We start from the raw sequence: 57,671 nt of genomic DNA on the forward strand, positions 1-57,671 counted from the left end.
CCGTAGCGAAGGGTGACCTAACGCAGAAAATCACGGTAGACGTAAAGGGCGAGCTGCTGCAGCTGAAGCAGAACCTAAACCAGATGGTGGACTCGCTCAACCTGTTTGCCGGCGAGGTAACCCGTGTAGCACAAGAGGTAGGTACGGAAGGTCGCCTAGGCGGTCAAGCCGTAGTACCGAATGTAGCCGGCGTGTGGAAGGAGTTAACGGACAACGTAAACTACATGGCCTCAAACCTGACCCTGCAGGTGCGAGATATTGCCAATGTAGCCACGGCCGTAGCAAAAGGTGACTTGAGTCAGAAGATTACCGTCGATGTAAAAGGCGAACTGCTGCAGCTGAAGCAGAACCTGAACCAGATGGTGGACTCGCTTAACCTGTTTGCCGGCGAGGTAACTCGTGTTGCTCTAGAAGTAGGCACTGAGGGTAAACTTGGCGGCCAAGCCTCCGTACCAAACGTGGCTGGGGTGTGGAAAGAACTGACGGACAATGTAAACTATATGGCCTCGAACCTGACCCTACAGGTGCGAGACATTGCTAACGTAGCTACCGCCGTAGCCCGCGGCGACTTGAGCCAGAAGATGACCGTGGATGTGAAGGGAGAAATCCTGGAGCTGAAGAACATCCTGAACCAGATGGTGGACTCGCTCAACATCTTCGGTGACGAAGTAACCCGCGTGGCCCGCGAAGTAGGTACTGAGGGTAAACTCGGTGGCCAAGCCAACGTGCCCCGCGTAGGTGGAACTTGGAAGGAGCTAACGGACAACGTAAACACGATGGCCTCGAATCTGACCCTACAGGTACGAGATATTGCCAACGTGGCTACGGCCGTAGCAAAGGGCGACCTGACCCAGAAGATGACCGTGGATGTAAAAGGCGAGATTCTCGACCTGAAGAACATCCTGAACCAGATGGTGGACTCGCTCAACATCTTTGCTGGCGAGGTAACCCGCGTGGCCCGCGAAGTAGGTACGGAAGGTATTTTGGGTGGACAGGCTAACGTGCCGAGCGTGTCAGGTACTTGGAAAGACCTTACGGACAATGTAAACACGATGGCCTCGAACCTGACTTCTCAGGTACGAGACATTGCCAACGTAGCTACCGCCGTAGCCCGCGGTGACCTCAGCCAGAAGGTGACGGTTAATGTGCGCGGCGAGCTGTTGCAGCTAAAGGAAAACCTTAACCAAATGGTGGACTCGCTGAACACGTTCGGCGACGAAGTAACCCGCGTGGCCCGGGAAGTAGGTACGGAAGGCCGCCTCGGCGGTCAGGCTGTGGTGCCCAACGTGCGCGGCACTTGGAAAGACCTCACGGACAACGTAAATACCATGGCGGCCTCCCTTACCTCTCAGGTGCGGGACATTGCCAACGTAACCACCGCCGTAGCCCGCGGCGACTTGAGCCAGAAGGTATCCGTTGATGTTAAAGGCGAGCTGCTCGACCTGAAGGATAACATCAACCGGATGGTGGACTCTCTGAACATCTTCGCCGGCGAGGTAACCCGTGTGGCACAGGAAGTAGGTACAGAAGGTCGCCTTGGTGGCCAGGCCAATGTGCCGAACGTATCGGGTGTTTGGAAAGACCTGACCGACAACGTAAACACGATGGCGGCCAACCTTACCACTCAGGTACGTGGCCTAGTAAAAGTAGTAACGGCCGTTTCGCAGGGCGACTTGACCCAGAAGCTGACCCTAGACGCCAAAGGTGAAGTGGCTGACTTGGCCGAGACCATCAACCGAATGGTGGATGACCTGAACCGTTTGGCAGTAGAAGTTAGCCGCGTGGCAAAAGTAGCCGGGGTAGAAGGCAAGCTGACCGAGCGTGCAACTGTGAGCGACGTGAGCGGTTCCTGGAAAGAACTGGTTGACACGCTGAATGCGCTAATTGAGTCGATTGCCTCTCCAGTACTGGAAGTTAGCCGCGTGGTACGCGCCATCTCGGAAGGTGACCTCACGCAGCAGGTTGAAATTCAGACTGCTGGCGACATTCTCGCCATGTCAAACGCCTTGAACCTCGCCGTAGATAACCTCAACGAGCTACTAGGCGAAATCAATGAGTCGTCGCAGATTGTGGGCGAGTCGTCGGAGGAGATGGTAGTGAAAGGACAGGAGATGAGCCGCGTTACAGTTGATGTGGCCTTGGCCATGCAACAGATGGCAGAAGGCGCTCAGAACCAGGCTCTCAAGACCGACCAAGCCTTTAAGCTGATCGAAGAAATCATGCAGGCCACTAAGGAAACAGCGGGCAAGGCTGATGTCGGTATCAAAGCGGCAATCCTGGGTGAGCAAACCTCGCAGTTGGGTCTGAAAACCGTAGCGGAGGTGGTGAAAAACATGGAGGAAATCAGCAGTGCGGCTGCTCAAACCTCTAAAACCATTGAAGTACTAAGCACCCGTTCTGGAGAAATCAGCAAGTCGCTGGGCGTAATCACCGACATTGCCGCTCAAACCAACCTCCTAGCTCTGAACGCGGCCATCGAGGCAGCCCGCGCTGGGGAAGCTGGTCGTGGTTTTGCGGTAGTAGCTGAGGAAATTCGGAAGCTGGCTGAAGGGTCCCGCAAATCGGCTAACGAAATTGCAACGCTGGTTGAGGACGTTCGTAAAGACACCACATCAGCTGCAACGGCTATTTCGACCATGGAAGGCCGAGTACTTAAGGGTAAGAACGCTACGTTTGAAGCTAGCTCGGCCTTTAAGAACATTGCTACCAGCAGCGGCGAAACCTTGCGCACGTCTCGCGACATTCTAACGGCCACTGAGATTCAGAAGACCTCTATTGGTGACGTAGTGAAGTACGTAGAAGAAGTGGTAGCTATTGCTGAGCAAACGGCAACCGGCACACAACAGGTAGCTGGCACAGCCAAGCAGCTCTCTACTTCCATGCAGGAACTCACGACTAGCAGCCAAAACCTGACTGATATTGCCGACGACCTGCAGCTAGGCCTGTCAGCCTTCCAGTTGATGGAAGATCTGGAGCCTGAGCCCGAGCCGGAACCCATCCGGCGGGTAACGCGGCGCGGCGCAGCAGTGGTAGCTGCCACTCCTTCGGCCCCGGCTGCCCGCCAGTTGCGTCGGTCGGTAACGGTTGCGCCAACTCTCGAGCCAGAGCCTAAAACGGCAGTGCGTAAGGCAGCTTCTCGACGTAAAGCTGCTGCACCCGCTCCGGAAGTAGTTCAGCAAGAAGCTAAGCCTACGCAGAGGCCTAACCGCCGTGCGGAAAAGCCTGCGGCTTCAGCCGATGCGCCCGTTGCTCCGGCAGCAGAGAAGCCTCGGAAAGCTAAGAACAAAGCCAAGTAACTTTCTCACACGTGATTAATGGATCCGGGCGCTGCTTGCACGCAGTGCCTGGAATCTAGTCCCTTTGTTTTAGGTATGCCTGAAACCGATAAGAACGCCAAGCAAGAAGCCGTTATCCAGCTAATCGTTTTCCGACTAGGAGAGGAGGAGTATGGTATTCGTATTGAGCAGGTAAAGGAGGTAACCATCACTCCTGAAATTGCGCGCATGCCCAAAACTCCCTCTTTTGTGAAGGGCATTGCCAATTTGCGCGGTGATATTATCACGATTATCGATCTGGAAGAGCGCTTTCAACTGCGCCCCGCCGGAGAAGAGCTAGTAGGAATCAGCTATACTCTAGCTATTGAGGCAAAAGACTACACCATTGGTATTATGGTGCGTGAGGTGCCCCAACCGCTTTCCATTCCTGTGTCTATCATTGAAAAAGCACCGGAATTCATTCAGGATATCAATATCCACGACAAATACATCGAAGGAATAGCCAAAATCAATGGGCGCATTGTGGTTGTCTTAGATATGCTTAAGCTGCTCACGCCTGCTGAAATCATGCAGATCCAGCCGAAAGCAGAATCTTCCGCCGCGGCCACCCGTACAAAGGCCTAATCTCAAGGCATTGTTCAGCTTCCTTCTTCTCCTTTTTGAAATACCTCTTCTCATATGAAAAACCGCATTCTCATCGTCGACGATTCTTTTTACATGCGCACGATGCTCAAGAACATGCTTACCGACGCCGGCTATGATGTGGTGGGAGAGGCGGCTAATGGCCAACAAGCCTTGGAATTAGCCACTCAAACAAAGCCTGACCTGATTACGCTCGACGTTATTCTGCCCGACAATACCGGCCTAGACGTTCTGAAAGGCATTCGCCAAGAGCAACCTGATGTAAAAGTGGTGATGTGCTCGGCAGTAGGCCAGGAAGTTATTGTGAATGAGGCATTGGAGAGTGGCGCGACTGCCTATATCGTGAAGCCTTTCTCAGAAGAAAAGGTCCTGGAAATCGTTGGAAGCGCTCTGCAAGATCCAGAGTCTAGCGAAGCATAACCATAGGCCAGGCACTCCTGCCAGCTACCTGCTCTACTAGTAGCTGATTTAATCATTCGCACTTTTTTCCGTGCTTAACACACCTTCTCCTTTCACTCTATTGCTTGGTAATCTGCCCACTTTTGTTGGGGCAGAGCTTACACGGCTGTTGCACACTGACCCCTCGGTGCGGGTTGTGGGCACTACCATGAGTGCTGGAGAGCTAGCGGGACAGGCGCGGCGTTTGCAGCCTGGGGTAGTGGTTGTAGGGGAGAGTCAACTTCTTGAATTAGAGCAGTTGCGTCACCATTATACTGGCCCGGTACTGCTCTATACAACCCAGCCACCATTGCCTGGTATGCTACGAGAGGTCAGCCGTCTTGGCGTGTATGATTACCTCGCGGCTGCGCCCATGTACGACGAAGCGAAAATGGTGGAGTGGCGGCGTCAAGTAAAGCGTAAAGTACAGGCTGCCCGGCCTAAGTCTACAAACCAGGCAGCACCAGGTGGTACACCGCGCCGGACAACCGCGCCACTGCCTCCAAAAGGGGTGCTTGTACTTGGCGGCTCTACCGGCGGAGCCCCGGCCGTAGAGCAAGTGCTACGGGCGCTACCGATAAACTTTCCGTGGGCTATTCTGGTGGCTGTACATCTGCCAGCATCTTTCACAGAATCGTTGGTGGAACGCTTGCGCCGGGCATCCGCCATGCCAGTAGAAGCCGCCTCTGAAGGCTCTGTGCTCGAGGCGGGAAAAATACTGGTGGCCCCTGGTGGGTTTAACTGCTCAGTGCACTCGAGCGGCAATCATCCGTGGCTGGGGTGGCAGATCAGATTTGGGCAGCAAACCGGCCTGGATACGCCCTCGGTTGATATTCTCATGCAGTCAGTAGCTCAGACCGTGGGGCGCAACGTGCTCGGCGTGATATTAACTGGCCTAGGCCACGATGGTACGGCCGGGGCCCGGGCAATTCGTGAGCAGGGCGGCGTGGTTATAGCGCAGGATGAGGCTTCATCGGCAGTGTTTGGTATGCCCAAGTCAGTCATCAAGGCCGGATATGCGCAGGCGGTGGTGCCACTGGTAGATATAGCCAGCTTTGTGTTACGCCACGTGCGCACGTCCGCGCTTACTCGGGTTGAGCGTACTTCGATATCTTCCCAAGCTTTGTCACGATGAAGTCAAGGGAACAGGAGTACCGCGAAATATTTATGGCTGAGGCGCTCGAGTACTACGACGCCATGAGTCGCCATATCAGTGAGTTGGAGCGCAGCCCTACCGATGAACCGGCCCTGAATGAGCTGTTCCGGCTCATGCACAACCTCAAGTCGAATGCGCGGGCAATGGGCTATACCCAAATTGGGGAAGCTGCCCACCACATGGAAACGATTTTTGGTCTGATCCGCAGCAAGGAGATGACCTTTACGGGACCAGTGGTGCCTGTTCTCTTCGATGGTATTGACACTATCGGCAAGATGATTCGGGCCGTGGGAGCAGAGCAGGAAGTACCGGACATTTCGCGCCTACTGGAAAATCTTGACCGCCTAACCAAGGGGGAAGCCCCTGTTCTAGACGAGGACGAGGAGGAAGACGAGAGTAACCGCAAGCTTGAGCTTTCTGATCTGGTATATATCCAGATTAAAAAGCTGGACCATTTGCTCAACCTTGTAGGTGAGTTAATCATTGACCGCGACCGTATCCTGACTCTAAGCCAGGAAATTGGTAATTCGGCCTTAGTGGCGGCGGCGGCGCATTTCTCCCGTATTGCCGATGATCTGCAGTACAGTGTGATGGATGCCCGCTTGGTAGGCGTTGGCTCCCTGTTCAACAAGTTTCCTCGCGTTGTGCGCGACGTAGCGGCGGCGGAGGCTAAGGACGTAGAGTTAACCGTAGTAGGGGAAGATATCCAGATCGACCGCAACATTCTGCAGATCATCACCGACTCCTTGCTACACCTAGTGCGCAATGCTATTGGGCATGGCCTAGAGACCCCAACTGAGCGTACGGCCGCTGGCAAAACAGCCCAAGCCCATTTAACCCTTTCGGCCCAAACCGAGCGCGACGACGTCTTGATTCAGGTTATTGATGATGGCCGCGGTATTGACGTAGAAAGCGTTCGGCGCAAAGCGGTGGAACGAGGCTTGGTAGCGGCAGAAACCGCCGCCACGCTTGATGATGATGCGGTGCGAGCCTTTTTGTTTGAACCTGGTTTCTCCATGGCCAAAGAGGTGACGGAGATTTCAGGCCGCGGCGTGGGCCTCGACGTAGTAAAGCTCGCTATTGACTCACTGGGCGGGCAGCTACGCGTTGACTCAGTGCTGGGGCAGGGTACTACATTTACCTTAGTACTGCCTACCTCCATTGCGGTGAAGGGGGCGTTGCTGTTCGTGCTCGATGAGCGCAACTACGCCATCCCGCTCATGCATACTGATTCGGTGGTGTCGTTGATGCCGGATGAATTTCACGTGGTTGGTGGTATGCTGCTAGCCCGCGTGCAAGACGAAAATTTGCCAGTGGTGCCATTGCGGCGCCTTTTACACAACGGTGATGGACCATTGCCGCCCGCCAACAAAGCAGAGCTCAACGGGCGCCAAGACATCATTATCGTAAATTACAGCAACCGTAAGCTCGGCCTCATCGTTGATCGTTTCCTGCGCCAGCAGGACATCGTGATTAAGCCCATGAGTAAGCCGCTGGATACCATTGATTTGTTTGGCGGCGTTACGCTGCTGGGCAGCGGGCAGGTGTGCTTGGTACTCGATGTGCCGGCCCTCACCCGTTTGTTCTTAGCTCGCCGACCTTAACTACCAACATGCAGACCTCTGGTTACTGGCCTAGGCCAATAGCCTCACCAACAGAATGACTCCTATGGATTTGCACATGACGGAACTGGAGCGGGATATTATCCGCGAAATCCTGAACATTGGCTTGGCTCGCGCCGCCGATTCGTTCGCGGTTATTGCCCAGGAAAAGGTGCTACTTGAGGTTCCTAACCTAAACATTGTTTCGGGCCGCAGCATCTTGGAAAAAGTACGCGAACTGCAGGAGCAGCACGTCATTATCCAGTCTGATATCCGGGGCGAATTCAATGGGACTACGCTCATGTTCTTCTCTGGGCAGCACGTGCAGCGCCTCTCGCGCGTTTGTCTGCGCATGAATACCTCCGATTCAACCCAGATTGATGAAATGCAGGAGTCGTTGTTGTTGGAAATCAGCAACATCATCACGGGGGCGTTGGTAACGCAGCTAGCCAATATCTTGAAGGCCAATATCTATGGGGCACCTCCTGTAAACCCACACGATGATATGGCTAAGGCTCTGCAAAGCCTTATGCTAGACCGGCCCATGGTGCAGCCACTCATTTTTAGCGTTATCACACAGTTCTCCGATAAGGCTAATTCTGTGGAGTTGCCTCTGATGATTTTCTTCGACCGGGATACGTTCGAGAAAATTCTGGAAATCATTCGTACCTACGACTTTATGGGTGGTCAGCAGCCCAGCTAATTTCATTTGTTGGCCGCTAGGCCTATTCCTAAATCATGGCCTCCGGTGCTAGCCTAGAGTTAAACGAACTCTGGACTGGCAAAGCGGAGGCCATGGCATTTGTTGCTTTCTCTCCATTTTCTTTCTCTTTCCTATGACTGATTCAGCCAAATCTTCTCTGGAACAGAAGCTTGCCAATTTCGACCCTAATGCCTTGGGTGACACTGCTGGTGGTATCTTCGGCTTGCCCTTTACCCCAGAAGAAGCCCAAGTGGTAGTGGTACCCGTGCCGTGGGAGGTTACCGTGTCGTACCGGGCAGGTACCGCCGAAGGGCCAGCGGCCATCCGTGAGGCCTCCCTGCAAGTTGACCTTTACGACCCGGACCTGCCGGACGCTTGGAAGATGGGCCTCGCTATGGAAGACCCAGATGAGCAGATTACCGCCCAAAGCCTAGAGTTGCGCCCTACTGCCGAAGAGTACATCGGGTGGCTGGAGGAGGGAGAGCCGGAAGATTCGTATGCCAAGTTCTCAGAGGTTCCCGCTCGAATTGGCCTTCAAGGAAAAGCTCTGTTGGAGTGGCTAAAAGCTAAAACCGGTGCCCTGCTCGATGCGGGCAAAGGAGTAGTAGTTTTAGGCGGTGACCATAGCACTCCCCTAGGCTACATGCACGCCCTGGCAGAGCGGCACGAGGAGTTTGGTATCCTGCAGATTGATGCTCACTGCGACTTGCGTCCGGCTTACGAAGGCTTTGAATATTCGCACGCTTCTATCATGTACAACGCCCTGAAGTTGCCGCAGGTGAAGAAGCTGGTGCAGGTAGGTATTCGCGACTATTGCCAGCAGGAAGCGGAATTCATCGAGCAGAGCAATGGCCGCGTGGCACTCTTCGCCGACCGGTTCCTGCAGGCCGAAATGCTGGGGGGTAAATCTTGGAAGAAGGAGTGTAAGAAGATCATTGCCCAACTGCCGCCCAAAGTCTACGTGAGCTTCGACATCGACGGCCTCGACCCCAAGCTGTGCCCTGGCACTGGCACGCCAGTACCTGGTGGCCTAGAATTTGAGCAAGCCCTGTACCTACTGCGGATGGTGGTGCGCTCAGGCCGCACTATCATTGGCTGCGATTTGAACGAGGTTGCTCCCGGTGACACGGAATGGAACGCTATTGTAGGGGCCCGGTTGCTCTATCACATGGCTAACTGGATGGGGGTATCACAGGGACGGCTGAAGGCCCGGCCCACGGAGAAATAGAGGGAGCCAACGTCGGAAGCGCTTTTGCGTATCGCAGTATAGGCTTATTCCTATAGGCCTACCAACTCTCTCCTCACTCCAACCTATTACCTGTCATGGGATTTATTCTCAAATTTCTGCTCTCGGCTATCATTACCTACGTGTTGGCCAAATTTCTGCCGGGCTCGCACATTGGTGGCTTCAGTGATGCCATCATTCTGGTAATTGTACTGGCCATCCTAAATGCCGTAGTCAAGCCCATTCTTAAAATCATTGGCTTCCCCATTACCATCTTAACCCTAGGTCTGTTTTTGTTGGTCATCAACGCTTTAATTGTGATGATGGCCAGCTATTTACTCTCGGGCTTTGAGGTAGATGGGTTCGTGTCGGCGCTTATATTTAGCGTGGTGCTTTCACTGGTAACGGCTGTTGTAGATTTAATTGTCGACTAAGCAAAATGCAGTCAACGAAAAGGCCCGTTGGTAGCTACCAACGGGCCTTTTCGTTGACTGCATGTGGCCTAGGGCTCCACCTCCAGCTGGGTGCGCCGCCGACGGCGCCAGGTGCGAAAAGCAACTAGGCCTAGGGCCCCAAGCAACAGCAACGGCCAAGCCGTTACAATGGCTAGGACCAAGCCAGTGAGTAGCTCCCAGCCGTTGTAAAACGCTTGCGTAAAGCGGCTAGCAAACGAAAGGATGGGCGTTTCGGGCTGATTAAGCGGCAGCGTTTGGAAGTAAGTGAGGCTAATGGTAGAATAGCCAATGTGGTCGTTGAGGGTTTTAAGCCGGCTTTCAGTGGATTCTATTTCCTCTCGTACTTCCCCAATTTTCTCTTCAATTGCCAGGATATCCGCTATTTTCTTCGCCTGCGATAGCAAGGCCACGTAGCGTTGCTCCACGGCCCGCTTAGTGCGCAGCCGCGCCGATTTATCGGCGTGCTCAGCGGTTACATCATCGGTGCCGAGCGTTTTCGACTGCAGGGTGCCTAAACCATTGAGGCTGTTTAGCAACTGCTGAAACTGCCCCGGCAGCACCCGTATTTTCATTTGGTGCTCCCACTGACCCTCTTGCCTTTCCTCCGAGGCATCAGAGATATAGGCCCCATACGCGCGAGTGAGGCTATCCATCCGAGCGTTCGTCTTCACTAGGTCATCAACTTTTACACGTACCTCGGCGTGATAGATGATTTTGCGTGCCGAGGCAGGCGCTGCAGTCGGAACGGAGCCATCAGCGGGTATGCCTGGCTGAGTGGCCATCGGTGCTGGAGGGGCCTGAGGAGCCGCAGGAGGAGGGGGCGGTGCACCTTGAGCATCTAACGCAGGCGCTTCCATTAAAGCTACTTCAGAGACGACCGAGGTATCTGCGTCTGTAGAAGTTCGTGGCTCCTGTTGCTTTCCGCAAGCACCTAACAACAGGGCGCCTGCCGTGATACTACACAGTAGTGCTTTCATAAACGGATAAATTAAGGGTAAACTATAAACCTGATAAGCGCTATCTGAAAGATAAACGAGAGATATAGCGCTAATTGTATACAGATAAAGAAAAAGCCTGCCCTCGTCTGAGTGCAGGCTTTTTTAATAGCTATTGGAATAGCCTAGGCCTAAAGGCGGCGGATTTGAGCACCTAGTGCGGTTAGGCGCTTATCAATGTATTGATAGCCGCGGTCAATCTGCTCCACGTTTTCGATTACGCTACGGCCTTCGGCGGAAAGGGCAGCAATTAACAGCGCCACACCCGCCCGAATGTCGGGGGAGGTCATGGTGATGCCGTGGAGACGGTTGCGCTGGTCGAGGCCGATGACGGTGGCGCGGTGCGGGTCGCAGAGGATGATCTGGGCACCCATGTCAATGAGTTTGTCCACGAAGAACAGCCGCGACTCAAACATCTTCTGGTGAATGAGTACCGTGCCTTTGGCCTGGGTAGCTACCACCAGAATTACGCTCAGCAGGTCGGGGGTAAGGCCCGGCCAGGTGTGGTCCGAAATGGTCAGGATGCTACCATCGAGGTAGGTCGAAATCTCGTAATGCTCCTGGGCGGGCACGTGGATATCATCTCCCCGGAACTCCAACTGAATACCCAGCTTGCGGAAGGTATCGGGGATGAGGCCTAGCTCCTGAATCTGGCAGTCTTTGATCGTGATTTCGGAGCCTGTCATGGCAGCTAGGCCAATAAAGGAGCCGATTTCAATCATGTCGGGCAGCATGCGGTGCTCGGTGCCACCCAAGCGTTCCACGCCCTCAATGGTGAGCAGGTTAGAGCCGATGCCGTTGATTTTGGCTCCCATGCGCACCAGCATCTTGCAGAGCTGCTGCAGGTAAGGCTCGCAGGCAGCGTTGTAGATGGTAGTAATGCCCTCGGCCAGTACAGCACCCATTACAATGTTGGCAGTACCCGTTACGGAGGCCTCATCCAGTAGCATGTAGGCACCGTGCAGGCGGCCTTCCGTGCTAATGCGGTAAAAATCTTTGCCTTCCAGCGTGAGCTTACCACCTAGTTTTTCTAGGCCTACGAAGTGCGTATCGAGCGGCCGGCGGCCGATTTTGTCTCCTCCAGGCTTAGGTAGCTGGCACTTGCCAAAGCGCGACAACATGGGTCCCAGAATCATAACCGATCCGCGCAGAGCACGGCCCTGGGCCACAAACTCGGGAGTGTCGAGATAGTCTAAGTTGACAGCATCCGCCTGAAAGCGGTAAGTATCCGAGGACAGCTTGCCGATTTTCACACCCATGTCGCGCAGCAGCTCGATAAGCTTGTTGACGTCGCGGATGTCGGGGATGTTGCTGATGGTGACGGGCTCATCGGTGAGCAGAACGGCACACAGAATCTGGAGCGCTTCGTTTTTGGCGCCCTGGGGCACGATTTCGCCTTTCAGGGCTTTGCCGCCAATTACTTCAAAAGAGGCCATGTAGGAGAGAAGTTAGAAGCCGCCGGGTAGCAGAAAGCAGCTGCAGTACCATGTACTATGATCGGGCTGATTTCTAGGGCACACGGCTGGCTCCTGAAAGAAAAGTTACTGGGGAGGTTGTTGTGGTTCTTGGCGGCCTTTTTTGCCCCCACGCCGCTGTTTGTCGCGGCGGTTATTATTGCCCCCGGAGCCACCGCGGCGGTTTTCGCGCTCTTGGCGTGGCTGGGGCACAATGAAGGGAGTGGGGCGGCCACCCGGCGAAGTCGTAAACTCGAAGAGGTTTTGGGCGTCTACTTGGGCAGGGTCAAGAGTGAGCTTGCCAGCCGAGAGCTCCTTTAAGTGCTTCAGGATAGTGACATCCTTGGCGTTTTCCTTGTTATGGGAGCGGTACAGAAATTTCATGGTACGCCCAATAACCACCGTTGCTTGCTCACGCTCAGTGGGGTCCTCGATGGCAATGGCCTGCTCAATGAGCTGCTCTACAGCGCGTCCGTAGGCCCGTAGCTTAGGTCCCTTGCTGGGGTAGGCCACCCGAGCCGGTTTCGTCTGGTTGGCAGGTGCCGCCAGTGGGAAGGGGCTGTCTACGTCCAACTCGCCGTCGGCCATTTCAAACAAGTGGTTCCAGACTTTCTGCTGGCCGTCGGGCTGGTCGCGGAGGCTGGGTTGCAGCCGGAAGATGAGTTGCACTATTTGCTGTGCCCGGCGCGTGCGCTCGGCGCGGTCCTCGATGTCGCGGAGCTGCTGGACGAGCTGAAAGGTGCTCTGGCCGTACTCACGCTGGAGGAGTTCGTGCTTATGAAGAGAAGGAAGAGTCATAGAAAAGCAGAAGGCAGAGTACCCTGCCGGACAAATATACGCCAAACCTGAGCCTAGGCCTCTTTTCTCGGAAAGAGCTGTTGGCAATGGCCGCGTTGGAAAGGTGAAGTTGGATAATTTTTAAGACTTACTCAGCTTTGATACAGCTGAATAGACAAGTAAACAAGCGCTAGGTCACTACTGAGTGGCCTAGCGCTTGTTTTTTTGGACTGAACGTAGCGGAATTAGATATGTTTAGGGCCTAGACAATTCGCAACTTGGCGAAACTTAGCAGCAACGTTTTCTCGCCTACTTCCTCAAATTGGATGATGGCTTTAACGGACCCATTCTGGTTTTCCAGCTTGGTTACCTGTCCGAAGCCAAACTTTGGGTGCTCTACACGCTGTCCGTTTTGCAGGTTGGAGGTATCCGAAGGTTGAAAATCGGTGGGAGCCACGTATTTGGTGGCTACCGTTTTGCGCGGGGCGGTGGGTACCAGGTTGCTGCGGCGCTCCAGCACGTGGCCGAAGGGTGAATCCATGCCGCCGCTACCAGGGCCCGAGGAGAACTTGAAGTCAACGTACTGTGGGTCGATTTCGTCGAGGAAGCGGCTCTTCTCGCAGCTGCGCAGGTTTCCCCACTGGTAGCGGGAGGTGGCGTAGCTTAGGGTCAGCTTCTTCTCAGCCCGAGTAATAGCCACATAGAACAGGCGGCGTTCTTCCTCTAGGTCGGCGCGTGAGGTAATCATCATCTGTGAGGGGAAGAGGTTCTCTTCCATGCCCACGATGTATACATTACGAAACTCCAGGCCTTTAGCCGAGTGAATGGTCATCAGGGTCACCTGCTCGCCTTCGCTCTGGGCGTCTTTGGTGTCGGCGTCGGTTACCAGGGCAATGTCCTGCAGGAAGGCGCTCAATGATTTGTCTTCGCGCTCGGGGTCCTCAGTGTAGGCCTTCACCCCGTTTAGAAGTTCCTGAATATTTTCGTAGCGGGAGAGGCCCTCGATGCTCTTATCAGCATACAGCTCCTCAATCATGCCCGAATTCTTAGCAATGAACTTAGCCGCCTCAAAGGCGTCTTCCTTGGCCGCTACGGCCGTGTAAGTCTTAATCTTCTCGGCAAAGTCGACGATGGGGTTAGCGGTGCGAGCCGGCAGAAACTTATCGGCGTTGCTGACTACCTCCCAAATGGTGTGGTTGGTTTCCTCGGCGGCGCTGATAAGCTTGGCCAGCGTAGTGTCGCCGATGCCGCGCTTAGGGTAGTTGATTACCCGGCGCAGGGCCTGTTCATCATTCGGGTTAACGGTGAGGCGCAGATAGGCCACTAAGTCCTTGATTTCCTTGCGCTGGTAGAAGCTCAAGCCGCCCACAATCTTATACTTGATGTTGAGCTTGCGCAACGATTCTTCCATGGCCCGGCTTTGGGCGTTGGTGCGGTACAGAATGGCGAAGTCATCGTAGGAGAGATGATGGTTCATCTTGTCCTCGTAGATGCTCTGGGCCACCAGCTTGCCTTCTTCGTTATCAGAAGCAGCTTTCAGCACTTCAATCAGCGGACCGTCTTCGTTATCGGAGAAGACGTCTTTGCGCAGCTGGGCCTGGTTGTTTTTGATAACCGAGTTGGCCGCCCACACAATGTTCTTGGTAGAGCGGTAGTTCTGCTCCAGCTTGAACACCTGCAGCTCGGGGTAGTCTTTCTCGAAATTGAGAATGTTCTGAATGTCAGCGCCCCGGAAGGCGTAGATGCTCTGGGCATCATCACCCACCACGCAAATGTTCCGCTCCTTAGCCGCCAGCTTCCGCGAAATCAGGTACTGCGAGTAGTTCGTGTCCTGATACTCGTCCACCATCACGTACCGGAAAATGTTCTGGTACTTGTTCAGCACATCGGGGTGGTCTTTGAACAAGACGTTGGTCTGGTAGAGCAGGTCGTCGAAGTCCATGGCGCCGGCCTTAAAGCAGCGCTGCTGATACTGCTGGTAGAGCACACCAATCTTGGGCCGGAGCGCCGCCTCATCGTCCTGCTTGATCACAGGGTCGTTGAGGTACTGCTGCACCGAGATAAGCTTGTTCTTAGCCGCCGAAATGCGGCCGAGCACCAGGCCCGGCTTGTAGAGCTTGTCGTCCAGCTCCAGCTCCTTCACAATTTGAGTGATGAGGGTTTTGGAGTCCTGGGTGTCGTAGATGGTAAAGGAACGGGGGAAACCAATCTTATCGGCTTCGGAGCGCAGAATGCGGGCGAAAATGCTGTGAAAAGTGCCCATCCACAGGTTTTTGGCATTCGTGCCCACTACCTTCTCAATACGGGCGCGCATTTCCTTGGCGGCCTTGTTGGTAAAGGTGAGGGCTAAGATGTTGTGCGGATCAACTCCTTTTTCGAGCAAGTTGGCAATGCGGTAGGTGAGCACCCGGGTTTTGCCCGAGCCGGCACCGGCTATAATCATGCAGGGCCCCTCGGTGTGCATCACGGCGGCGGCCTGCGAGGGGTTCAGTAGAGAAAGATAATCCAGTCCCATTCGTCAGTTTATCGGAAACTAAGCTTGTTGGCTTGTTAGCAAAGGTAGGGCTTTGGGCGGGGAAAGCCGAAGCTGATTTGCAGCGTTGGCAGATGCAACTTGGCCTAGAACAGCCAGAAATACACCAATCCTGCAAGCGCGCTCACGCCTATCCACAAAATCAGATTGACTTTGCCCCAGCGCAGCGCCAGCACCGAAAGCACTACCCATAATAAGCTAAACCAATCAGGCGCAGCTTGAATTCCCCGCGGCCACACTACTGCCTGGCCTAGATAAATGCCGAGGTTGAGAATCACGCCCACCACGGCCGCGGTTACTACGCTTAGCGCGGCCTTAACCCGCGCATCCTGGCGGGTGCGCTCCACCAGCGGGGCCCCTATGAAAATGAACAAGAAGCTGGGCAGGAAGGTGTAAAAGGTGGTGAGAAACAGCCCTGCCGCCCCCCACGCTACCGAGTGGCCGCCATGCTGCCAGGCTCCCATAAACCCCACAAAAGTGAGCACCATAATCAGCGGGCCGGGTGTGGTTTCGCCGAGGGCCAGGCCATCGACCATTTGCAGGCGGGTGAGCCAGTGAAACTGCTCTACTGCTACCTGCGCTACGTAAGGCAACACGGCGTAAGCGCCGCCAAACGTAACCAGGGCGGCCGTGCTAAAAAAGCGCGTCAGCTGCCACCAGAAGCTCCAGTCGCCGGTAACAACTCCCGCAACTACCACCGGAATCACCCATAGGCCTAGCGCCACTAGCAGGGCCTTCCCAATCCGCCGAGGCCACTGGCGACGAACTTCTGGACCTGTCTGTGGAGCATTAGCTCTGAAAGTAGATTGTGGTAACCCCAACCAAGCCGGGTACCAGCGCTGTACCAATAGGCCTAGTAGCAGCGCCCCGAAAACCACGATTGGGAAAGGAAAGTGGCCTAGAAACAACGCCAGAAAACTCAGCACCGCTACTGTGAGGTGCAGGGGTGTTTTCAGCGCCTTTTCCCCAATCTTCAGCAACGCCCCCAGCACGATGGCCACCACGGCCGGCTTCAGGCCATAAAGTAGCCCAGCCACGGCCGGAATGGTGCCGTACTCCACATACGCCCAACTCAGCCCCAGCAGCATAAATACCGAAGGCAGCACAAACAACCCGCCGGCTACTAGGCCACCTCGTACGCCGTGCAGCAGCCAGCCAATGTAGGTGGCCAGCTGCTGGGCCTCGGGGCCGGGCAGCAACATGCAGTAGTTGAGGGAGTGCAGGAACCGTTCTTCGTCCAGCCAGCGACGCCGCTCTACCACGTACTCGTGCATAATGGCAATCTGTCCGGCGGGGCCGCCGAAGCTGATGAAGCCCAGCTTGAGCCAAAAGCGCAAGGCCTCCCGGAAAGACACGGTTTCCGCAACCCGTGGGGCAACGTGAGCAGGAGATAAAGCTGATTCCATGTTGTACGGGTAAGGAAGAACAGTAACATCAGCGAGCAAGAGTGGCCTAAAAGCGTCATTCCGAGCGAAGCAGGAAATCCGGGTAAGCCTCTTGCGAGCAACTCAGATTCCTCGCCTCGCTCGGAATGACAGTTTAAGTGGCCTAGCTTTCTCTAGATAGGCCTAGGCCAGTACTTGAATTACGGCCTCGGAGAAGCGCTCCATTTCCTCTAGTTGCGGGCTGCACTGAAGCAGGAACAAATCCACACCCACGGCTTCGAAGGCGGCAATGCGCTCGGCTACCTGATCGGGGGTGCCGGTGAGGCCGGAACGCAGGCCGCGGTTGGAAACCGAGTAATCCTGCAGCGACACCTGGTTTTCGAGCTGGGTGCCAGCTAACCACTGCTGGTAGTTCTTGTAGCCAGCCGCCGAGCCTTGCACGTTGGTAATGCGTTCCAGCTCCTTTTTCACCTCGGCTTCGGTGTTGCGCACGATGGAGTAGGCCGCCACCCCAAACTTCATGGGCGGCAGGCCTAGCTTCTCGCGGCGCTGGCTCAGGTCCTGAATGCGGCGGCCAATGGCCTCGGGCTCGTCGCCGTGCATTACGTAGCCGTCGCACTGGGCGGCAATCATATTCTTGGCCGCTTCCGATTCGCCCCCGGCGTAAATAAACGGCCGCGGGCGCGACACTGGCTTGGGCTGCAAAATGGAGTCGGTGACTTTGTAGAACTTGCCATCGAAGCTGAAGTGGTCCTGCTTCCAGAGGTTGTCTACCACGTGCAGCCACTCGGCGGTGCGGGCGTAACGGTCGTCGTGCTGCTCGAAGTGTACCCCGTACTTCTTCGCCTCATCCTGCCACCACGAGGATACCACGTTCAGCGACAACCGACCGCCACTGATGTGGTCGATGTTGGCCGCTTGCTTGGCCAGCAGGGCGGGGGAGTGGAAGGTGGGCCGCACGGCCACCATTAGCTCAATTTTCTTGGTGACGGCCGCCAGCGCTGCCGCCGTGCTCCACGCATCTAGGGAAGGAGCTTCTTCGCCCTTGATGTCATTGAGGTTCAGCTCCGCAATAAGGGAGAGGTCGTAGCCGAGGTCTTCGCTACGCTGGGCCAGCGTCTTCACGTAGTCCCAGTCGGCACGCATGTTCTCGTCCTCCACGTTGCGCAGCCACCCGCCAAAAACGGGCATCCAATATCCGTATCTCATTATTGCGCGATTAAGTCAGCGGGTGAAGAGGTAACGAGTTCGGCGGCAACTATTTCTGTTGCGCCGGGCAGCTGCGTTTCGAGGTAGTCCACGAAGCGGGCGTAGGGGTCAAAACCCACCACGTTCACGGCATCGGCCACGAAGTTGGAGAGGGCGTTGATATCGTAGAACAGCACATCGCCAGTGCGGTCGTCGATGAGGTACTCAATTCCACCCACGTCTATCTTAGCGGCGGCAACAATGCGCTCCACTGCTTCTACTACCTCAGCCGGAGGGGTGAAGGCTTCTACCTGAATGCCTTTTTTAGGGGCTTCGGTGAGGCAGAACTCCGCCGACTGCTCCTCCGGAATCTGGCAGATTTCAGCGGGGCAGAGGTTGAAGCTTTCGCCGGTGGTATACACCTTCATGGCATACAAGAACTTGCCGTTCAGCGTTTCTACGCGGTTAATGTTGCCGCCGCGGGGCGTCACGTATTCCTGCACCAGGGCCGTCTGGTCAATGCCGAGGTCGATCTGGCCGGCGGCTACTGCGGCCTCCACACCTTCAATAGTATCGAAGCGAATGATACCGGCGCCGCTACCCCCAATATTCACTTTCACCACAATGGGGAACTGCAGCTGCCGGGCCGCGTCGGGCACGCGCGAAGCGTGGTTTATCACGAACGACTTTGGAAATTTTAGGCCCAGCGAGGCAAACAACGAAAGCTGGCGGGCTTTATTGGTCTCAATGCTGGTAGCTACCGAGCCGTTGATGATGCGTGTACCAATCCGCTCAAGGTGCGTAGCGTAACCGGCCGTGTGGAAGATGCCTTGGCCGTGGCCGCGCAGGTAAGCCGAAGAACTCATGCGGTTTACAACCAGAGAGTAGCGGCTTTCCTTTTCAGAAGGATCAAAGAGGTGATGAGCGGCGTCGATTTTCTCATAGGCCAGTCCGCGGCGTTCTAGCTCAGCGAAGAGGGGCTTAAACCACTCAGGATGTTCGAAATAAATGCCAATCGGCTTTGCAGCGTGAGCCATGGGAGAAGAAATAATGGAAGATGAGAGGGGAAGAAGACGTTACCGTAACTCCTGCGGGAGTGAGCGATACATCCGTAAATCGTGAAAAGCAGCAGGGGGTGCGAGATGCTGACCCAAACAACAGGACGCCAAGATTCGTCCTGCGAAAACCCCGAAAAGTACTGGCCTACAGAGCAGGCTCAGCCATACGGGCAAGCAGCAGCGCAGCGGCACAATGGTGCTAAAACACAAGGGCTACTGCTACCAAGCAACAGGAGGAGCAAAGCGCGGTAGTGGGCCGCGAGCTATTCTAAGCAGTGGCCTAGAAGGGGCGGGTTATTATCAACAACAACAGCAGCCTGCCATAACCGATTCAGCCAACATCGTACGCGTGGTACGAAGGGCCAGTTGCGGAGCAGCGGAAGCAGCAGAGAAAGCGAAGAAGTTGTTGGTAGTAGCCACGGCAACTTGTTTTTATATGGTCAGGACTTGGCACCGTTCCAGTAACTGGGGGTTGCCGGCGTTTCATAGAGCCTGTCTCTCCACGCCTCTGTATAAAAACAATCCTTTGGTCGAAAAGAATTGGTAGGGCGAAGGTAAGGTGCCGGCAAGGAAACTTCCAAATACCTGATTTCTGCTAAGGCTGTACCTTGCAGCCAGATTTTACATTGTGCAGGATACGGCAGGTTGCGCAACCCCGCATGGTTGCCCTAGAGCGCCGCGCCGTTTCCTTGCATCAGGTTCAGCTAGCAGTTGTCGTTAATGAGTACAGGAGAAAGGGTCGGTAAGCAATCTGATGCAGGGCATCCCTCGGCGGCGCTAACTTCCACTGGTGACGCCAGTACGTTGCGGCCGGCGCTGGCCATTCTGTGCCTTTCCGCTAGTCTGGGTGGCCTAGAAATCAACACAATCAAGTTTTCTGGCTGGATGCGCGAGCGAGGGTGGCCTATTACTCTGCTGGTGCCCCCGCATTCTCCGCTGGCCGACTGGGCTGCGCGCGAGCAACTGGCCTACATTACCCTGAGTGCCCGGCGTAAGTCGCTGGCTGTAGTAACTGCCTGGCGACTCGCCCAATACCTGCGGGCGCACAATATCCGAGTGCTCCTCGTCACGCAGAACAAAGACCTAGGGTTTGTGTCACTCGTGAAGCTGCTGATGGGCAAGGAGCTGCGTATCGTCTATCAGCAGCACATGCAAATCGGAATTCCCAAGCGTGACTGGTTTCATACCCAGCGTTTTGCCATGCTCGACGCGTGGCTGTCGCCCTTGCCTGGCCTAGCGCAGCAAGTCACGCACATGACCCGCTTTGATCCGGCTAAAGTGCACGTGGTTCCGCTAGGAATTGATTTGCAGCGGTTTGTAGCGCCGGACCTTACTAAGCAGGAGGCTCGAGAGCAATTGCAATTGCCCTCAGAAACGCCGCTGCTGGGTGTACTGGGGCGCTTCGACGATGGCAAGGGCCAGGACTTCGTAATTGAAGTGTTGCACCAACTACGTACCCACCATCAGCAGCCCGTAGAACTGGTGCTGATGGGCGAACTTACTCGCAACGAGGGCGACACGTACTGGCAGCAACTACAAGCCCAGGTGCAGCAGCTTGGCCTCACGCAGTACGTGCATTTTCGCCCTTTCCGCCCCGACACGGAGGTGTTTTACCGCGCCATTGATGTGTTTGTGCTGGCCTCCGTGAGCGAAACCTATGGCATGGTTACCATTGAGGCCATGGCTTCGGGCTTGCCGGTAGTAGCCAGCGCTACCGGCGGTACCTTGGAAATTGTGCAGGATGGGCAAACTGGCCTACTATACCCTTTGCGCGATGTGCAAACGTGCGTGCAGCAAGTATTGCTTTGTTTGCAGCAACCCGCCCTGCGGCAGGCGCTAGGCCAGTCGGCGAGCCAGCGCGCCCAAGCCGAATATTCGCACGTGCGGCAATGTGAGCTAACGGAACAGATCTTACTAGAGCTGGCCTAATTCCGGTATCTTTGTCGCCTTGTTTCTCACAATGAACCGGGCCGGTAGCGCCGGTGTTGGCTGAGTCATTTCCTGACCTATCGAGAAACAGGAAGCACCATCCGGCGAGCAACCCACGACATGATTATCATACAAAATACCGTCATCTCAGATGACGTGCGCGACAACTTCTTCGTCTGCAATCTGGAGGCCTGTAAAGGAGCCTGCTGCGTGGAAGGCGACCTAGGCGCCCCCCTAGAAGAAAGTGAATTGCGCATTCTGGAGCAGGAATATGCGGCCATCAAGCCTTTCCTCACCGAAGCCGGCCAACAGGCCATCGAGCAGCAGGGCTTGTACATTAAAGATTGGGAAGGCGACTACAGCACCACTACCATCAATGACCGGGAGTGCGCCTATGCGCTTTACGACGAGCGTGGCATTCTAAAATGTGGTATCGAGCAGGCCTACTTGGCCGGCGCTACCAGCTTCAAAAAGCCCATAAGCTGCCACCTGTACCCCATCCGCATCACCAAGTACGAAGATTTCGACGCGCTGAATTACGACCGTTGGAATATCTGCAACCCTGCTTGCTCCTTCGGCGCCAACCTGAGCGTACGGATCTATCAATTTCTCAAAGAGCCATTGGTTCGCAAATATGGCGAAGAGTGGTACGGCGAATTAGTGCACGAAATCGAGCACGGTTCGGCGGAATAAGTGGTTAAGTTTCGTAATACCAGTAATCAGAAAGGGCTACCTAGCAGGTAGCCCTTTCTGATTTGACTTGGTGCGGTACCTTAGTTAGGTACCCACACAGAGTAGCTGCGGGCTTGTACCGGGAAGTTGCCGTAGCCGTTAGCGTCGGTGGTGATGGTGCCGCCGTAATTACCGGTTTTATCGGTTAGCGTGGCACTCTTGAAGGGGGAGGTAATGCCCTTGGTGCGGGCGCTGCTGCCATCATTCAGGATCATCATCAGGCCTTTGTGGGTGCTATCACCAGCGCGGGAGTAGGCATAGTAGTCGGCATCGTTTACGCCGGTATACTCATAAGCCGAGCCGTAGGCATTTGCTTTCCGAATCTGCATAAGCTTGCTTATTTGGCTGCCGAGGTTGTAGTTGTAGTAATCCTTATAGAACACGCAGGGGTAGCCCTTTTCCCGGGTGAGAATGTAGGCGTAGGCCAGCATCTTGAGGTTAACCACGGGCGAGTACAAACCTCCCCCTTGCTGGTCGGTGTCGTGGTTATCTACGAAGGAAACAGAAAGGGGGCCGTTGGCTTCCGTGAAGCCCGCAAACTGCAGTCCGCGCATGTCCCAGGCGCCATTGCCGCTGCTCATGCTCTGGAACGTGTAGTGCAGCGGCACGTCAAACAGGCTGGTGCGGCCGCCGGTAGCCGCCGCGTAGTTGTTCATATCCGTCAGATTTCGGAACCACGCCTCACTCACGGCAAAACGGCCACTAGTGCCCTTTACGGCATCCAGCCACTCATTCACGAAGGAAGTTTGAATATGTTTGGTAGCATCGAGGCGGTAGCCATCCAGGCTGAGCTTGGTGGTTATCCAGTTACCCCAGTTCTTGGTTTCGGTACGCTGATTGACGTCGGCATACCGGATTTCAGAGCCTAACAGGTTGTCGTAAGCGTCGCCGTTGGCATAGGGCTGGAAATCCCAGGCATTCCACTGGTACCAGCCGTTATTAGGTGCTTGCTGGGTGCCGTTGAAGTTGTAGTAATGCCATTTGAAGGAACTGTACGTGTTGCCCCGCCCCGGATAGGTAAAGCTGGTGTACACGTTGTAATTCTGGCCATTGTACGTGAATTGCTCCTGAGCGTCGGCTGAAGTTAGGTGGTTCATGACCATGTCCTCGTATACTTGAATGCCTTTGCCATGGAGCGCCGTAATGGCCGCCTGCAGTTGCGCCAAGGTGCCATACCGGGTCGGAACCGTACCTTTTTGGTTGAACTCGCCCAGGTCGTATCGGTCATACACTCCGTAGCCCACGTCATACACACTGCCGCCCTTATAGGCTGGGGGAAGCCATACAGCGGTGAAGCCAGCCGTGCTGAACTCAGTAGCCTTACTACCAAGCACCTGCCACCAAGTGCCCTGGGTGTTACTGATGGGTACATCCCAGTAAAAACCCTGCAGCATCACGCCATTGACGGCTACAGCATGTTGTGGGTTGGTGGTGGCTGCCGGGGCAGGAGAGGAGGGAGCCAGATTCTCCTTGGAGCACGAAGCCGTAAGCAAAGCTCCGCCTAGCAGCAGGCCTAGAACAGGCCTCTGAAATGAGGTTGACATGATGTAGGAATTTTGGTTGTGGGGATATTAGGAACAATACAATAGTAACTGCTTTCTCACGGTATTATTCAATAATATTTTGTTAATCCTATGCTGTATTGATGCGTAAACAATGCTACAAATGCATGTTTTACAGTCAGTGTAAAAAAGCAGTAACCAGGAAAGTGAGTACTCACCTTTAAGTATTAGACTACCCTGAAATACCTCCGCAAGCATGGTCAACAAAAAAGCCCAACCGATGAAGGTTGGGCTTTATGCGGGAAGCTTGAAATAGTGGCCTAGAGTTCTGAGAAGTCGAACGACGTTTCCAGGAATTTAGTGGTGAAGTTGCCACTTTTGAAGTCGGCGTTGTCCATCAGCTTCAGGTGAAACGGAATGGTAGTTTTAACCCCTTCCACCACGAATTCCGATAGAGCCCGCTTCATTTTCACAATGCACTCCTCGCGGGTTTGCGCAACCGTGATGAGCTTGGCAATCATAGAGTCGTAGTTCGAAGGAATCTGATAGCCGGCATATACGTGCGTATCTACGCGTACGCCGTGGCCGCCCGGAATGTGCAGCACCGTAATCTTGCCCGGCGACGGACGGAAATCCTTCGTGGGGTCTTCGGCGTTGATGCGGCACTCCATGGCGTGCATTTTGGGGTAGTAGTTGCTGCCCGAAATCGGGATGCCGGCGGCCACCTTAATCTGCTCCTTGATGAGGTCATAGTTGATGATTTCCTCCGTCACGGGGTGCTCCACCTGAATGCGGGTGTTCATCTCCATGAAGTAGAAATCACGGTTCTTATCAACTAGGAACTCAATTGTGCCCACTCCCTCGTAGCCGATGGCTGAGGCACCAGCAATGGCGGCTTTACCCATTTTCTCGCGTAGCTCGTCCGTCATGAACGGGGAAGGAGCTTCCTCCACCAGCTTCTGGTGGCGGCGCTGAATAGAGCAGTCACGCTCGGAGAGGTGGCACACGCGGCCGAACTGGTCGCCGCACACCTGAATCTCAATGTGGCGGGGTTCCTCCACAAACTTCTCCAGGTACACGCCGTCGTTGCCGAAGGCTGCTTTGGCTTCGGTGCGGGCATCGTTCCACGCTTTCTCAAACTCCTCTTCAGAGTTGATGATGCGCATACCGCGGCCCCCGCCTCCGGCCGTAGCCTTCAGAATAACGGGATACTTGATTTTAGCGGCAACTTTCTTGCCTTGTTCAACTGACTCAAGCAGGCCTACGGAGCCAGGAATGCAGGGCACGCCGGCGGCAATCATAGTGGCTTTGGCCGAGGCCTTGTCGCCCATCTGATTGATCATCTCCGGTGAGGCCCCAATGAACTTAATGCCGTTTTCCTGGCACACGCGCGAGAACTCTGCGTTTTCGCTCAGGAAGCCATAGCCAGGGTGAATGGCATCGGCGTTGGTGATTTCAGCGGCGGCAATCAGCGTAGGAATGCTCAGGTAGCTTTGGGCCGAAGAAGGCGGACCAATGCATACCGCTTCGTCGGCAAACCGAACGTGCAGGCTTTCCTTGTCGGCAGTAGAATAAACGGCCACCGTTTTGATGCCCATCTCCTTACAGGTACGAATAATGCGCAACGCAATTTCGCCCCGGTTGGCAATCAATATCTTCTTAAACATGGGAGTCTTGGGTCTTAGGGTCGTGGGGTCTTAATGAGAAAAAGAAGGGGTCTTGGGGGCAGAGCTGGCTTCGCGAAAAAACCAAGACTCTAACCTCCCAAGACCCTAAGACCCCAACCAATTACATTGGCTCGATGAGGAACAATGGCTGGTCGTACTCAACCGGCGAAGCATTTTCCACCATGGCTTTCACGATGCGACCCGACTGCTCGGCCTCGATCTCGTTGAAGAGCTTCATGGCTTCAATGATGCAAATCACTTGGCCTTTCTCTACTAGGTCACCTACCTGCACGAAAGCGGGAGTGTCGGGGCTGCTGCTGCGGTAGAACGTGCCAATCATAGGCGATTTCAGCGCTACGTGGTTGCCGCCACTGGAGGCCTCTGTAGCTGGCGCAGGAGTTGCGGCTGGCGTTGCTGCGGGGGTTGCCGGGGCCGGAGCTGCCGCAGGGGCGGGAGCCGGCGCAGCCGCGGCTGCGGGTGCCGACATGCTCACCACGGGCTTATAGCTGGGCTCGCGCTGCACCGAGATTTTAAATTCCTCTGTCTCGATGTTGACTTTGTTCAGACCAGACTTGGCAATGAAGTCGATCAGTTCCTGTAGTTCTTTGGCTTTCATGGCGGCGGGAGAGGGCTTGCTGGACTGCTTATTTGACTCTTTCGACATAGGAGTAGTCGCTCGTCTTGATGCGAATTTTGGTGTCGGTATCAATAAACAGCGGCACCTGAATGCGGGCCCCCGTTTCCACGATGGCAGGCTTCAGCGTGTTAGTCGCCGTGTCGCCTTTCAAGCCAGGCTCAGTATACGTAACTACAAGCTCAACCGTAGTGGGTAATTCAGCGGTCAGGGGCTGCTCCGTTTCGGCGTGGAAAAGAATGGTAGCTACCTGGCCTTCTTTCATCAGGTCAGCAAACGGAACCATAGCCTCAGGCAGCACCACCTGCTCAAAGGTCTCATTGTCCATGAACGTGTAGCCGTACTCGTCTTTGTACAGGTACTGGTGGGGGCGCTGCTCCACGCGAGCTGTTTCCACTTTCACGCCGGCGTTAAACGTGTTGTCAATCACGCGGCCGGTTTTGATGTTGCGGAGCTTGGTGCGTACGAAGGCCGGGCCTTTGCCGGGCTTCACGTGCTGAAATTCGGTGATGACGTGCAACTCGCCGTTGTAATTCAAAACGAGCCCGTTGCGAAAATCTGCGGTCGTGGCCATGGTGGGAAAGAAAATGTTAAGGGGAAAATCAGACTTAAAGCTGCGGAAACAGTTGAGCTAGGCCTAGATTTTCAACGTTCAGAAAATGAGTAAACAGGGGTGGAAACGCAACGTGCCGCCCCGGAAAGATGGCGGGGCGGCACGTCGGGAGTGCAAGTATAGAGGTTTTCTGGTTTCGCGCCGCCGGAATTACGCGGCGGAAGGGTCAGGCTTGGGGTCGTAGGCCCATTTCAGGTACAAAGAGCCCCACGTAAAGCCGCCTCCAAATGCAGCAATAATTAGGTTGTCGCCTTTACGAAGCTGCTGCTCATAATCAGCCAGACACAGCGGGATGGTGCCGTTGGTGGTATTGCCGTAGCGGTGAATATTCAGCATCACCTTTTCGGGCCCAATGCCTACACGGTTGGCCGTAGCATCAATGATGCGCTTGTTAGCCTGGTGAGGTACCAGCCAATCAATAGTCTCAGCGGTGAGGCCATTACGCTCGGCTACCTGAGCAGCAACATCGGCCATGTTTTTCACGGCAAACTTGAATACAGCCGCGCCTTCCTGGTACACGTAATGTTCGCGCTTAGCCACGGTTTCGGCAGATGGTGGCCGACGCGAGCCACCCGCCTTTTGGTGAAGGTACTGCTCGCCGTTACCATCGGAGTGCAGCTCCTGGTCTAGCAGGCCTAGGCCCTCGGTGTTAGGCTCCAGTAGCACGGCCCCGGCACCATCACCAAAAATGATGCAAGTGGCGCGATCTGTATAGTCGATAATGCTCGACATTTTGTCGGCCCCCACTACTACCACCTTTTTGTAGGTACCCGTAGAAATAAACTGAGAACCGGTAGCTAGAGCGTACATAAAGCCGGAGCAGGCCGCCTGCATGTCAAAGCTAAAGGCTTTGGTGGCGCCAATTGCCGCCGAGATGATGTTGGCAGTTGCCGGAAAAACCAGATCAGGGGTGGTAGTAGCGCAAATGAGCAAGTCAATATCCGAAGCAGCTACGCCGGTTTTTGCCAGCAACTGCTCCACGGCGTTGATGCCCATTACGGAAGTGCCCTGATCTTCACCTTTGAGAATGTGTCGCTCCTGAATCCCGGTTCGGCTCATGATCCACTCGTCGGTCGTATCGACCATAGTTTCGAGTTCCTGATTCGTAAGCACGTAGTCGGGCACGTAAGAGCCCACTCCAGTAATGGCAGCGGTAATCTTCATTAGAGAGGAGACGGAAAAGCGCGGCAAAGAAAAGTCCGGCTCGCGGCCGGACTTTGTCGCTTAGGACTTGAAGGTATTTTTTATCTGGTCGGAGATGCCAGAGCTAGCCATTTGGTAGCCTTGTTGCAACATGTTGCAAATGGCGGTAGGCGTGCTTACTCCGTGCCCGATAATAGCGTTGTCGTTGATGCCCAGGATAGGAGAACCACCCACGGCTTCGTAGTTGAATTTGTTGAAGAACGGGTCATCCAGCATCTGCTTTTCGGCCATGATGTCGTAAATCGACTCGGCCATTTTCAGCATCACGTTGCCCGTGTAGCCGTCGCACACAATAACGTCGGCTTTGTCATTGAACAGGTCACGACCCTCAATGTTGCCAATGAAGTGAATATGGGGGTTCACTTTCAGCAACTGGTGCGTCGCCTGCGTGATGGCGGTACCCTTGCCTTCTTCCTCTCCCAGGTTCATAAGGCCGACTTTAGGCCGGTCGATGCCTAGCACGTACTGGGCGTAGAGAGAGCCAAGCTCCCCGAATTGCTCTAGCATCTCGGGTTTGCACTCCGCATTGGCTCCTACGTCCAGCAAGATTCCTAGGCCACCATGCAGCTTAGGAACGAAGTTAGCAATGGCGGGGCGCATAACGCCGGGTACGGGTTTCACGCTGAACATGGCTCCCACGAGCATAGCACCCGTGTTACCAGCAGAGCAAAAGGCTTCTACTTCTCCGGCGTGCAGCATCCGGTAGCCCACGGCAATACTGGAATCCTGCTTTTGCTGGTAGGCTTTTGCCGGATGCTCCCCCATTTCGATGATCTGCGAAGCAGACACCAAAATCAGGTCTTCGGCGTCGGGGCCGTGTTGCTGAAGCAAAGGGCGAACAGCATCTTCCTGGCCGATGAGCACAATCTGCGCCTTGCCTGCCAGCGCTTTCGCCGCTAGCACAGCACCATCGACGGCAGCCTGAGGGGCGAAATCACCCCCCATTGCGTCCAGGGCTATCTTCATGAAAGAGGTATCAAAGAGGTCCGGGAGAATTCCCTAGGCCACTCTCGTCGCTCGGCTTCTCGCGGTGGCCTAAGCCGAGCCGCCAGAAGCCGAGCAACTACAGGAGCGCATCCGAGGGTAGATAAGCGCTAAGGCTACTATTCTTCGTCGTTGTCGGCAGCAGCAGGAGCCGCTACGGGAGCGTAATCTTTAATGGCAACTTTGCCATTTAGATAAAGGTCGCCGTCAACTACATAGGCTTTGTGACGCAGGTGCAGCTCGCCAGTGTTAGAGCAGATGCTGATAGCCTTGGGGGTCAGCTTATCGTGGGTGCGACGCTTGTCGCGGCGGGTCGAGGATTGGCGGCGCTTAGGATGTGCCATGGGTCAAGAAAAAATTGAGTGTTGAAAGTTATGAGTAAAAGGGTTCAAGCGACCCAGGACGCTTAATTCAGGTTGCGTAGCGCGTTCCAGCGCGGGTCCGTTTCGTCGCTATCATCGTCATCATCTCCTTCCTGACGGGTAGTGAAGATGAGTTTGGCATCGGCATCTGGGTTATCATCGGGCTCATTCTGGAAGCGCGGGTGCAGCTTCTTCATGGGCAGAGCCAGACCGATGTAATCAAACAGGTGCTGAGCGATGGGCAGGGTCTGGGTGTCGGGCGTGATTTGCAGCACGTTATCATCCAATTCCAGGTTCTGGTCGCCGTAGCGCACCAGCAGTTGCTCCTGGGCGTCCACCTCCTGGTCGTACTCATCCAGGCTCCGGTCGCAGATCTGGCGCACGGTGCCATGCAAATCGAAGTCCAGGGTCAGGAGACGGTCGGTTTTGGTAAGCGTCACATCTGCGTGGACCTTGCCATCCGGAATGAGCTGCTGGTCAAACTGCTCAAAAAAGGCACGGTCGAGCTCAAACGCGAAATGATGCGTTTTATCGGCCAGCTTGGCGATATTGAGGTCGTATTGAGAATCCTTTTTCACAGGGGGAGTTTGTAGCAGGGGGCAAAAGTAGAAAGTTTTCCCCGGTATATAAAAGCAGCTGAACGGTAAGAGAAAAGGCTAGGCGTTCTTCAGAATGAAATCTGGTGGAATGCCTAGCCGCTCATATAATCGTTTAGCTAAGTCCAACGTCACACGGCGTTTACCGCTCAAAATCTGCGAAAGACGGCCCGCAGGCACTTCCAGCAGTTGGGCCAGTTCCTTTTGTTTGAGGCGCATTTGCTGACGCTTTAACTCAATCATCTCTGCCAGCGAAGTCGGCAGATTAGGAATTGGCAATAGGCCTAGCTTGCCTTCGTACGTATCCAGCGCCACCACTAATTCCTGAAACTCGGCCTCTAACGTCGCATTTCCCTCAAAGCCAGCAGCTACCAGTGCGTCGAGGCGGCGCAGAGCAGTGCGGTAATCAGCGGGAGTGTGCAGCGTCATGAAAAAGTTAAGAAGAGCAGGAAAGTAGTAAACTGCTGTATAGGGGGGTGCAAATCTACGTAGCTTGTTTTAAAACTGCAAACAAAGTTTCGTTTTTGGAAACAATGTTCTGCTTATGTGTACAGCTTAGTAACAGCAAGAGTTTTAGGTGTGGCCCATAAAACACCAAGGCTAACCGCCCGCATATGAGTGGTTAGCCTTGGTGCTACTAGAAGAGTACAATTACCAGTCTGCTATTCGTAGCGGCTGCTGCGTGGTGCTGGGCCCGGAATCAAGGGCTTAATCTCAGCTAGTGCCCTCCGCTGCTTTACCATATCACAGGCCATATACAGCGCCTCGCGGAAGGAGGTCGGATCAGCTTTGTACTGGCCGGCAATACCGTAAGCGGTGCCGTGGTCAGGTGAAGTGCGGATAACCGGCAGGCCTGCGGTAAAATTCACGCCTCGCTCGAAGGCAATGGTTTTGAACGGAATCAGACCTTGGTCGTGGTAGAGGGAAAGGGTAGCGTCGAACTGACGGAATTGGCGGGTGCCGAAGTAGCCATCGGCCGGGAACGGGCCGTAGGCCAGGTGTCCTTCCTGCTGAAACTGCTGGAGCACGGGGGTTACTACATCTGCCTCTTCGGAGCCTAATAAACCGTTCTCGCCGGCATGTGGGTTGAGGCCTAGCACGGCTACCCGGGGCTTTTCAATGCCGAAGTCCTGCTTCAGGGAGTTGATCAGAATGCGCAGCTTGGTAGTCAAGAGCTCTTGGGTGAGCTTAGCGGGCACATCCTTAAGCGGAATGTGGCCCGTGACGGTGGCCACGCGCAAGTCTTCCGTGGCCAGCAGCATGAGGCTTTCGGGGGCTTCAAAGAAGGTGGTTAGGAACTCAGTGTGGCCGGGGTAGCGAAAGTCGTCCGATTGCGTGTTCTCCTTGCTGATGGGAGCCGTGACGAGGGCGTCGAGCAGGCCGGCTTTCAGGTCGCGGGAAGCGGCGAGCAGGCTTTGGCGGGCCGCAGTGCCGCTGGCCTGGGTGGGCTGGCCGGGCGTAAGGTGAAAATCCTCGTCCCAGCAGGTAACGGCGTTATGCTTGCCGGGAGCAATGTCGGCCGCTTCGCGCACCTGCCGGAAGGTGAGGGGCTCCGCCTGCGGATCAACCGGAAACTCATCAAAGAGCACCGTGGCGGTGCCATAGACTACGGGCGTGCAGAACTTGAGCAGCCGCTGGTCGAGGAAGGTTTTATAGATGATTTCCGGGCCAATGCCGGCCAAGTCGCCGACAGATATACCAATGCGTGGAAGCATTATCAGAAGTTGCTGATGAGAAAAAAGTAAGGAGCGCAAATGCAAAAAGCGGCAGAGTGGCCTAGCCGCTGCCGCGGGCAATGTGTGAACTGCCCCCGACTGGTCTAGGCCACTCCCCGCTAACGGAGCATTACGCTTTGCGCTTCAGGAAGTCGTAAGTGAGGCGCACGGCGGTGCCGGTGCCGCCCTTGCCGCGGTACGAATCGGGGGCAGTGAGGAAGGCCGGACCGGCAATATCAAAGTGTACCCAGGGGTAGCCTTCAATGAAGCGCTCCAGGAACTTGCCCGCCGAAATAGCCCCGGCCTCGGCTTTGCCCAGGTTGGTGATGTCGGCCACGCTGCTCTTGATATGGTCGGCGTACTCATCCCAGAGTGGAAACTCTACCAGACGCTCGTGGGTGCGGTTGCCGGCTTGCTTCAGCTCCGTCAGCACTTGCTCGTCGGCGGTGCCCATGCACACAATGCCTTCAATACCGATGGCGCGGGCTGCGGAGCCGGTGAGGGTGGCGTAGTCCAGCACTAGCTCGGGGTCGTACTTCTTGGCAAAGGCCAGGGCATCAGCCAGAATCAGGCGGCCCTCGGCATCGGTATTCAACACTTCCACCGTCAGGCCGCTGTACATCGTGATGACGTCGCTGGGGGCTAGGGCGGGGCCGCCGGGACGGTTATCGGTGGCGGGCACTAGGCCTATCACGTGCAGCGGTACCTTGTTTTTGGCCAGGGCCGTGAGCACGCCAGTTACCACAGCAGCACCAGCCATGTCGCACTTCATCAGGTCCATGCTGTTGGGCGTAGGCTTCAGGCTGAGGCCGCCCGTATCGAATACTACTCCTTTCCCGACCAGCACGTAGGGCTTGGTGTTGGTGGCTCCCTCCGGCTTGTACTCCATGATAGTGAAGGTAGGGGGCTCGGGGCTGCCCTGATTCACAGCCAGTAGGCCACCCATGCGCAAAGCCTCGATGCGCACAAAGTCCAGAATTTCGGTATGGAAGCCGGCTTCTTCGCCCGCGGCTTCCATCTGGTTAGCTAGCTGGGTGGCGTTAAGATGGCTGTACGGCATGTTCACCAGGTCGCGAGCTAGGTACACGCCTTGCAACACGCCATCCAACTCTTGCACTTTCTCCGCACTAAGCTCGGGGCCCACTAGCGTAAGCAGCTGGAGCGTGGGCAGCTGCTTCGATTTTTCGTCAGTTTTGTAGCCTTCGAACTGATAAGCTGTCAAGGCAATGCCCTCGGCCAGGGGCAGGGCACCGTCCAGCGTCAGGTCATTGATAAAAAGCTCCGGGATTTTATCTTCTTTCAGCTGGGCATGCAGCTTGTGACCTGCTTTGCGCAGAGATTCTGCCGCCAGATCAGCCGTTTTCTTTTCCTCAGCTACCACGTAGTAGTGGTGGTGAGTGTATTGGTTGATGCTGATGAGCTTCTCGCCGGCAGCTAGCTGGTCGCTGACGTATTGGCGCACGGGCTGAGGTAGGTCGGCAGCGGCGCTGATGGGGAGCTCCAGGGTACCGGCGGGCAAAATGAATACAGTATCCGCAAACGAGGGAAAATCGGCGGAGTAGGCAAGGGATAGAGGCATGAGACGAGTCCGTAAGGCCAGTAATGGCGCCTGCTTCTGGCGCGGTAGGCGGAGAAACGGCAGCCACTGGCGTATCTTTGGGCGTGAAGGTAGTCCTTTTGTAGAAGCGAATACAGCTAACCGATAAGTTCGGCGCGTGTTCTAGGCCAGTGGCACTTACCTAGGCCACTAGTTGCATCTGGTTTACGCCCTTCCTCGCCCTTACATGCAGAACATGGATTCCGTTAAAGCCAAAAAACACCTCGGGCAGCACTTTCTCGCTGATCCTAACATTGCCCGCAACATTGTGGAGGCCCTGCGTCTGCCCGATGGCGTAACGGAAGTGCTGGAGATTGGGCCCGGTATGGGCGTGCTCACCGAAACGCTACTGCAACACCCAGAGTACCGCACCTCGGTAGTAGAAATCGACCGGGAGTCGGTGGCCTACTTGCAAAAGCACTTCCCCGCTCTGGGAGACCGGATTTACTCGCAGGACTTCCTGAAGATGGACTTAGGCAAGCTGTACAATAACCAGCCCATTACCATCATCGGGAACTTCCCTTATAACATCAGCAGCCAGATTTACTTCCAGGTGCTGGCCCACCGCCAGCAGGTGCGTGAGTGCGTGGGCATGATTCAGAAGGAAGTAGCCGACCGCCTCGCCGAGGGCCCAGGTAGCAAAACGTATGGCATCCTGAGCGTGCTGCTGCAGGCGTTCTACGATATCGAATACCTGTTCACGGTGCCACCGCACGTGTTCAACCCACCGCCTAAGGTGCAGTCGGCCGTTATTCGCCTGACGCGCAACGCTACCGAGAAGCTGGACTGCGACGAGAAACTGTTCTTTCAGGTGGTGAAGCAGGCCTTCCAGACCCGTCGCAAAACCTTGCGGAATGCTCTGAAGCCCTTCGGGATGCCCGCTGAAACCACTACGGACCCCATCTTCGACAAGCGGGCCGAGCAACTAAGTGTGGCCGACTTTGTTGGATTGACTAAACACGTTGAGCAGCATCGAGTAGTGGCCTAGCATTTGCGGTGGCCGTACTTTTCTGATTAAGCTCTTCCCCTCCACAACCATGTCCCTCTGCCTCGTCATCGACGATATGCACCCCAGCCTGCCGGATATGCTGCAGGAAATTGGCGTGCAATTGCACTACCGGCCCGACTTAAAAGCCGCGGAGGTACCGGCCGCGCTGGCCGCTCACCCGTATGATGGCCTGATGGTCCGCTCGAAACTGCGCATCACAACTGAGTTACTGGCGCACGGGCCTCAGCTCCGTTACGTGTGCCGGGCCGGGGCCGGGGTCGATAACATTGATGAAGAGGCGTTGGCGGCCGCGGGCGTAACGTTGCTCAATGCTCCCGAAGGCAACCGTGATGCGGTGGGAGAATATGCCGTAGGCCTGTTGCTGGCACTGTTCCGCAACATTGTGCGGGCCGATAAGGAGGTGCACGCTGGGCAATGGCGCCGGGAAGCTAACCGGGGCGAGGAAATAGGGGGGAAGACCGTTGGGCTGCTTGGTTACGGACACATGGGTAAGGCATTCGCCAAGCGCCTGCAGGCTTTCGATTGCACCGTACTGGCATACGACCACGACCCGAAGTGCGAAGCCAATCACCACGCCCTGTTGGTAAGTCTGCCGGAGTTGCAAGAGCGGGCCGAGGTGCTGAGCCTGCACATCCCATACTCGCCTGCCAACCACCACTTCGTCAACGCTGAGTTTCTGCAGGCCTTCAAGAACCCCTTGTGGCTGCTGAATACGGCCCGGGGTGAGGTGCTTGACCATGCCGCCCTAGTGCAGGGTTTGCGTGAGGAGCAGATTCGCGGTGCGGCGTTGGATGTGTTGGAAAACGAGAAGCTGGCAACTCTGAACCCAGAGCAGCAAGCGCGCTTTGATTATCTGTCTTCTGCCTCCAATGTCATTCTCTCGCCGCACATCGGAGGCTGGAGCTTCCAATCATATCAACGGATTAATGAGGTACTCGTGCGGAAGCTGAAAGCATTTTTAGGTGCGCAAGGAGTGGCCTAGGCTATATATTTGACGAACAAGAACTGTCATTCTGAGCGCAACAAGGAATCTAGGAAGTGGCCTAGAGGCTAACCCAGATTCCTTGTTGCGCTCGGAATGACAGTTTTTAATTAAACATACCCACTGCGTTTTTACTAGGTAGCGCAGTCTTACCGGTCAGGAACAGGTCAACCTTACGGGCGGCTTCGCGGCCTTCGGAAATGGCCCATACCACCAACGACTGGCCCCGGCGCATGTCGCCGGCTACAAACACATTGGGGATGTTGGTTTGATAAGAGCTTTCGGCGGCGCGCACGTTGCCGCGCTCATCCACCGCTACACCAAGCTGTTCCAGCAAGCCCGCGTATTGGGGCGAGGCAAACCCCACGGCTAGCAATACCAGCTGGCAAGGAATTTCGCGCTCTGAACCCGCAATTTCCTCGAAGCGCAGGCGGCGGCCTAGTACGTCGGTTTCCCAGGTTACGTCCGTTACGAGCAGAGCACGCACCTGGCCTAGCTCGTCGCCGAGGAAGGCCTTGGTGTGAATGCCCCAGTAGCGCTGGCAGCCTTCTTCGTGGGAGGTGCTGGTGCGGAAGATGGCCGGCTCTTGCGGCCACGGCGTGTGGGCGGGCCGCTCGGTGCCGGGCTGGTGCATCATGGCGAACTGTGTGACGGAGCGCGCCTGCTGTCGGTTAGCCGTGCCCACGCAGTCGGAGCCCGTGTCGCCGCTCCCGATTACCACCACGTCTAGGCCAGTCGCCAGCACTTCGTCTTCAGAGAGGGGTAAGCTGCTCACGCGGCGATTGTGCTCGGTAAGGTACGGCATGGCGAAGTGAATACCCTGCAGTTCCCGGCCCGGAATAGGCAAATCGCGCGGGACGGTAGCCCCGCCAGAAAGTATCACTGCGTCGAAGGCCTCTGTTAGCTCAACCCCGGAAATGTCTTTCCCGATTTCGGTATTGCAGCGGAATACTACGCCGTCTTCCTCCAACAACTGAATGCGCCGGTCAATTACCCATTTTTCCAGCTTAAAATCGGGCACACCGTAGCGCAGTAGTCCACCCGGCCGATCATCGCGCTCAAATACTGTTACGGAATGGCCAGCTTTGGTGAGCTGAGCGGCGGCGGCCAAGCCAGCTGGCCCCGAGCCCACTACTGCCACCATCTTCCCCGACTTCAGCACCGGTGCTGTGGGCTGCACGTAGCCCTTAACAAACGCAATTTCGATGATGTGTTTCTCAATTTCCTCAATTGCCACCGGCGCCCGATTAATACTCAGCACGCACGCCGACTCGCAGGGCGCAGGACAGATGCGGCCCGTAAACTCCGGGAAGTTGTTAGTGGAGGATAGAATGCGGTAGGCCTCTTCCCAGTCTTGCTGGTACACGGCGTCGTTGAACTCCGGGATGATATTACCCAGAGGGCAGCCCGAATGGCAGAACGGAATGCCACAGTCCATGCAGCGGGCCGCTTGTTTGGTCAGTTGGTCCTCCGAGAACATGCCCACAAACTCACGGTTGTGCGCCACACGCTCCTGCGGAGCAGCCTTGGCTGGCAACTCCCGCTCAAATTCTTTGAATCCGGTGATATGTCCCATGGGTATCATCAATCTTGTTTGCCTGTCATGTCGAGCTTGTCGAGACATCTCACGTGCTGACGGTGTGGTGGTAAGGTAACCAGACGGTGCGCGCGAGATGTCTCGACAAGCTCGACATGACGTTTCAATTTGGTTTGCCAGGCCATTACCGTTCGGCCGGCTCGTACTGCGCTGCTTGGAGCACCTTCTTGTATTCCGAGGGGAAGACCTTCACGAAGTGGCTGGTTTCTTCATGCCAGTTGCCGAGCAGATAGACGGCCAACTGGCTGCCGGTGAGCTGCTGGTGCTTACGCAGGAGAGCCTGAATTTGAGCTTCATCGTCGAGGTCGAGCGGGTCTAGCTCGACCATTTCGAGGTTGCAGTTGTCGCGGAAGGTGCCTTCGGGGTCGTATACCCAGGCGATGCCGCCGCTCATGCCCGCTGCGAAGTTGCGGCCGGTTTTGCCCAGAATGAGGGCGCGGCCGCCGGTCATGTATTCGCAGCCATGGTCGCCGACGCCTTCCACCACGGCCGTAGCGCCGGAGTTACGCACCGCAAACCGCTCCCCGGCCTGCCCCCGCACGAACAGCTCACCGGAAGTGGCACCGTACAGCGCCACGTTGCCGATAATGATGTTCTGCTCCGGCACAAAATGGCCGTTAGGAGCCGGGTAAATGGCCAGCTGAGCGCCCGATAGGCCCTTGCCCACGTAGTCGTTGGCTTCACCTTCCAGCGCAAACGAAAGTCCTTTGGCGCAGAACGCCCCGAAGCTCTGGCCCGCCGAACCGCGGAACGTGTAATTGATGGTGTTGTCGGGGAGGCCGGGGCCGTGGTAGCGCTTGGCAATTTCGTTGGACAGCAGCGTGCCAATGGTGCGGTCGGTGTTGCGGACTTCGAAGGAAGCAAACACCGGAATTCGTTCTTCCAGCGCCGGTTGGGCGTGATGGAGCAGTTGCCAGTCGAGGATGTTTTCTAGACCATGGTCCTGCTGCTCGCTATTGTAGAGCGTGCCCTTGGAGGGGTTGGCCACGGCCTGCAGTAAGTCGGAAAGGTCCAGGGTGCGGGCCTTCCAGTGCGTGATATCCTCGCGCACTTTCAAGAACTGTGTGCGGCCCACCATTTCATTTACCGTCCGGAAGCCCAGTTCGGCCATGATTTCGCGTAGCTCTTCAGCTAAAAAGCGGAACAGGTTCACGATGTGCTCCGGCTGGCCCGTGAACAGCTTGCGCAGCTCGGGGTCTTGAGTAGCCACGCCCACGGGGCAGGTATTAAGGTGGCACTTGCGCATCAGGATGCAGCCGCCCGCAATGAGGGCGGCGGTGGCCACCCCCCATTCTTCAGCGCCCAATAGAGCTGCCACGGCCAAGTCGCGGCCGGTTTTAATCTGCCCATCAGCCTGCAGCACTACGCGGCTGCGCAGCTGGTTACGCACCAGGGTTTGATGAGCTTCCGCTAGGCCTAGCTCCCAGGGCAAACCCGCGTGCTTGATGGAGCTCATGGGTGAAGCACCGGTGCCGCCGTCATAGCCCGCAATCAGAATAACATCGGCGTGGGCCTTGGCAACCCCGGCGGCAATGGTGCCCACCCCGGCCTTGCTCACCAGCTTCACGTTGATGCGAGCAGCGCGGTTAGCGTTTTTCAGGTCGAAGATGAGCTGGGCCAAGTCTTCAATGGAATAGATATCGTGGTGGGGCGGGGGCGAGATGAGGCCTACGCCGGGGGTGGCATGGCGCACTTTGGCAATCCACTCGTCTACCTTATGGCCGGGAAGTTGGCCGCCCTCGCCGGGCTTAGCTCCCTGGGCCATTTTGATTTGCAGCTCGTCAGCGTTGGTGAGGTAGTGGGCCGTGACGCCAAAGCGGGCCGAGGCTATCTGCTTAATGGCCGAGCGCATAGAATCGCCGTTGGGCAGGTGCTCGTAGCGCATGGGGTCCTCGCCGCCCTCGCCGGTGTTGCTCTTGCCCCCAATGCGGTTCATGGCAATGGCCAGGGTGCTGTGCGCCTCGTGCGAAATCGAACCAAAGGACATAGCCCCGGTAGCAAACCGCTTCATAATGCTTTCGGCGGGCTCTACTTCCTCCAGGGCAATGGCTGGGCGGTGGTGGGCAAAGTCGAGCAGGCCGCGTAGGGTAAACATGCGCTCGGGCTGCTCATTGAGCAAGCGGGCGTACCGCTGGTATACCTCGTAGTTGCCCGTACGCGTAGCGTGCTGAAGCAGGTGCACGGTTTCGGGGTTGAACATGTGGGCCTCACCGCGGCGGCGCCACTGGTAAACTCCTCCTTCCGGCAGAAGCTGCTGCTCTTCCTGAGTGCTAGTTTTGAACCCCTGAAACTGCTTGTATAAGGTTTCGCGTGCAATTTCATCAAGGCCTAGGCCACCAATGCGCGTTACAGCTCCGGTGAAATATTGGTCTACTACCTCCTGGTTGAGGCCCAGAATCTCGAACACCTGCGCGCCGTGGTACGACTGCAGCGTGGAGATGCCCATCTTCGAGAAGATCTTCAGTAGCCCGTCACACACCGCCTTGATGTAGTTCTTGGCGAGTTGCGGGTAATCCTGAGAAGTGTTGAACTGGCCCCCCGCGTGCATGGTCTGCACCGTGGAGAGGGCCAAATAGGGGTTGATGGCCGTGGCCCCAAAGGCTAGCAAACAGGCAAAATGATGTACTTCCCATACGTCGCCGGCCTCCACTACCAGGCCTACGGAGCCGCGGTATCCTTTCCGGATCAGGTGGTGATGCACGGCAGATACCGCCAGCAGCGACGGAATTGGCGCGTGCTTGGAGTCCAGGCCACGGTCCGACAAGATTAATACCTCAAACCCATCATTCACCGCATCCTCGGCGTAGCGGCACAGGCGGTCGAGGCCGGCTGCCAGGGAGCCGGGCTTGCCGTCGGCTTTGAAGTAGGAAAGCAGCGTCTTGGCGTTGAACATGCCCGTGTCGATGCTGCGTAGCTTTTCCAACTCGTGGTTGGTGAGAATGGGCTGGTGCAGGGCTACGCAATGGCAATGCATTTTATCCTCATCGAGAATATTGCCGTTGTTGCCGATGAAGGTGGCCAGGCTCATCACCAGCCGCTCCCGAATGGGGTCGATAGGTGGGTTGGTTACCTGCGCAAAGAACTGCTTGAAGTAGCTGCTCAGATGCTGGGGCTGGTCGGAAAGTACGGCCAGGGGCACGTCTACACCCATGGAGCCGATGGGCTCCTTACCCTCTAGCGCCATGGGCGTGATGAGCGTGTCAATATCTTCGCGGGTGTAGCCAAACACCTGGTGGTACTTGAATACGGCGTCGGCGGCGAGGTCGGAGAACACCTGCCGGGGCTCGGGTAGCTCCTCCAGCCGTATCTGGTACTCATCGAGCCACTGGCCGTAGGGCTGCCGGGCGGCGGCTTGGGCCTTCAATTCTTCATCGGTAATAATCTGGCCGGCTACAGTGTCGAGCAGCAGCATCTTGCCGGGCTGCAGGCGGCCTTTCTTCTCCACAATGGAGTCGGGGATGGTGAGTACCCCGGTTTCGGAGGCCACCATTACGCGCCCATCGTTGGTGACGATATAGCGCAGGGGCCGCAGGCCGTTGCGGTCGAGCATGGCACCCAGCATTTGGCCATCGGTAAACAGCAGCGCCGCCGGGCCGTCCCAAGGCGCCATAAACGTGGCGTGGAACTCGTAGAAAGCCTTTTTCAGCGGGTCCATCTGGGTGTTGCCGTCCCAGGCTTCGGGCACCAGCATCATCATCACGTGCGGCAACGAGCGGCCCGAGTGCAGCAGAATCTCTACGATATTATCGAGGCAGGCGGAGTCAGACTGATGGCTGTCGATAACCGGCAGGAGCATGTCCATTTCCTCCGCCGAGAAGTACGGCGACACGTAGCTGCGCACCCCGGCATAAAACCAGTTCAGGTTACCCCGCAGCGTATTTATCTCGCCATTATGCGCCAGCAACCGGAAGGGCTGTGCCAACCGCCACGATGGAAACGTGTTGGTAGAGAAGCGCGAGTGCACCATGCCAAAGCCCGAGGTCACGCGCTCATCCGATAAATCGGGGAAGTAGCCGCGCACCTGATAGGTGGTCAGCTGGCCTTTATAGACAATGACTTTGCAGGAGAGCGAGGCAAAGTAAAAATCCTCGGCTGCGTCGGGCACTTGCTCCTGCACCAGCTTGGTGATATAGCGCCGCAGCACATACAGCTTGCGCTCAAAATCTTCGGTAGTGGCTAGGCCAGTGGGGCGCGCCACAAATACCTGCTCAATGCTAGGTTCGGCGGCAAGTGCCGTGGGGCCAATGCCCACCGGATTAACCGGCACCGGTCGGTAACCTAATATGGAGAGGCCTAGCGTATCACCGGCGGCCTTAACTACGGCCCTGCAAGCTGCTTGCGCTGTAGCGTCTTTGGGCAGAAACAGCATGCCTATACCGTAATGTCCGGGCTCGGGCAGCCGGATGTTGAGGGCCGTGCACTCTTCCAGCAGAAACCAATGGGGGAGCTGCAGCAGCAGGCCCGCTCCGTCGCCCGAGTCGGAGTCGCAGCCACAGGCGCCGCGGTGCTCCATGTTTTCGAGCATGGTGAGGGCATCCGTAATAATCTGGTGCGATTTGCGGCCGTTGAGGTCGGCAATAAACCCCGTACCACAGGCATCATGTTCGAACTCGGGGCGGTAGAGGCCCTGCGGGTTGTCGGGTGTCATCGGAAAGTGGCGTCGTGGTTGGAGAGGAAGTCGACTCGGCGCAGCAGGCCGAATTAGCAAGATATTCCTCCCGGCTAGGCTACCACGTGGCTCTAGGCCACTCTTACGATTTTCAAACGTTGCTGTAAGTGTATGATTTATTTAGTAAATAATTGACTTACTGATATTTAAGATGCTGCTGATTGTGTTCTCGACTACACTGTCAGATGCAGCGAAAAACGCTCAGTAATTAGTCAGTCGCCCCGTAATGCAATGCTACATGTAATAGAGAGGGCGACATGAAACTGTCGAAACTCTTTTTTGAAGCGTTGCCAGCAGCAGCTCAGCACCAGCAGTTGCTGGCACAGAGGAGTAAGGCATCAGTTCAGACCACATCTTGCTGGCTCCTTGAGCTTCAGTTCCTTCTTTCTCTTGGCGCAGTAGGCGCGGCTGCGGTAGGGGAGTCTGCGTGGGGGAAGTAGCAGGAGGGAAGGATACGGAACGGGTTCGGAATTCGAGGATCTGACAAGCAAGCCTCACCAAGGGGCCTAGACAAATCCAACCACATTTCGTATATTTGCCTAAACCTGTTCGGGGAGAACGGCCAGCCATGCTGGCCGTTCTCCTTGTTTTTTGAGCTTACCATCACCCCACCATGTCTACTATCAACTACTATACTCCGGAAGGTCTTCAGAAGCTGAAGGATGAGCTACAGGACCTCAAAATCCGTGGCCGGGCCAAGGCCGCTGACGACCTGCGTGAAGCCCGCGACAAAGGCGACCTGAGCGAAAATGCGGAGTACGACGCGGCCAAGGAAGCCCAAGGGTTGCTTGAACTCAAGATTTCCAAACTAGAGGAAATCGTGGGCAACGCCCGCATCCTCGACGAATCAAACCTGGACACCAGCAAGGTGCTCATCATGAGCAAGGTGAAGCTGAAGAACCTGAAGAATAACATGGTTCTCGACTACACTCTGGTAGCAGAAGAGGAAGCCAACCTGGCCGCCGGCAAAATCTCGGTGAAATCACCCATCGGCAAAGGCCTGCTGGGCAAATCGGCTGGCGACACCGCCGAAATTACGGTGCCCGCTGGTAAGCTGCAGTTTGAAATTCTGGAAATCAGCCGGTAACGGTGAAGTTGTGAAGGGTGAAATGGCGAAGTAGTCATTTTACCGCTTTCTGCTTTTGGAAAGGGCGAAGCCACCGGCTTCGCCCTTTTGCGTTTTGCCTCGTACTTTGGAGCGCTAGGCCACTCCCCGCCTGCGCAAGGCCGTATACTGGCCTAGCGTTGAGGTTTCAGCCCTTTTCAACTGGAAAGTCCAAACGCCTGCAACCCTAGTATCTCAACCTGACCTTTTCTCTACTTCACAACTTCACCATATGCCCTCCATCTTCTCCCGCATCGTTTCCGGCGAGCTGCCTGCTTACAAGGTGGCCGAAGACGAGCAACACTTAGCCTTTCTGGACATTACGCCGCTAGTGGAAGGCCACACCTTAGTTATTCCGAAGAAAGAGGTCGACTATATTTTTGATTTGCCTCCGGCCGAGCTGGCAGCCCTGCACCAGTTTGCCCAGCGCGTAGCCAAGGGCGTGCAGGCGGCCGTGCCGTGCCGGCGCATTGGGGTGGCCGTGATAGGCCTAGAGGTGCCCCACGCCCACATCCACCTCATTCCGATGAACAACGTGTCGGACATGAACTTTGCTAACCCCAAAATCAAGGTGGCGGAAGCGCGTATGAAGGAACTGGCCGCTGCCATCAGCGCCCAGGTGCCCGGTGCCACCGGGGCAGCTCGGGTAGCTGCGCTAGATACTAAGGGAGGCCGCGAAACTGAGGAAGCTAACGAGCCAACTGCTTCTGCTACTTCCACCGCAGCCCCCAATGCCGCACTAGGCCAGTTGCAGCAGCTCACCAAGGGGCTGTATTTTGTAAGTGAGTCGGATGCGCCGCTGGAAGCCGTGAGCTTTCCCGCACCCAGCGGTAGCCTGACTGATGCGGAGCTGGCGAAGCTCGCCGGGCAACCTGCCGATACGAAAGTGGAGAAGCAGGAGCTGACTTATTTCCTGCGCAACCATACCGCCGACAAAGGCGTGCTTGGCGATGCTGCGCTGGCTAACCGTTTCAAGGCTCTGCAGATGTTCCTGAAGCAAGAGCTCGAAGATGTGCAGGTCTACCGCTTCGGCAGCGGCCCCCAGGTGCCAGTACTAGCCTTCGGCAAAACGGAGGATGGCAAACTGGCCGGCTTTAAAACCGTGCTGACGGAAACCTAGGCCACCGGGCCCAAAAGCCAGAAGGCGCAGAATCAGTTCTGCGCCTTCTGGCTTTTGAAACTTCAGGTCGCTGCAGGGCCTGACTCAGCATCGGGCTCCACGTGGGGAATGTTGTCAATCTTGCGGCCCCGGAATTTAGGCCGAAGCTGGTTTTCGCGCTCAAACACCTGCATGAGCACAATGAAGTAGGAGAGCAGCAGCGGGCCTAGCACCAGGCCCAGAATGCCGAAAATCTCCACCCCGAGCACCACACCTGCCAGGGTAATGAGCGGATGAATATTACCCATGCGCTTGGCTAGCACAATGCGCAATAGGTTGTCGATGTTCATGATGACAATCAGTCCCACCAGTAGAATCCCGACGCCCTGCCCCGTATGACCTTGGGTGAGCTTCAGAATGGCCGCTGGGCCCCAGACCAAGGGCGTGCCGAGTACCGGAATGAATGCCAAGAAAAAGGCTACCACGCCCCAGAACAGCGCATCTGGAACCTGGAACACCCATAAGGCTAGGCCAGTAAGCGTGGCCTGCACCAGTGAGATGAGCGCTTGCCCGAGCACATTGGCATTCACCGTGTTTTTTAAAGACTCACCCAGCTCATGCAGAGTGCTGGTACGAAATGGCAGGTAGCGACGCAGTCCGCGCAAAAAGCCCGCTTCCTGTGTAAACATGAAGTAAAGCGTGAACAACATCAGGCCAATAACCACGGCGAAATGCAGCAGGCCACTCGCCAATGAAGGCAGCCGCTGGCTGATCCAGCTCACACTCTGCTGCAGCAGTGAGCGTACGTTTTGCTCAGTAGTAAACCGGTAACCCGTTTTCTGCTCAATGGTGTGCAGTACGGTCATAATCTGGCTGGTATCTTGACCGTAATGCCGGATGCGGTCAACCAGCATCAAGCTCAGCGCAGAAAAGGGCAGGATTATAACGACAAAGGCAAATACCAGCAGCCCGATGGTGACGGCTTGGCGGTTCCAGCCGCGGCGGTGAACCAAGGCCTTAAACCACGGCCGGAACACCACAAACAGAATACCCGCACCCAGGAAAGCAGTGGTATAGCTTCCTAGCCCGAGCAAAATGAGCGTAGCCAGCCCCACCAGGCACAAGATTAGCAGCACGTATTGCTGCCGCGGGGTATAGATATTGTCGGAGGGAGCAACGGGCATGGGCAGTCGGAATGCGGTGAAGCGTAAAAATACGGATAAGATAGTCCGACTGCTATATAAGAGCCAGTTACTCGACGCTAGCTTTCCGGGCCAGGGCTGCTACGGCTAGGCCCATGACGGCAATTAGGGCGAAGGAAACGCGCAGGCTCGTGATGCCAGCCACCAAGCCAATGAGAGGCGGCCCCAGCAAAAACCCAGCGAAGCCCACCGTAGAAACCGCCGCCAGTGCCACGCCCGGGGACATGGTTTTGGAGCGCCCCGCCGCCCCGTACACCAGCGGCACTACTGAGGATACCCCCAGCCCCACCAGCATAAAGCCCACGGTGGCCGGCAGCACGCTCGGGAAAATCACCGCCAAAGCCAGGCCGATGGCCTCCAGCAGTCCACTTAGCATGAGGGTGCGCTGGCGGCCGAAACGGTCGGTGAACCAGTCGGCAATGAAGCGTCCGGCGGCCATGGTGCTCATAAAGGCGGCAAATCCTACGCCCACCACATCCTGGTTGGCGTGCAAAACCTTCCCGAAGTACACCCCGCTCCAGTCGAACATGGTGCCTTCGCAGAGCAGAGAGCAAAACGCCAACACGCCCAGCAGCAGCAACGACTTATCGGGCAGCACAAAAATGGGGGCATCGGCTTCGCGGGGGGCATCGGCGGGCAGCAGGTAGGGACGCACCAGTACTACCCCGGCAATGATAACGCCCGTAATCAGCAGAAAATGGTGCAGGGGCGATACGTTATGCGAAATCATAAAGGTGCCAATGGCTGCCCCCGCGAAACCAGCCAGGCTCCAGAGCCCGTGGAAACTCGCCATAATGGACTTGCCATATACGGCCTCCACGCCCACAGCCTGAGTATTAATGCTGATGTTAGCCATATTGCTGGCCAGCCCAAATACCACCAGCGCCACCATCAGTAGGGGCGTAGAACTGGCTAGTCCCAGCAAGGGTAGGAAGGCTGCGTATAGAAACAAGCCAAGTACTGTAAGCAGGCGGCTCCCGTGGCGGGCCACCAACCAGCCCGATAACGGCAAAGACACCAGGGAGCCAAACGGAACGGCCAGTAGCACCCCGCCCAGCTCGGTATCGGAGAGGCCTAGCTGTTGCTGCACCGTTGGGATGCGGGCCGCCCAGGTAGAAAAGCACAAGCCCTGCAGAAAAAAGGCGGCCGCCACCGCCAGCCGGTAGGTGCGGCGGGGGTGCACTAAGTCAGAGCCAGGGGAGTAAGTCAGCATAGCAAAAGGCAACAGCGAAATCGGACAGCAAAAAAATACCCATCCGGGCCCGGCAACAGGGCAAGATGGGTGGGAGTAACGGAAAAGAGGCAAGGCGGTGGGGCCGCGCCCGCAAAGATCAGCAAAAGAGACCAGAACCGCTTGCCGATGGTTGTACGCTAGGCCAGATGTACGGTAGGGCAGGGCGGAAGTTAGCCGCAGGGCCAACACGTTTTAGCAAACAGCGCTACTACTGCCGATTTGAGTGAGGAAGCAAAATGGATTTTTATTGTGAGCGAAATAAGGCACAACGTGCGTAGCAATGGCCAGCGACGCCCGGCAAAAACTTATAATGGGCCCGTAGGTTATGGTCTCGACAGTTCGAGGGTTTCTGGTATTGATTCTCTCAAACTGTTAGGCTTTAACGCGTTTCCCACCCTCTCTCGACCAAATGAAATCGACCTTTATACTTGCGGCCGCGCTGCTAGCCTCGGCGGCTCAGGCAACAGCCCAAACCGCAGCCCCCGCCTCGCGCGTTGCCCCCGACCAAATCACCACCAAGCAGGGCCCGCTTACGGTGCAGCCCATCACGCACGGTAGCGTAGTGCTTACCTGGAGTGGGAAGACTATCTACGTAGACCCTTACGGAGGCGGCGAAGCCTACACTGGGTTAGCCGCACCCGACGTGGTACTAATCACCGATATCCACGGTGACCACCTCGACCCCAAAACGCTGGCCAGCCTCCCCGTAAGCAAAGCCCTCATGATAGTGCCCCCGGCTGTAGCGGAGAAGCTGCCGGCTGAATACAAGGGGCGGGTGCGCGTGCTCAGCAACGGTCAGCAGCTCGACACGCTGGGCATGCACGTGGCCGCTATTCCGATGTATAACCTGCCCGAAGCCCCCGATGCTATGCACCCCAAAGGTCGAGGCAATGGCTACGTACTAGGCCTGGGCGGCAAAAACGTGTATTTCTCCGGTGATACCGAGGACATTGCTGAAATGCGCGCCCTGAAGAACATTGACGTGGCCTTCGTGTGCATGAACCTGCCCTATACCATGGATGTGCAGCAGGCTGCGCAAGGCGTGCTGGCGTTCAAACCGGGCATTGTGTACCCGTACCACTACCGCGGCCAGAACGGCTTGAGCGATGTGGCTGCCTTCAAAAAGACCGTAAACACGGCCAACAAGAAGATTGATGTGCGGCTACGCAACTGGTACTCAGCAGCCAAGTAACCTCCCTGATGTACTTTGCAAAACCTGCCCGCTGAGAAACTGATTTGGCTGGCAGGCTTTAAACGACTAGGCCCCTGTAAACTGCCAGTTCAACAGTTACAGGGGCCTAGCTATGTTAAGGGGTAGGCTACAGGAGTACGGTGCCTGTTGGCACACAACCCGTCGTATTAGCGTACAGAGCCGGTGTCTACCTGGGCTTCTAGTTTGTCTTGCATGGGTAGGGGGAGTTTGCTAAGCAGGTCTAGGCCAGTAGCGGCTTCAATAGCATCCACGCTTACCCGGTACTGGCTCCACTCGGGGCTGACAGACTGATCGTTGGGTGTATCTACCGCTAGTATGCGGGCCTGGCCGGAGGCTATGCGCTGCAAGTCATTAGAGCCTTCGGGCAGTATCACCAGTACCTTCCACACGCGGGCCGGCACCGTTACGCGGCCCTGGTCGATGGTGGTAACGCGGCCGTTCTGGCCGGTGCCGCCCTTGCCGTAGCTGCCCATCAGCACGTACACCTCCTGGCCCTGTTTCACCTGGTTGCGCGTCCATTCTTCTAGGCCACTCCAGGTGCGCTGGTTGTTGTTGCCGGCCTGCGGAATCATGTTGGTCATCAGGAAGGTGGCCGAGTTGTCGTCGAGGTCCGTGGAGCGGTCGGCGGAGGGGCAGTTGTGGCCGCGGTCGAAGCCCGAGCCGCTGTAGCTGCGGGGCGTCACTTGGTAGAACTGGCGGGGCAGGGCGGGGTCGGGCCGGAAATCATCTTGGCGCGGGGCCGAGCCCATCCAGGCCCGGTTGAGGTGCCAGCTTACCCAGGTGGGCGTGCCGCGCTGGGCGTTGTAGCCCACTACGTACTGAGGCTTTACCAGCAGGTAGTTGGAGGGGTTGTTGACATCGGGGGTGGCGCCGCTAGGGTTGCCCAGAGCCATGTTATCATCGCGGCCCGATACTACTGCCGAGGCCCGCGCCGTAGTGGCCGGGGGCAGGCTAGAAGAAGTGGGAGCAGGGCTGCTGGCCGGGGCAGTTGTAGAGGGTGCCCCCACCACGGAGCCGCCCGCCACATTCGCGCCGTTGGCCCCCGTCAGGGTTATATCATCAATGTTAAGCCGGCCCTTGCCACCGTCAGTCTTGCGGATTTCCAGGCGCAACGGACCAGCCGCGCCGCCCTGAAACGTAGTGACCACCAGCCGCGGGCCCTGGGCTTTCACGGGCTGCCCAATGCGGCGGTACGTGCGCCCCCCGTCAATGCTGCCCCACAACTCCCACGTGCTGGCGGGGTCAGTGCCATAGGCCGCGCTGGTTACCTTAATAACCTGCACGCCCCGTGGGGCGTCGAAGTTCATGCGCAGCCGCCCTTGGTCGCGCAGGCGAGCCGCCTGCTGACCGTTCTTGTGGTCTTGGTCGGAAGAACCAATCAGGGCATCTTCAAAATGCCACGAGCCCGAAGCTAAGTTTTCATCTCCGGTAGCGTAGGCGCCCTTTTGAGCCGTTTCAAACGTCTCGGGGAAGCGGCCGGGGCTTTGCGCGGCCGTGCCCGCCGACTGCACCGGAATGGCCGGCGGACCGCTGAGGTCAGAAGTTGGCTGGCGAGTGGTTTCGGGAGAATTTTGAGAACAGCCTAGGGAGGTTAGGCTCAGCAGGAGGCCCGAGAGGACAACAGGGGAGATGCGGCGCATAAACGGCGGGTGAGTTTCTGGGGCGAATGTAGCAGAAGCCACGCAGGCACGCTAGGCCACTCCGCAGGCTTCTGAGGTGCAGGCTCGCCGTTGTTACTTGCCCGTGCGTTTGACTGCGGCTTCTTTGGCCTGCTTCATCTTCACCGTAAGGGGCAAGCTGGTCATGGCCAGAATGGCGTTATCGGCGCTCCAGGAAGCGTAGGAGAGACCTACTTGCTGGCCCTGCCACTTACAGCTGAAGCCCTCCATCTTGCCGGGGCCATACACTTGTTGGAAGGTGGGCAATACCTGCTGGGCGTGTTCAGTGCCCTTCACAATGATTGTGACGGCCGCAAACTGACCTCGGAAGAACTTATAGTGAATTCGATACGCTGAGAACTGGCCTAGCCGCAGGTCCTCGTCGGTGCGCTCATAGATCTTCTCGTCGCCGTTATCCTGCACCAGGTGTAAATGCAAGGCGTCGGTGAGGGGCGTGCCGAAGCGGATACCCCGGAAGCCGTTGCTTTCATCGAGCCGGCGCACTGAGCCAGGCTCCTGCGCCGATAACGACAAGGGCAACGCCAGTAGCAGCGGATACAGAAATTTCATGCGTAGGTAGGAGCTAGAGTTGCCCGGCCGAGCGGAGCGAAGAACCTGGGTCAATCATTAGAAAGAACAATTTAGGTTCCTTGCTCCGCTCAGAAGAGCAGCGGGTTGTTTCGGCGTTGACCGACTGCCAACCCGACTGGCCTAGCCAACGCGTAGGCGCCCAGTTTAGTGCACCCATGCTGGCCTAGCTACGCCAGAAAATCAGGATACACTTGCAGGCACACCGGGGCCGTAAGCTCCACGCTTTGACCGGTGGGCGTGAGGCGGCCGGTGTTGGCATCGGCGAAGTACGTGACGATGGTGTTAGACTGCTGGTGCGCCACCAGCACGGTGCGGCCAGTGGGGTCGAAGGTGAAGCTGCGGGGTGTTTTGCCGGGCAGCATTACGTGCTCTACTAGGCGCAGGCGGCCGCTTTTCTCGTCAATGGCGTACACTACCAGGCTATTATGGCCGCGGTTGGAGCCGTAGAGAAACTTCCCGTTCGGCGACACGTGCACATCGGCGCAGGCGTTCCACTCGGTGAAGCTGGCGGGGAGGGTGGGCACCGTTTCAATTTCGGTGAGCGTACCCCGGCTGGGGTCGTAGGTCAGGGCCGTCATCGTCGAATCAAGCTCATTGATGAGGTAGGCCAGGGGCCGGGTGGGGTGGAAAGTGAGAATGCGCGGCCCCGCCCCCGGCTTGGCCTTAAACGCCGGCCCCGACTGGCCTACAAGCTTGCCACTGGCATCGAGGGTGTAGCCGTACACGGTATCGTTGCCCAAATCGACGGCAAAAAAGTGCTTGCCGGCGGGGTCGGGCAGGAGGCAGTGAGCCCGGGCGTTTGCCTGGTTTTTGTGCGGGCCGTGGCCCTGGTGCTGGTCAACGGAAGAGGCGGGGCGCAGCATTCCACCTTCGCCAATGGGCAGGGCCGCCACGGTGCCGTTGCCGTAGTTGGCCACCAGGGCGTGGCGGTTCTGCTTGTCGAGGCTGATGTAGCAGGGAATGGTACCGGCCGAAGCCTGCTGGTTGAGCAGCGTGAGGCCACCGGTTTTGGGGTCAATGGCAAAAGCACTGACGCCGCCGTTGGGCGTGCCCTGGTAATTATCTACCTCATTCACGGCGTAGAGGAAGCGGTGCCGGCTGTCCACGGTCAGGAAGGAGGGGGCCGCGCCACCCTTGGCCCCAGTTACCCGCGTGAGGGCGCCGGTGGCGGGCGTGAGGCGGTAAAGCACAATGTTTTCCTGATCAGCCGGACCGTAGGAACCTACATATACCAAGTAAGAAGGGTTGGCCGAGCCTAGGCCAGTGCGGGCGCAAGCAGTCAGTACGGCGGCTCCGGCTAGGCCAGTACCCAGGGTGAGTAGAAAGTGGCGGCGGCTGATGGAGGATAGACTCATAGGAAAACAAATTGGCGGTGGAAGTTTTAGGAAGGCGTGGGTAAGGTGCTAAGGTAAAGAGCTCGTAAACGTACACGATACGCAATAGAACTCACATTTAGAGAGCCGATATATTCTACTTGAGTTGCCGCAACGCCCCGTGTCAATCCACGTCCTTGTGCGCTACCTTGGCGCTTCTAATTTCGCCTCTAACTTCCTTTATGCCCAAACCTTTTCTTCCTCACCTGGTGCTGGCGGCTGGTCTGAGTGGCCTAGCGGCCCTCAGCGCCTGCAACTCCAACAACAAGCCCACCTCCGGTACCCCCGAAACCGTAAACGCCGACTTCGACCGCTACAAGCAGCGCTTCATCGACTCGTTGTGGTACTATAACCCTGAGTGGGCCTCTTCCCAAGGATACCACCGCTACGACTCGCTCTTGGTAGTGCCTACGGCGGGCCGCCGGCAAACGGAAGCTGCAGCCATTGCCCGTCGCTGGAAGGAAATGGAAATCTTCAAGCCCGAAGACCTGTCGGTCAACAACCAAACCGACTACCGCCTCATGCAGAACTACCTGCAGTCGGCGCGCTTCTACGATGACACCCTGCGGGCCTGGCAATGGAACCCGGCCAGCTATAACCTGGGCGGCTCGGTGGCCGAAATCCTAAATGGCCGCTATCAACCTCTCGACCGTCGTCTGCGCTCCATCAGCACCAAAATTAGCCGCGCCGCCGACTACTACGAAGCTGCCAAAGCTAACTTGGAGCGGCCCACATTGGAGCACACCAAGCTGGCTATCGATCAGAACAAGGGTGGCCTAGAGGTGTTCGGGAAGGCGCTGCAAGATTCAGTAGCAAAATCGGGACTCTCGGCGAAGGAGAAAAAAGACCTCACCGACCGCATTGCCACCACGCGTCTCGTGATGGAGAACTACGTGCGCTTCCTGCAGCAGGAGGTGATGCCGGCTGGTAAGTTTCGCTCCTTTCGCCTGGGCAAGCCACTCTTCGACCGGAAGTTTGCCCTCGATATTCAGTCGACGTACTCGGCCGAACAGGTGTACCAGAAGGCGCTGCGGCACAAGCAAGAGTTGCTACATGACATGGGCAAGCGCGCCGCACGTCTCTGGCCCAAGTACTTCCCCGGCCAGCCGCAGCCCACCGACTCCGTAGCCCTCATCAAGCAGGTACTCACCAAGCTTTCGGAGAAGCACGCCACGCAGGCTGGCTTTGTGCAGGCCGTGAAAGACCAGATACCGACCCTATTGAAGTGGGTGGACGACCACAAGCTCCTGACCCAGGACCCCACCAAACCCTTGGTAGTGCGCGAAACCCCGCTGTACATGCGGGGCAGCGGCGCCGGGGCTAGCGTATCGGCCCCCGGCCCCTACGACAAGGCCGCCGATACTTACTACAACGTGGAGCCCCTAACCAGCTGGCCGGCGGCGAAGGCCGAAAGCTACCTGCGCGAGTACAACCAGTATACGCTGCAAATCCTGAACATCCACGAGGCCATTCCGGGGCACTATACTCAGCTCGTGTACGCCAACCGCAGTCCCTCACTAATAAAGGCCATTTTCGGTAACGGCGCCATGATTGAGGGCTGGGCCGTGTACGCCGAGCGCATGATGCTGGAAAGCGGCTACGGCGGCAATACCGACGAAATCTGGCTGGCCTGGGACAAGTGGAATATGCGCGTGACCCTGAATACCATCCTCGACCACGAGGTGCACGTTAACAACATCTCGGAGCAGGCGGCCGTGGCCATGCTGTTGCGCGATGGGTTTCAGGAAGACGCCGAGGCTCGCGGCAAGTGGCTGCGCGCTACCCTGAGCCAGGTGCAGCTCAGCAGCTACTTCACCGGCTACACCGCCATTTACGAGCTGCGTGAGGAGCTGAAAAAACGCGACGCTGATAAGTTCGACCTGAAGGCATTTAATGAGCATTTCCTGAGCTACGGCAGTGCCCCCGTGAAATACATCCGGCAGATGATGCTGGCCAAGTAATGACTATCAGGTAGATACATAGATGCTACAGAAAAAACAGCCCCGGAAGGAATTTTCCGGGGCTGTTTTTGTGTCTGCGCATGAACTTTTCTCTCTGTTCACCGAATGAGAGATACTACCAACACACCTTATCAGCTTCCTTTGTAGCCCGCCTATGAAAGTCATTGATACCAACGATACCGGCCTGCGCACTCTAATTCACGACTTCCCCCGCGTCATTGCCAAGTTCACCTCCGCCGATTGCACCATCTGTAAGCTGTTGGCCCCGCCGTTCGAGAAATTCGCCAACGACCCTCGCTTCCGCACCACCTTCTTGCGGCTTGACTCTGATGAAAACCCCGTAGCTAAAAAGCTGATGGATGAGCGTGTAGCCCCCTTCTTTGTGGCCTACTGCCGCGGCCGGATTGTGGAGTGCGATACTTTGAAAACAGAAGAAGAAGTGCTGGCCATGCTGGAAACCCTGCAGGCGTGCACTGATGAAGCACCGGTCCTGTAGCGCCGTAACGTTCTGTGCAACTGCGCATCCACAAAGACTTGCTGGCCCTCCTCGCCATGTTGGCCATGCTGGCTCTGTTATTCCTGTTTTTCTAACCCTTTCGAAGTATTGCTGCGCTGGCTTTGATAGGTGCCGAACCAGATGCCAGCCTGCGCGGCGCTAGGCCAGTAGTAAGCGGGCATGGGCAAAGCCTTACGGCGTATGGTGCCGGAAGGAGTGGTGCTGGCTCGGGTAGGATGGTTCCTGGTAGCTTTGCGACATGTTCTTTTTCCTGTCTAAAGTTCTGGACTTTGTCTTGTCGCCGATGCTGTGGTTCATCGGGCTGCTTTTGCTGGCGCTGATGCTACGGCACACTAAATGGGGTACCCGGCTGCTACTGGCAGCTTTTGGCTTGGCGGTGGTGCTCACCAACAATGCCCTCGTGAATGAGGCATTATTAGCCTGGGAGATTCCGCCCAAACCGTTGTCGGCGCTAGGCCACCGCGATGCGGGTGTGCTCCTGACCGGTATTACCAGCGTTACAAAGTCGCCGCACGATAGGGTGTACGTGAACCAGGGCGCCGACCGGCTCCTGCACACGCTGTGGCTCTACCGGGCCGGGCGCATCCGCAAAATCATAGTGTCGGGAGGTTCCGGGGCCATCGGGACGGAGGTAGCGCGCTCGGAGGCGGAGGAACTGCGCATTTTGTTGCGCCTGGCGGGCGTGCCAACCCAGGACATTTTGCTGGAAAATAAGAGCCGCAACACCCACGAAAACGCGCTCAACACCAAGGCCCTGCTCGCTCAGCATCCCGATATCAAGTCGCTGGTCTTAGTCACTTCGGCCTTCCACGAGCGCCGCGCCCTGGGCTGCTTCCGGAAGGTAGGCCTACAGCCAGCAGCTTTTCCGGCTTCCTATTACTCCACCGACCGCCGCCCGACGCTTTCCTACTGGCTAGTGCCCAGTGATGATGCCCCCCGCCTGTGGAGCGTGCTGATTCATGAAATGGTGGGCTACGGTGTGTACTGTTTGCTGGGCTACCTGTAGCAAAAAAGAAGCCGGTCAGTAAGACCGGCTTTTACTAGCACTACGCAGGGGCGAGAGAGTTAGCCCTTCAAATCTTCCTCAATCTGCTGCAGAAGCTGTTCGTACACGCAGGAAGCTTCTTGAGGCCAGCCAGGAGTGCCGGCCAGCTGTTTGGCTTGGTGCTCCAGCAGCTGTTGCATGTAGCGGTCTAGTTCGAGGGCCCGCCTAATAGGGGAAGGCGTTGCCGGTTTTGTGGGGCATGGAGGCAGCATAGGTGTTGGTAGTTACTCAGGTCACGACATCTTACGAATATAAGTAGCTACATGGTTTTAAGCGAGTGCAAATTATTTTCACCCTCCAGAATTACCCTGTCGCACCCCATTTCCCGCTAGGTGCCTGAAGGGCCAAAGCGCTCAGTGTGAATAGCTGCGGTCGGTACCTGCAGGTGTTGCGCAAGTAGGGTAGCGGCACTTTCCACTAGCCCAGTGGGCCCACAGATAAAGCACTGCGGCGACGTTGGCAGCTGGCCTACCGCCTCCTGCAGCATAGCCGCATCGAGGCGGCGCTGGTTGCCGGTCCAGCCTGCCGGGGATTGCCGGGTATAGGTCAGCACCAGCGAAAACGATGGGTCAGCCTGGGCCATGGCTAGCAACTCCTGCTGGTAAATGACCTCCTCCGGCGTCCGGACGCTGTATAGCAGCACGGTGGGGTTGCGTAGGCCACTACGCTGGCGGTGGCGCAGCATGCACATGAGCGGCACCACGCCCGAGCCGCCCGCGACTAGCAGCAAGGGGCCAGCCTGAGGCGTAGCATCCCACACGAAATAGCCCCCAATGGGGCCGCGCACTTCTAACTGGTCACCCACCTGCACGCCATCAAACAGGTAGCCTGATACTTCGCCTTCCTCAATGAGCTCCACGGTGAAGGCCACCTCGCCGGTTTGCTCTGGGGGCGAGGCAATGGAATAGCTGCGTTGGGCCTGGTAGCCATCGGGGGCGGTGAGGCGCAGGGTGTAGTGCTGGCCGGCCCGGTGCCGGTGCCACTGGGGTAAACTTAGGGTAAAGCTTTTAGCGTGAGGCGTTTCGGTAGTAATGGACACCACGGTGCCCACCTGCCAGGCTAGGCCACTCATTGGGCCTGGGCAGCTAAGTCTTCGTCATCGTCGCGGTAGCGCTGCTCCTTCCACGGGTCGCCGTACATGCTATAGCCGGCCCGCTCCCAGAAGCCCGGTTTGTCTTCGGCGAGCAGTTCCAGGCGCTGAATCCACTTGGCGCTTTTCCAGAAGTAGAGGTGGGGCACTACCAAGCGGGCCGGGCCACCGTGCTCGGGCGCCAGTGGTTTGCCGTCATAGATCAGCCCAATGAAGGCTTTGCCGCCGCGCAGGTCGGCCAGCGGGAGGTTGGTGGTATAGCCGCCGTAGCAGTGGGCCATTACGTAGCGGGCCTCGGGGGTGGGCTGGGCAGCATCCAGCAGCGTATCGAGACTTACGCCCTGCCATACTGTGCCAAATTTCGACCATTGCGTGACGCAGTGAATGTCTACGGTGAGATCTTGCTGGGGCAAATCGTTGAATTCCTGCCAGCTCCACTTCTGGGGCGCCTGCACCAATCCATCAACGCCAAACGACCACTGCGCCATGTTGATGCGGGGTGTGGGGCCGGCGCTCAGCACCGGAAAATCCTTGGTTTCGTATTGGCCCGGTGGTAGCACGTGGCCGGTAGGGGCGGGCCGCTTGCGCTGGAAGCCCCGGTTGAAGAAGGAGTTCTGCATGACTTAGAAGGAATAAGGAAGCACGGCACTAGGTGAGCTAATATACGCAGAGACAGGTAGCGCCAAGCTGAGCACAAACCTTTTAACGGGCGGCTGGGTTTTACCCAACTGCAATGGCGAGGCTTATCAAGCTTGCTGCAGCCCTAAGCGGCGGCTGTTGCCCCGAGTAGATAACCGCCGGCCAGAAGCAGCTTTTCACTTATTAGAATTCACGAACATGACCACTACGTCACTCGCCGATATACCTTTCTCGGTGCTCGATCTGGCCCCCATTTTGGCCGGCCACACGCCCGCCGACACCTTCCGTCATAGCCTGGAGCTGGCGCGCCGGGTAGAGGAGTGGGGCTTCCAGCGCTACTGGCTGGCCGAGCACCACAACATGGCCAGCATTGCTAGCTCGGCCACGTCCATCCTAATCGGGCACATTGCCGGCGGTACCAGCCGCATTCGCGTGGGTTCGGGCGGCATTATGCTGCCCAACCACGCCCCGCTGGTCATTGCCGAGCAGTTCGGGACGTTGGCGACCCTGTACCCCGGCCGCATTGACCTGGGCTTGGGCCGCGCCCCCGGCACCGACCAGGTTACGGCCATGGCCCTCCGCCGCGATGCGCGCGGGTCGGTCAACGACTTCCCCGAGAACGTGCAGGAGTTGCAGCTTTATCTGTCGGCTGAAAACCGCAATGGCCGTGTGCGGGCCGTGCCGGCCGAGGGGCTCGATATTCCGGTGTGGCTGCTGGGCTCCAGCACCTACAGCGCCCAGCTGGCGGGTATGCTGGGCCTGCCGTTTGCCTTCGCCAGCCACTTTGCGCCCACCTACCTACACGAGGCGCTACGCCTGTATCGTAGCAGCTTCCGGCCCTCCGAGCAATTGGCTGAGCCGTACGCCATGGCCTGCATCAACGTAATTGCCGCTGACACCGATGAGGAGGCAGAGCGTCTGGCTACCTCGTTCTATATGTTTGCCCTGAACATCATTCGGGGTACCTCGTCGCCCCTGCAGCCGCCTATTGACACCATGAATGGCCGCTGGAGTGATATGGAGGAAGCCGCCGTGCGCCAGATGATGACCTACGTGTTCATCGGTGGGCCTGAGAAAATCACCCGTCAACTCAATGACTTCGTGGCCAAAACCCAGGTGAAGGAGCTGATGGTAGTATCGCATATCTACGACCCCGCCGCCCGCGTGCGCTCCTACGAAATCTTGGCTGAGCTGAAAGGCAAGCCAGCATCTACGCCAGAGCTGGTGAGCGGAGAAGTGGCCTAGCGGGCGCCTCTCCCCCGCCCCCGCTCCAAAAAGTAGAGGTGAGCTAGATGAATTGGAGATGCTTCAATAATTGGCTTACAAACAAAAGGCCCCAGCCATTTGGCTGGGGCCTTTTGTTTGTGTTCGAAAGCCTACTGACCTAGTGATGAATAGCTAGGCGTTTGTTCTGAACTTCTTTGCTCGTCACCAGACGCACGAGGTAGATACCATCGGCAAGCTCGCGGGCGTTCAAGTCGTAGGTTAGGTGCTGACCGCGGGTGCCTAGGCCAGTGCTTACGTGCTTCACCAGAGTGCCCTTCAGGTCATAGATGCTCAGCGTGTACTGGCCATCCTGCGCCAGGGTAACTTCCAGGCGGCTGTGGTCTTGAGCCGGGTTAGGGTAAAGCATCACCTCAGCAGTAGAACCAGCTGACTGACCCGCTAAATAGGCGCTGGATTCTGCCGTTGCGTTAACCGCCCCGCAGATGCCCAAATTGTCGCCGTGCTTTAAGTGGTCGGCGGCATCGGCGGCTTCAACCTCGATACGCATCCCGTTATGGCAAACCACTACTTTTTCGCCCTTCTTGCCGGCACGTACGTCGACAACCGTAATGGTAACGGAAGCCGTAGCGGTGCAGCCCGCTGCGTTTTTGGCCGTAGCCTGCAACGTGTAGCTACCCGCTGATTTAGGTGTAAACACCGTGCTGGCGCCGGTAGTCGCGCCTAGGCCAGTGGCCGGGCTCCAGGTATAGGAAGCCGCACCTGTAGCCGAGGCCGTGAGGGTCACGCTCTGGGAGCCGTAGCCCAGATAGATGGTCTGGGCGCTGCCGCCAGTGTACACCGCAGAAGTGGGCTTCACGGCAATGGTTGGAGCGGCTTGGGCGGGCAAATCCAGCTTACCGTCGCAGTTGCGGTCCTGGCCGCATACGTCTTTCGCAGCGGGGTTGATGCTGGCGTCCTGGTCGTTGCAGTCACCGCCTTTCAGCACGTACCCAGCTGGCGTGAGACAGGCCGTGATGGTAGGAGCTGAGCTGTTCCCGAATC

48 protein-coding genes and 1 riboswitch (1 of these 49 running past the window's edge) are annotated in these 57,671 nt (G+C 56.9%); of the genes, 19 read left to right on the plus strand and 29 right to left on the minus strand.

Annotated elements, in window-relative coordinates; translation table 11 throughout:
• The 8 genes from EU556_RS22465 to EU556_RS22500 all read left to right on the plus strand — a co-directional run.
• Window positions 1–3,296 (plus strand): methyl-accepting chemotaxis protein (locus EU556_RS22465; RefSeq protein ID WP_135436495.1); only part of this gene is annotated, 3,296 nt, incomplete at its 5' end.
• Window positions 3,297–3,371: 75 nt separating this feature from the next.
• Window positions 3,372–3,899 carry a chemotaxis protein CheW gene (locus tag EU556_RS22470; protein WP_135436496.1) on the plus strand — a complete coding sequence of 176 codons (528 nt, stop codon included), beginning with the start codon at window positions 3,372–3,374 and terminating at the stop codon, window positions 3,897–3,899.
• A 54-nt stretch (window positions 3,900–3,953) separates the two neighbouring features.
• The gene (locus EU556_RS22475; RefSeq protein WP_135436497.1) at window positions 3,954–4,337 is read left to right on the plus strand and encodes a response regulator; all 384 of its coding nucleotides are present in this window, start codon (window positions 3,954–3,956) and stop codon (window positions 4,335–4,337) included.
• Window positions 4,338–4,485: 148 nt separating this feature from the next.
• Window positions 4,486–5,490, plus strand: coding sequence for a CheB methylesterase domain-containing protein (locus tag EU556_RS22480; protein ID WP_135436498.1), 1,005 nt, complete (start codon window positions 4,486–4,488; stop codon window positions 5,488–5,490).
• Entirely contained in the window at window positions 5,487–7,115 is a 1,629-nt protein-coding gene (locus EU556_RS22485; RefSeq protein ID WP_135436499.1) for a chemotaxis protein CheA, read from the plus strand. The genes EU556_RS22480 and EU556_RS22485 overlap by 4 nt, the downstream gene beginning before the upstream one ends.
• A 55-nt stretch (window positions 7,116–7,170) precedes the next feature.
• The gene (locus EU556_RS22490; RefSeq protein WP_245327842.1) at window positions 7,171–7,815 is read left to right on the plus strand and encodes a chemotaxis protein CheC; all 645 of its coding nucleotides are present in this window, start codon (window positions 7,171–7,173) and stop codon (window positions 7,813–7,815) included.
• A 133-nt stretch (window positions 7,816–7,948) separates the two neighbouring features.
• Complete coding sequence (locus EU556_RS22495; RefSeq protein ID WP_135436500.1) at window positions 7,949–9,043, plus strand: agmatinase family protein; 1,095 nt, start codon at window positions 7,949–7,951, stop codon at window positions 9,041–9,043.
• 95 nt (window positions 9,044–9,138) lie between these two features.
• On the plus strand, window positions 9,139–9,474 hold the full coding sequence (locus EU556_RS22500) for a phage holin family protein (RefSeq protein WP_135436501.1): 336 nt from the start codon (window positions 9,139–9,141) through the stop codon (window positions 9,472–9,474).
• Between the two features lie 68 nt (window positions 9,475–9,542).
• Here the strand turns inward: EU556_RS22500 and EU556_RS22505 are convergent, their stop codons facing one another.
• The 7 genes from EU556_RS22505 to EU556_RS22535 all read right to left on the minus strand — a co-directional run bounded on the left by EU556_RS22505 (window position 9,543) and on the right by EU556_RS22535 (window position 18,864).
• Entirely contained in the window at window positions 9,543–10,277 is a 735-nt protein-coding gene (locus tag EU556_RS22505; protein WP_167855690.1) for a DUF4349 domain-containing protein, read from the minus strand.
• A 344-nt stretch (window positions 10,278–10,621) separates the two neighbouring features.
• The gene (gene murA / locus EU556_RS22510) at window positions 10,622–11,926 is read right to left on the minus strand and encodes a UDP-N-acetylglucosamine 1-carboxyvinyltransferase (protein ID WP_135436503.1); all 1,305 of its coding nucleotides are present in this window, start codon (window positions 11,924–11,926) and stop codon (window positions 10,622–10,624) included.
• Between the two features lie 105 nt (window positions 11,927–12,031).
• A complete protein-coding gene (locus EU556_RS22515) occupies window positions 12,032–12,742 on the minus strand; it encodes a DUF4290 domain-containing protein (protein ID WP_135436504.1) in 711 nt (236 codons plus the stop codon).
• A 241-nt stretch (window positions 12,743–12,983) separates the two neighbouring features.
• Complete coding sequence (locus EU556_RS22520; RefSeq protein ID WP_135436766.1) at window positions 12,984–15,230, minus strand: ATP-dependent helicase; 2,247 nt, start codon at window positions 15,228–15,230, stop codon at window positions 12,984–12,986.
• Between the two features lie 110 nt (window positions 15,231–15,340).
• Window positions 15,341–16,660 (minus strand): chromate efflux transporter, encoded by a 1,320-nt coding sequence (gene chrA, locus EU556_RS22525; RefSeq protein ID WP_135436505.1) that lies wholly within the window; start codon window positions 16,658–16,660, stop codon window positions 15,341–15,343.
• 162 nt (window positions 16,661–16,822) lie between these two features.
• Window positions 16,823–17,848, minus strand: coding sequence for an LLM class flavin-dependent oxidoreductase (locus tag EU556_RS22530; RefSeq protein ID WP_135436506.1), 1,026 nt, complete (start codon window positions 17,846–17,848; stop codon window positions 16,823–16,825).
• Window positions 17,848–18,864 carry an ATP-grasp domain-containing protein gene (locus EU556_RS22535; protein ID WP_135436507.1) on the minus strand — a complete coding sequence of 339 codons (1,017 nt, stop codon included), beginning with the start codon at window positions 18,862–18,864 and terminating at the stop codon, window positions 17,848–17,850. Before EU556_RS22535 ends, EU556_RS22530 begins: the two co-directional genes overlap by 1 nt.
• A gap of 450 nt (window positions 18,865–19,314) precedes the next feature.
• A riboswitch (SAM riboswitch) is annotated at window positions 19,315–19,404 on the minus strand.
• Window positions 19,405–19,605: 201 nt separating this feature from the next.
• Here EU556_RS22535 and EU556_RS22540 point away from each other — a divergent pair.
• The gene (locus EU556_RS22540) at window positions 19,606–20,814 is read left to right on the plus strand and encodes a glycosyltransferase family 4 protein (protein WP_135436508.1); all 1,209 of its coding nucleotides are present in this window, start codon (window positions 19,606–19,608) and stop codon (window positions 20,812–20,814) included.
• A gap of 120 nt (window positions 20,815–20,934) precedes the next feature.
• On the plus strand, window positions 20,935–21,507 hold the full coding sequence (locus EU556_RS22545) for a DUF3109 family protein (RefSeq protein WP_135436509.1): 573 nt from the start codon (window positions 20,935–20,937) through the stop codon (window positions 21,505–21,507).
• A gap of 80 nt (window positions 21,508–21,587) precedes the next feature.
• Here the strand turns inward: EU556_RS22545 and EU556_RS22550 are convergent, their stop codons facing one another.
• From EU556_RS22550 to EU556_RS22600, 11 genes are all read right to left on the minus strand, one after another.
• Entirely contained in the window at window positions 21,588–23,090 is a 1,503-nt protein-coding gene (locus EU556_RS22550) for an alpha-amylase (protein ID WP_135436510.1), read from the minus strand.
• A gap of 278 nt (window positions 23,091–23,368) precedes the next feature.
• Window positions 23,369–24,715 (minus strand): acetyl-CoA carboxylase biotin carboxylase subunit, encoded by a 1,347-nt coding sequence (accC, locus tag EU556_RS22555; protein WP_135436511.1) that lies wholly within the window; start codon window positions 24,713–24,715, stop codon window positions 23,369–23,371.
• A gap of 121 nt (window positions 24,716–24,836) precedes the next feature.
• Window positions 24,837–25,331 carry an acetyl-CoA carboxylase biotin carboxyl carrier protein gene (gene accB / locus EU556_RS22560; protein WP_135436767.1) on the minus strand — a complete coding sequence of 165 codons (495 nt, stop codon included), beginning with the start codon at window positions 25,329–25,331 and terminating at the stop codon, window positions 24,837–24,839.
• A gap of 28 nt (window positions 25,332–25,359) precedes the next feature.
• Window positions 25,360–25,923, minus strand: coding sequence for an elongation factor P (gene efp / locus EU556_RS22565; RefSeq protein WP_135436512.1), 564 nt, complete (start codon window positions 25,921–25,923; stop codon window positions 25,360–25,362).
• Between the two features lie 189 nt (window positions 25,924–26,112).
• Window positions 26,113–27,126: a beta-ketoacyl-ACP synthase III gene (locus EU556_RS22570; protein WP_135436513.1), complete on the minus strand. Its 1,014-nt coding sequence runs from the start codon at window positions 27,124–27,126 to the stop codon at window positions 26,113–26,115.
• 60 nt (window positions 27,127–27,186) lie between these two features.
• On the minus strand, window positions 27,187–28,131 hold the full coding sequence (plsX, locus tag EU556_RS22575; RefSeq protein WP_135436514.1) for a phosphate acyltransferase PlsX: 945 nt from the start codon (window positions 28,129–28,131) through the stop codon (window positions 27,187–27,189).
• Window positions 28,132–28,268: 137 nt separating this feature from the next.
• A complete protein-coding gene (rpmF, locus tag EU556_RS22580) occupies window positions 28,269–28,493 on the minus strand; it encodes a 50S ribosomal protein L32 (RefSeq protein ID WP_135436515.1) in 225 nt (74 codons plus the stop codon).
• A 62-nt stretch (window positions 28,494–28,555) separates the two neighbouring features.
• Entirely contained in the window at window positions 28,556–29,089 is a 534-nt protein-coding gene (locus tag EU556_RS22585) for a YceD family protein (RefSeq protein WP_135436516.1), read from the minus strand.
• A gap of 78 nt (window positions 29,090–29,167) precedes the next feature.
• Window positions 29,168–29,536 carry a helix-turn-helix domain-containing protein gene (locus EU556_RS22590; protein ID WP_135436517.1) on the minus strand — a complete coding sequence of 123 codons (369 nt, stop codon included), beginning with the start codon at window positions 29,534–29,536 and terminating at the stop codon, window positions 29,168–29,170.
• A gap of 233 nt (window positions 29,537–29,769) precedes the next feature.
• A complete protein-coding gene (pdxA, locus tag EU556_RS22595) occupies window positions 29,770–30,822 on the minus strand; it encodes a 4-hydroxythreonine-4-phosphate dehydrogenase PdxA (RefSeq protein WP_135436518.1) in 1,053 nt (350 codons plus the stop codon).
• A gap of 130 nt (window positions 30,823–30,952) precedes the next feature.
• On the minus strand, window positions 30,953–32,401 hold the full coding sequence (locus tag EU556_RS22600; protein WP_135436519.1) for a leucyl aminopeptidase family protein: 1,449 nt from the start codon (window positions 32,399–32,401) through the stop codon (window positions 30,953–30,955).
• Window positions 32,402–32,615: 214 nt separating this feature from the next.
• On the opposite strand from EU556_RS22600, the gene rsmA reads away from it, so the two are divergent.
• Entirely contained in the window at window positions 32,616–33,407 is a 792-nt protein-coding gene (gene rsmA, locus EU556_RS22605; RefSeq protein WP_135436520.1) for a 16S rRNA (adenine(1518)-N(6)/adenine(1519)-N(6))-dimethyltransferase RsmA, read from the plus strand.
• Between the two features lie 49 nt (window positions 33,408–33,456).
• Complete coding sequence (locus EU556_RS22610) at window positions 33,457–34,410, plus strand: NAD(P)-dependent oxidoreductase (protein ID WP_135436521.1); 954 nt, start codon at window positions 33,457–33,459, stop codon at window positions 34,408–34,410.
• A gap of 106 nt (window positions 34,411–34,516) precedes the next feature.
• Here the strand turns inward: EU556_RS22610 and EU556_RS22615 are convergent, their stop codons facing one another.
• Window positions 34,517–35,986: a glutamate synthase subunit beta gene (locus tag EU556_RS22615; protein ID WP_135436522.1), complete on the minus strand. Its 1,470-nt coding sequence runs from the start codon at window positions 35,984–35,986 to the stop codon at window positions 34,517–34,519.
• 145 nt (window positions 35,987–36,131) lie between these two features.
• Window positions 36,132–40,655, minus strand: coding sequence for a glutamate synthase large subunit (gltB, locus tag EU556_RS22620; RefSeq protein ID WP_135436523.1), 4,524 nt, complete (start codon window positions 40,653–40,655; stop codon window positions 36,132–36,134).
• Between the two features lie 634 nt (window positions 40,656–41,289).
• Between gltB and greA the strand changes: the two genes are divergently transcribed.
• Both greA and EU556_RS26790 read left to right on the plus strand, forming a co-directional pair.
• Window positions 41,290–41,763, plus strand: coding sequence for a transcription elongation factor GreA (greA, locus tag EU556_RS22625; RefSeq protein WP_135436524.1), 474 nt, complete (start codon window positions 41,290–41,292; stop codon window positions 41,761–41,763).
• Between the two features lie 250 nt (window positions 41,764–42,013).
• On the plus strand, window positions 42,014–42,901 hold the full coding sequence (locus EU556_RS26790; protein WP_167855691.1) for a nuclease A inhibitor family protein: 888 nt from the start codon (window positions 42,014–42,016) through the stop codon (window positions 42,899–42,901).
• Window positions 42,902–42,963: 62 nt separating this feature from the next.
• On the opposite strand, the gene EU556_RS22635 is transcribed toward EU556_RS26790, so the two are convergent.
• Together EU556_RS22635 and EU556_RS22640 are read right to left on the minus strand one after the other, a co-directional pair.
• Window positions 42,964–44,064: an AI-2E family transporter gene (locus EU556_RS22635; protein ID WP_135436525.1), complete on the minus strand. Its 1,101-nt coding sequence runs from the start codon at window positions 44,062–44,064 to the stop codon at window positions 42,964–42,966.
• 67 nt (window positions 44,065–44,131) lie between these two features.
• Window positions 44,132–45,295 carry an MFS transporter gene (locus EU556_RS22640; RefSeq protein ID WP_135436526.1) on the minus strand — a complete coding sequence of 388 codons (1,164 nt, stop codon included), beginning with the start codon at window positions 45,293–45,295 and terminating at the stop codon, window positions 44,132–44,134.
• Window positions 45,296–45,725: 430 nt separating this feature from the next.
• Here EU556_RS22640 and EU556_RS22645 point away from each other — a divergent pair, with 430 nt between their 5' ends.
• Entirely contained in the window at window positions 45,726–46,508 is a 783-nt protein-coding gene (locus EU556_RS22645; RefSeq protein WP_135436527.1) for an MBL fold metallo-hydrolase, read from the plus strand.
• A 167-nt stretch (window positions 46,509–46,675) separates the two neighbouring features.
• Here EU556_RS22645 and EU556_RS26575 read toward each other — a convergent pair whose 3' ends face one another.
• The 4 genes from EU556_RS26575 to EU556_RS22660 all read right to left on the minus strand — a co-directional run bounded on the left by EU556_RS26575 (window position 46,676) and on the right by EU556_RS22660 (window position 50,133).
• On the minus strand, window positions 46,676–48,169 hold the full coding sequence (locus EU556_RS26575) for a DNA/RNA non-specific endonuclease (protein ID WP_135436528.1): 1,494 nt from the start codon (window positions 48,167–48,169) through the stop codon (window positions 46,676–46,678).
• A 93-nt stretch (window positions 48,170–48,262) separates the two neighbouring features.
• Entirely contained in the window at window positions 48,263–48,757 is a 495-nt protein-coding gene (locus tag EU556_RS22655) for a hypothetical protein (RefSeq protein ID WP_135436529.1), read from the minus strand.
• 13 nt (window positions 48,758–48,770) lie between these two features.
• The gene (locus tag EU556_RS26205) at window positions 48,771–48,935 is read right to left on the minus strand and encodes a hypothetical protein (RefSeq protein WP_167855692.1); all 165 of its coding nucleotides are present in this window, start codon (window positions 48,933–48,935) and stop codon (window positions 48,771–48,773) included.
• 10 nt (window positions 48,936–48,945) lie between these two features.
• A complete protein-coding gene (locus EU556_RS22660; protein ID WP_135436530.1) occupies window positions 48,946–50,133 on the minus strand; it encodes a lactonase family protein in 1,188 nt (395 codons plus the stop codon).
• Window positions 50,134–50,333: 200 nt separating this feature from the next.
• Here EU556_RS22660 and EU556_RS22665 point away from each other — a divergent pair, with 200 nt between their 5' ends.
• The 3 genes from EU556_RS22665 to EU556_RS22675 all read left to right on the plus strand — a co-directional run bounded on the left by EU556_RS22665 (window position 50,334) and on the right by EU556_RS22675 (window position 53,635).
• The gene (locus EU556_RS22665) at window positions 50,334–52,112 is read left to right on the plus strand and encodes a DUF885 domain-containing protein (RefSeq protein WP_135436531.1); all 1,779 of its coding nucleotides are present in this window, start codon (window positions 50,334–50,336) and stop codon (window positions 52,110–52,112) included.
• Between the two features lie 154 nt (window positions 52,113–52,266).
• Window positions 52,267–52,608, plus strand: a complete 342-nt coding sequence (locus EU556_RS22670) for a thioredoxin family protein (protein ID WP_135436532.1) — start codon at window positions 52,267–52,269, stop codon at window positions 52,606–52,608.
• 259 nt (window positions 52,609–52,867) lie between these two features.
• A complete protein-coding gene (locus EU556_RS22675; protein WP_135436533.1) occupies window positions 52,868–53,635 on the plus strand; it encodes a YdcF family protein in 768 nt (255 codons plus the stop codon).
• Between the two features lie 367 nt (window positions 53,636–54,002).
• Here EU556_RS22675 and EU556_RS22680 read toward each other — a convergent pair whose 3' ends face one another.
• Together EU556_RS22680 and EU556_RS22685 are read right to left on the minus strand one after the other, a co-directional pair.
• Window positions 54,003–54,746 carry a ferredoxin reductase gene (locus tag EU556_RS22680; RefSeq protein WP_135436534.1) on the minus strand — a complete coding sequence of 248 codons (744 nt, stop codon included), beginning with the start codon at window positions 54,744–54,746 and terminating at the stop codon, window positions 54,003–54,005.
• Window positions 54,743–55,384 carry a sulfite oxidase-like oxidoreductase gene (locus tag EU556_RS22685; protein WP_135436535.1) on the minus strand — a complete coding sequence of 214 codons (642 nt, stop codon included), beginning with the start codon at window positions 55,382–55,384 and terminating at the stop codon, window positions 54,743–54,745. Before EU556_RS22685 ends, EU556_RS22680 begins: the two co-directional genes overlap by 4 nt.
• Before the next feature lie 217 nt (window positions 55,385–55,601).
• On the opposite strand from EU556_RS22685, the gene EU556_RS22690 reads away from it, so the two are divergent.
• Window positions 55,602–56,648, plus strand: coding sequence for an LLM class flavin-dependent oxidoreductase (locus EU556_RS22690; protein WP_135436536.1), 1,047 nt, complete (start codon window positions 55,602–55,604; stop codon window positions 56,646–56,648).
• 139 nt (window positions 56,649–56,787) lie between these two features.
• Here EU556_RS22690 and EU556_RS22695 read toward each other — a convergent pair whose 3' ends face one another.
• Window positions 56,788–57,671 carry the 3' portion of an Ig-like domain-containing protein gene (locus EU556_RS22695; RefSeq protein WP_135436537.1) on the minus strand. Its footprint extends 3,784 nt past the window's final position, so 884 of the gene's 4,668 nt are visible here — the last part of the coding sequence; its start codon lies beyond the right edge, outside the window; it ends in the stop codon at window positions 56,788–56,790.

Origin of the sequence: Hymenobacter fodinae (assembly GCF_004745825.1) — a bacterium.
GTDB classification, from domain to species: Bacteria; Bacteroidota; Bacteroidia; order Cytophagales; family Hymenobacteraceae; genus Hymenobacter; species Hymenobacter fodinae.

Excerpts from the sequence above, each read along its gene's own strand:
- EU556_RS22540 (WP_135436508.1), top strand. The coding sequence starts at position 19,606 with ATGAGTACAGGAGAAAGGGTCGGTAAGCAATCTGATGCAGGGCATCCC.
- EU556_RS22680 (WP_135436534.1), bottom strand. The coding sequence starts at position 54,746 with ATGAGTGGCCTAGCCTGGCAGGTGGGCACCGTGGTGTCCATTACTACC.
- EU556_RS22675 (WP_135436533.1), top strand. The coding sequence starts at position 52,868 with ATGTTCTTTTTCCTGTCTAAAGTTCTGGACTTTGTCTTGTCGCCGATG.
- EU556_RS22610 (WP_135436521.1), top strand. The coding sequence starts at position 33,457 with ATGTCCCTCTGCCTCGTCATCGACGATATGCACCCCAGCCTGCCGGAT.
- EU556_RS26790 (WP_167855691.1), top strand. The coding sequence starts at position 42,014 with ATGCCCTCCATCTTCTCCCGCATCGTTTCCGGCGAGCTGCCTGCTTAC.
- efp (WP_135436512.1), bottom strand. The coding sequence starts at position 25,923 with ATGGCCACGACCGCAGATTTTCGCAACGGGCTCGTTTTGAATTACAAC.
- EU556_RS22515 (WP_135436504.1), bottom strand. The coding sequence starts at position 12,742 with ATGACTCTTCCTTCTCTTCATAAGCACGAACTCCTCCAGCGTGAGTAC.
- EU556_RS22485 (WP_135436499.1), top strand. The coding sequence starts at position 5,487 with ATGAAGTCAAGGGAACAGGAGTACCGCGAAATATTTATGGCTGAGGCG.
- EU556_RS22500 (WP_135436501.1), top strand. The coding sequence starts at position 9,139 with ATGGGATTTATTCTCAAATTTCTGCTCTCGGCTATCATTACCTACGTG.
- EU556_RS22645 (WP_135436527.1), top strand. The coding sequence starts at position 45,726 with ATGAAATCGACCTTTATACTTGCGGCCGCGCTGCTAGCCTCGGCGGCT.
- EU556_RS22670 (WP_135436532.1), top strand. The coding sequence starts at position 52,267 with ATGAAAGTCATTGATACCAACGATACCGGCCTGCGCACTCTAATTCAC.
- rsmA (WP_135436520.1), top strand. The coding sequence starts at position 32,616 with ATGGATTCCGTTAAAGCCAAAAAACACCTCGGGCAGCACTTTCTCGCT.
- accC (WP_135436511.1), bottom strand. The coding sequence starts at position 24,715 with ATGTTTAAGAAGATATTGATTGCCAACCGGGGCGAAATTGCGTTGCGC.
- EU556_RS22660 (WP_135436530.1), bottom strand. The coding sequence starts at position 50,133 with ATGAGTCTATCCTCCATCAGCCGCCGCCACTTTCTACTCACCCTGGGT.
- EU556_RS22570 (WP_135436513.1), bottom strand. The coding sequence starts at position 27,126 with ATGAAGATTACCGCTGCCATTACTGGAGTGGGCTCTTACGTGCCCGAC.
- EU556_RS26205 (WP_167855692.1), bottom strand. The coding sequence starts at position 48,935 with ATGGGTGCACTAAACTGGGCGCCTACGCGTTGGCTAGGCCAGTCGGGT.
- EU556_RS22685 (WP_135436535.1), bottom strand. The coding sequence starts at position 55,384 with ATGCAGAACTCCTTCTTCAACCGGGGCTTCCAGCGCAAGCGGCCCGCC.
- murA (WP_135436503.1), bottom strand. The coding sequence starts at position 11,926 with ATGGCCTCTTTTGAAGTAATTGGCGGCAAAGCCCTGAAAGGCGAAATC.
- EU556_RS22600 (WP_135436519.1), bottom strand. The coding sequence starts at position 32,401 with ATGCCTCTATCCCTTGCCTACTCCGCCGATTTTCCCTCGTTTGCGGAT.
- EU556_RS22655 (WP_135436529.1), bottom strand. The coding sequence starts at position 48,757 with ATGAAATTTCTGTATCCGCTGCTACTGGCGTTGCCCTTGTCGTTATCG.
- EU556_RS22545 (WP_135436509.1), top strand. The coding sequence starts at position 20,935 with ATGATTATCATACAAAATACCGTCATCTCAGATGACGTGCGCGACAAC.
- EU556_RS22635 (WP_135436525.1), bottom strand. The coding sequence starts at position 44,064 with ATGCCCGTTGCTCCCTCCGACAATATCTATACCCCGCGGCAGCAATAC.
- EU556_RS22490 (WP_245327842.1), top strand. The coding sequence starts at position 7,171 with ATGACTCCTATGGATTTGCACATGACGGAACTGGAGCGGGATATTATC.
- greA (WP_135436524.1), top strand. The coding sequence starts at position 41,290 with ATGTCTACTATCAACTACTATACTCCGGAAGGTCTTCAGAAGCTGAAG.
- accB (WP_135436767.1), bottom strand. The coding sequence starts at position 25,331 with ATGAAAGCCAAAGAACTACAGGAACTGATCGACTTCATTGCCAAGTCT.
- gltB (WP_135436523.1), bottom strand. The coding sequence starts at position 40,655 with ATGACACCCGACAACCCGCAGGGCCTCTACCGCCCCGAGTTCGAACAT.
- rpmF (WP_135436515.1), bottom strand. The coding sequence starts at position 28,493 with ATGGCACATCCTAAGCGCCGCCAATCCTCGACCCGCCGCGACAAGCGT.
- pdxA (WP_135436518.1), bottom strand. The coding sequence starts at position 30,822 with ATGCTTCCACGCATTGGTATATCTGTCGGCGACTTGGCCGGCATTGGC.
- EU556_RS22535 (WP_135436507.1), bottom strand. The coding sequence starts at position 18,864 with ATGGCTCACGCTGCAAAGCCGATTGGCATTTATTTCGAACATCCTGAG.
- chrA (WP_135436505.1), bottom strand. The coding sequence starts at position 16,660 with ATGGAATCAGCTTTATCTCCTGCTCACGTTGCCCCACGGGTTGCGGAA.
- EU556_RS22640 (WP_135436526.1), bottom strand. The coding sequence starts at position 45,295 with ATGCTGACTTACTCCCCTGGCTCTGACTTAGTGCACCCCCGCCGCACC.
- EU556_RS22475 (WP_135436497.1), top strand. The coding sequence starts at position 3,954 with ATGAAAAACCGCATTCTCATCGTCGACGATTCTTTTTACATGCGCACG.
- EU556_RS22550 (WP_135436510.1), bottom strand. The coding sequence starts at position 23,090 with ATGTCAACCTCATTTCAGAGGCCTGTTCTAGGCCTGCTGCTAGGCGGA.
- EU556_RS22690 (WP_135436536.1), top strand. The coding sequence starts at position 55,602 with ATGACCACTACGTCACTCGCCGATATACCTTTCTCGGTGCTCGATCTG.
- EU556_RS22665 (WP_135436531.1), top strand. The coding sequence starts at position 50,334 with ATGCCCAAACCTTTTCTTCCTCACCTGGTGCTGGCGGCTGGTCTGAGT.
- EU556_RS22495 (WP_135436500.1), top strand. The coding sequence starts at position 7,949 with ATGACTGATTCAGCCAAATCTTCTCTGGAACAGAAGCTTGCCAATTTC.
- EU556_RS22505 (WP_167855690.1), bottom strand. The coding sequence starts at position 10,277 with ATGGCCACTCAGCCAGGCATACCCGCTGATGGCTCCGTTCCGACTGCA.
- EU556_RS22470 (WP_135436496.1), top strand. The coding sequence starts at position 3,372 with ATGCCTGAAACCGATAAGAACGCCAAGCAAGAAGCCGTTATCCAGCTA.
- EU556_RS22590 (WP_135436517.1), bottom strand. The coding sequence starts at position 29,536 with ATGACGCTGCACACTCCCGCTGATTACCGCACTGCTCTGCGCCGCCTC.
- EU556_RS26575 (WP_135436528.1), bottom strand. The coding sequence starts at position 48,169 with ATGCGCCGCATCTCCCCTGTTGTCCTCTCGGGCCTCCTGCTGAGCCTA.
- EU556_RS22615 (WP_135436522.1), bottom strand. The coding sequence starts at position 35,986 with ATGGGACATATCACCGGATTCAAAGAATTTGAGCGGGAGTTGCCAGCC.
- plsX (WP_135436514.1), bottom strand. The coding sequence starts at position 28,131 with ATGAAGATAGCCCTGGACGCAATGGGGGGTGATTTCGCCCCTCAGGCT.
- EU556_RS22530 (WP_135436506.1), bottom strand. The coding sequence starts at position 17,848 with ATGAGATACGGATATTGGATGCCCGTTTTTGGCGGGTGGCTGCGCAAC.